The sequence below is a fragment of the Microcoleus vaginatus FACHB-2002 genome (assembly GCF_040004035.1).
Classification (GTDB): Bacteria; Cyanobacteriota; Cyanobacteriia; order Cyanobacteriales; family Microcoleaceae; genus Microcoleus; species Microcoleus vaginatus_C.
On sequence record NZ_JAMPLN010000005.1, the window covers coordinates 173,015 to 230,685 of the forward strand.

The window sequence follows — 57,671 nt, forward strand, 5'->3', positions numbered from 1 at the left end:
ATCTAGACACAGCTAGACAAATTTTACCACCGGAGGCTGAGTTAGTGACTGGGGATGTATTAAATGCGACTTCGCTGGGCGATGCCATCGGCGATAGTACGGTATTGCTGTGCGCGACAGGAGCCGCCCCTGGTTTTGACCCGACAGCGCCTTACAAGGTGGATTTTGAAGGTACTAAAAATTTGGTGGATGCAGCTAAGGCTAAGGGCATTGAGCATTTTGTGCTTGTGACTTCTCTGTGCGTCTCCCAGTTTTTTCACCCGCTGAATTTGTTCTGGCTGATTCTCGTTTGGAAGAAACAAGCCGAGGAATATTTGCAAAAAAGCGGCCTAACTTATACGATCGTCCGTCCGGGCGGTCTCAAAAATGAGGATAATTCAGATGCGATCGTCATGACTGGTGCCGACAAAATGTTTGAGAGCAGCATTCCCCGCACTAAGGTAGCCCAAGTGTGCGTGGAGGCGCTGTTTCAGCCGACTTCTCGCAACAAGGTTGTGGAAATTGTGGCGAAGTCGGAGGCTCCGCAAAAGAGTTTTGAGGAGTTGTTTGCCAGTGTGATTTGATTGAATTAGCCTCGCTTGGGTTCGGTGCGTCAGACCAAAAACACTTTGATTTGGATCTGATATCAAATCCGTTAGCATCGGAATAGTAAATTCGAGTTCACTGTTGACTGTTGACGGTTGACTGTTCACTCTCAACAGCCAACCGTCAACAGTCAACATCATTCCGGTGTAACCGGAAATCATATGAGATGTTGCACCATTGTCAACAACAGGCAAGATGCCTGTTCCACAAAAAGTGCATTTTCTTGTGGGGTGGGCATCCTGCCCGCCCAAAAAAGGCTTATCGAGAATGGTGCAAGATGTGATTTGGGTCAAAGATTTGGGCTGACGCACCCTACAACAATTTTCCGAGCGCCAAATCTGGCAAAATCTTAATAGTTTTACGATTCGACCTTAAAATTTCGTTTTCCCAGCATGAAAACTCTCAAGTGGCCAGCTTGGTTCCCCTATCCGATTTCGTGGTTAAGGGCATTTGCTCTCGCTCAGAGTTTTAGTTTTGTCCTTCGCAGGGGCATTCCTTTTGTCAGCGACGATATCGGCTTTCTGACTCTACTGCTGGCGGCTTGGCTGATTCAGTTGCCTGTGTTTTTTGTTTTTCATTTGTTCGCAGTCAAAATCTTAAATCCCTTACTAATTATGCTGCCAGGGCGCTTTCGCGTTGCGCGCAAGTTCAAGCGCCGGCATACGGGTATTCGATCGCACTTGCGAGAAGGCTTGAATGCTGTTGTAGTGATTTTTTTTGCATTTAATCTGTCGCTGTTGGTGCAACTTGCGATTTTTTATTGGCCAGCGCGATCGATCGATCCGGCTCAGTTACTAACAGGAATATCTACTCTTACAAATGTTGCGGTAGCCGGTGAATTAGATTTCTGGATGATTAAATTGGCGGGGGTTTTATCGAGTCTAACGCTGGTAGCCGCGCCGCTATATCAATACGATTTTCGGGTGCGCCGGATGCGGGCGGCTCGAAAATGGGTCGAAATTTCGGAAATGGAAATGACTTTGCTGGAAGCTGAGAAATTGAGCCGTCGAAAAAGAGGTTTGCTGAGGCGATCGGAGATTCAAATCCTCGGATTTATACTTTTAATCGGCGCTGTGATTAGCGGCGGTGTTTTTTTGGTTGCTAATTTGCGGGGAAATCAGCAGTTATCACAATCGGTAAGCGGGGTGGGAAAATTCCCGCCGCTGGCTATGAAAACGGGCGATCCTTACATTCGAGCCCTGATGCGAACTATTTCTGCTAGCGAGTCGAATGTTGCTAGACCTTATCACGTTGTTTACGGTGGCAAATATATATTAGATTTGAGCCGCCATCCTGACTGGTGCGTGAAGATTGTTAATGGCCCGAATCGGGGCAAGTGTACTACCGCTGCGGGCAGGTATCAATTTCTGACTACGACTTGGAAGGAGAAGGCTAAGCGCTATCAGGCGCGTCGTGCTAATTTTTTATTCTGGGAAGATTACAGTTTTGAACCAGAAGATCAGGATGCTGTGGTTTATGCTTGGTTGAGCGATCGCAAGTTTTGGAAAGCTGATATTTCTGAGATGTTGCGGCAGGAAAGATTAACTGACGTGTTGCGGATGCTTTCGGGAACTTGGACGAGTTTGGGATATGGAATTGAGACCAATTCTATGAGTTCTCGTTTGCCAAAAGTCTACCGGGAAATGCTGCGGGAAGAATTGGAAAATGCTGGTTCTTAGGGAGTTAAATGTTGGCTGTTGACGGTTGACGGTTGACGGTTAACTGTTGACTGTTGACTGTTGACTGTTGACTGTTAACTCTTAACTCTTAACGAATGTTATTAGTTATTAACAAGCCAAAGCGATTAAGAAATAACCACTAACAAGTAACGAATAACTAATCCTTCAAGTTTGGTAAAAATGCTGTCAAACATTTGTACAATTCTAATCCCGGCCCTGCTTGCAGGGGATAAAGCCTGTCGAAATTAATGGGGTTTCCCGGTGCTAATTTCCACTCGATTTTCTCTGCTGTTTTTGGGGAAATTTCGATCGCTACCGTGATGTTAATAATGTTGTTGTGCTGGGGGATGCCCCGGAAGCAGTAACTTTTGCCCGTGCGTTTGTCGGAATCGCTGCCGGTGATGTATCTGTCTTGTTTGCGAAATTGGATTTCTCTGAAAGGTCGATCGATCACAAAGGAGTCTCGATAGCGGTAGTCTCCGTCGCGCAAGCTTTCGACAGTCGGCCTGATTTGACTTATAACTGTTGCTGCACTAAGAGTTAGCATCATTGATCCGGGTTCCTCTTGTGAAATCGGTGATTTTGCTTGTGCTACCTGGTGTCTGAGTCGCTGTGGGCGGCTTAAACAAACGCGCCCCGTGTAACAAATTAATAAAAGCTGTTAAGCAGTTTCAGTTGATCCCTAGCTATCGTGAATAATTATTTCATGGTTTCATCTCTATTACCTATCTGAGTAATAATAGAAACATACAGCAAGCCGTGAGAAGTTTTACGGGCGCCTATTTAAGGATTAATTGACGATACTTAGAGGATACTGCTATGTTTGGCGTGACGCGAGAAACAAAAAATTTAGGGCGGGTTGAAACGGGAAATTCCCAACGGCGAGGATCTTTCACCTCTGCATCTAAAAGTACCCGTATTCTCCGATCGCGAGTTTACAAAGATGAGGCTCTGGTGTCGGCTGCGCTAGCGGGACTGCCAGCTCTTTTGGCATCCCTCGAAAGCTTTCGCGACGAGTAGAACCTGGCATTTTCTCTTGCTATATGTGGCGGTTGGATGTTGGTGATAGCGGCTGTCAACCAAGCAGGGGCTGTTTTGATTGCACCTAAAATTCTCCTCGATTTGAGTATAGTTTGGCTGTACTGAAGTATTCCGGGATGCAGAAACCTGGTTGTTTATACAAAAACATTTTTACAGCCATTTGTTATGGTAGGAAAAATGGTATAAAAACCAGGCTTCTTGGTTTTTGTCCGTAAGTTTTGTGTTAACAAAATTTATTTTTCAGTATCATCGGGTGCGATCGATGCCTCTACCTCTTGGGAGGAACGGCTTAACATAGAGTCGTGCAGGTGTTCGTTGTGCTGCCTTTCTTGAGCCATTAATTCTCTGGCTTTTTCTTCAGCAATTCCCTCGCCATGTGTTTCTAGCTCGTGGGAGGAACGGTTGAGCATAGATTCGTGCAAGTGTTCGCTATGCTGCCTTTCTCGTGCAATTAGTTGTCTAGCTTTTTCTTCGGCGTTCATGAGGAGTTTCTCCAATTGCTTGTTAGAATCGATTCTTACTTATATTAAGATGCCACAATTTGAGGGTAAATGTAGCAAGATTAACATAAAATTTTACAAATAATTGTAGAAAAAAAATGGAGAAAAAAATTTTAGTTTGCTGGCGGTGGGTATCGGGATCGCTGGTTGCCGAGCTAATTATTGCCAGACGCCGGAAAAGATATTCTTGACTGCGATCGCAATTCGATTTAAGTCTTCCTTCAGCAGCGGTGGCCAAGAAACTCCTCTGCGGAGTCCAGCTTCAAATTGCTGCAAACCTTCTACTGACAGTAAATGTAGTGCCGAGATTAATTGTCGATCGAGCATTGGAGATTCTTGCAGACTCTCAAACAATATTTTTAAAGCTAATAAAATCGATGTCACCTGTCCGGGTACGGGCGGTTGACCTTGTTTGAGACGCATCAGGAAGGCGTCGGGATTTTTCTTGGTTTCCAGGGCGGTTCCTTGGTCGATCAGAAAACTGCGGGCTGTTTTGTAATCCATTTGACTTGCGATCGATCTCCTGCAATTAATTAGCTGGCATTATATCACTTTTTGTCTCGCTCAATTTGGTACTATATTTCCATACAGCCTACACTACAGCTACTGGTGAGGTGCGCCCACAAGCACGCTACAGCTACTGATTAGAGGCGTAGCATTCATCCCACAGTCGCCTTGAGCGAAGTGCAACGGACAGGGAAAAAAAAAACAATGGCAAAACACCAAGGAAATAGCAGAAAATCCAAGATTTATCGCTACTTGTGGCTGCTTTTTTTGTGTCTGAGCTTTCTGTTAGTTCCGCTCATCAAAAAAATAGCGGCCGATACGCCATTCCCCCCACCCGCTCCTATGGAAAATAGTGCTACTTTTGGAGCGAGGATTCAAAGGACGATGGGGTTACTTGCGGCTAGCACTCCAACAGACCGCCGCCAAGTGCGTATCCTATTCTACGGTCAATCCATCACAGAACAAGATTGGTGGAAAGATGTAGTGAAGGATTTGAGACAGCGATTTCCCAATGCAGATTTAATTGTGGAAAATCGGGCAATCCCTGGATTTTCCGCCCCGGTTTTAATCCGGCCCAGCGAACACGATTTGTATCCTTTTTATCCAGACTTGCTCATTTTTCACGTCTACGGAGGCGGTGAAGATTACGAAGCCATAATTGCCAATGTCCGCCGCCGCACTGCTAGCGAAATACTCTTGCATTCAGACCATCTTGACTGGATGCCGACAGGCAACAGCGACGATCCAAATTCAGTCAAAAGATACGAATGGCACAACACTCATTCTACTAAATTGCTGCCAGAGTTGGCCGATAAGTACGGCTGCGAAATCGCGGAAATTCGCGAACCTTGGCGCCAGTATTTGAAAGACAATCGCTTGCAGCCACAACAGCTATTGAGCGACAGCATTCACCTCAACGATTGGGGAAATTTTCTCCTAGCTGCTCTCATAAAACAGCACCTGCGATACAAGCCAAATTCTTCTCAACAGCCGCAGGATTTAGTGAAAACCTATACAGTTGGCAGGGATGTTAAGTGGCAAGATGGCAAGTTAATTTTAGAATTTGAAGGAAATAGAATAGATGCGATCGCCGATAAAACCTTCAACGGCAAGGCAATTTCTGCTAAAATTGCGATCGACGGCAAAAAACCCTCAGAATTTCCTGAACTTTACAGCATCACCAGGCCTAGCGTTACTCTTGGCGTCGGTTGGCCGGCAATCATCCAAGTATCCAGCCAACAACCGCTAATCGTCGAAGATTGGAAAGCCGTAATTACTGAGATTAACAGCGACGCCAGCAAGTTTAAATTTGACGTTGTAGGTTCTAAAACAGGTTACGACGGCAGCGGTACAAACGACGAAATGTTTGTCTCCAACTCCGGCCGCGTCGTGATTGAACCGAGAAACTGGTGGCTAAAAAATTCTTATGAAGACTCTAAAAAACCGACGCCTAAAGGCTTTGAAATTTCCTGGCAGGTGCGACCAATGTTTGTTGATTCATACGTTCCTCCACAAATTACAGATTCAAGCCGCGAGTATTCTACAACATTGGCTCAGAATTTGAGCAACTCCAAACACACCCTTGAAATCGTCCCCGAAACAGATGGGAAAGTGCCTATTCAGGCAATTCGAGTGTATCGCCCTCCTTTCTCCAATCTACCATCTCAAGTTGAGAGTTTTAAACCGCAGATATCAAATGTCGATCGCACTTTTCTTGGTATTTCTTAACCACTGACTAAAACTCTAGGACTACTCAGCAAGTAATAAATCGATAAACTTATCCAACTCTTCATTATTCTTTTCGGCTTGATCCTTGCCAATTCTCAGCAGGTCTGATATTTTCTCTTCCGAGGCATCATCAATGGGCAGCGGTTGTTCGTGGCTCAAATCGGGAGTAATTCTCAAATATTGATTCGGTCTTTCAACCGCATCATAAATTTGAATTAGTTGATAATTTACAGTTTCAGCAACTCCCGTCATCATGATATTAATCAAAGGCTCTACCCACTCAATTTGACCCCAATTTTTTACTTTTTCGTAGGGGTATTTTTTCTGAGCTTCTCCGGTTCCCAAGGATAGAATTACCATATCTTTTGCTGTCGGGCCTCGGTCCGGGCCATTGTCAGGAATTCTGAAGTTATTTCTAACTTCTGCATAGGCACAAAGTGCGGGATTGTTTGCGAATACTCCCCCGTCAATTAAAGCGTAGGATTCATTGCTAAAAGAGTAGATTTTAGAAACCTCAAAATAAGAGGGAGCTGCCGATGTTGCTCTGGCGATATCTCTAATAAAGTAGTCTTTTGCTGGATATTGTTGAGCATCTATTTGATCGAAAAAGTGAGCTTTTCTCCTTTCGATGTCGTAACTGGAAATTAAACAAGGTTTTAGCAGTTCGCTGAGTTTGCAATCTCTAAAATTTTCCCAAAATAATTTTTCTAAGGGCTCGCTGGGATATTTCTCATCTCTCACACCATTTAGAGATCTGACTTTTTGCCACAATGAAGTCTGAAAAACGTCGCGGCCACTCTTAATCGAAAAATTAACAGCGTCTTGGGCCGCCCACCGAGGCCTGCTGGGATTTTCGGCATCGGGACACAAATAGATGCAAGTTAAAATTCCTCCCGCACTCGTGCCCGCGATTAAATCAAAATAGTCAGCTATTCTCGCCTCTGGGTTGCCACTTTTTTGTTGCAGCTTTGACTCAACGCTAACTAAAACTTGCGCGGGAATAATTCCTCTAATTCCGCCTCCATCTATCGATAAAATCCTGGTATATTTAGCCATAACCGTTGCCTCTTCTGAATGTTTGCTCGTTTCCTACAGCGCGAGATACAAAAATTGGTTTGAGAGGCTAATCATAGCGGTAATAGCCGTAAGCTGCTTAGGGCGCACCTACATAATTCCGAATTCATGCACTGATAAATCTCAAATTCCAAATCTTCAATCTAAATTTAATTGGCGGGCTGCGATCGTATAGCGAAAAATGTATTCTACAATTTCTACGTAATTGTAGGCGGCGGCTGGCGAGTCTGCCCAGACTGTAATGCCGTGATCGCGAATTAACAAAGCGGGTACAGAGGGCGCACAAATCGCAAAGAATTCGCAAATTTCCTTGGCTATCTTAGGGACTTCCAAATAATTTGTAAAGAGGGGTATCGACACTTGCGGGTTTTCCTCCCAGACCCCCAAACCTTTCAGAATTTCGATCGCAGGTAAAGGCACTGCATCTCCTGCTGTTAGCCGAGAAACTAAATTTGCCTCGATGGAGTGGACGTGATAGCAAGCTTTAGCGTTTGGAAAACAATTGTAAATGGCTAAATGAATGCTGGTTTCAGCCGAAGGGCGGCTGTCGGCAACAGGTTGCTCGACAATTGCGCCGTCTGAGTTCATTCTGATAAAATCTTGTTCAGTTAACTGCCCTTTCGCGCGGCCGCTAGCAGTAATCCAAAAACTGCCATCTGGTAAGCGGGCTGAAAGATTGCCAGCAGTCCCAACCATCCAACCACGATCGTAAAAATGTTTGGCTGCTGCAATTAAATCCGATCTCAAATCGCCACTCATTATTTATAAATCCTCAGTTTTTAATCTACTTTTTACTTTAATAGGAATTGCGCTGCCCTATCTAAACGTAGGGTAATCCGTGCAAAGCTTATATCAAATTCGGTCGCATCGGACTTATCTGCACGGGGGCGGGTTTATTATATTATTTATTATGGGCAATTATTGTTGGTGAACCCGCCCCTACAAAATTTAACATCATACAATACCGATGCAAACGGAATTTATATTACCTGAGAAAGGCGATAGTTTCAATTCCATTTTTGGGACAAATTTTCCAACACATCAAAAAAATTATCCCATTTAGTATAAGGCTTTTGTTGTTCGTCTAGATACTCGGCAAGCCGATCGCGCGCAAACACGGACGAAGCCTGCAAAGCCATATTAAAATCCGTCAGCGAATCTCCGATTGCCACCTGTTCCTCGGCCGGGTGCTGGCCCATTACCCGCACCTTAGACACCAATTCCTCATCTCCTTCAAACTCAGAATTGACTTGCAAGCGAGGGCCACTAGCGTCCACATCCACAGCGTAAATAACCCTCGCCCGGTGTACCAAATCGCCCATTACCGTCTCTACCATGACCCGAAGACCGCCGGAAACGATCGCAAAATCTACCTTTTTCTCGTCCAAAAAATCCAGCAATTCCAACAATCCCGGCCGCATCAGCCTTCCCCTAGAAAATTCCACAATTTCCCCGTAACATTCAGAGGGAATAGACTCTAGTAACTGCCGCACTCCCGATCGCAAACTCAGCCTTCTAGCGTATATTTCAGGCATTAGTTGAGACGACAATTCCGGTGCGAAATGCTTGAGCATTGCCACAAAAGTTTCTTCAACAGTTATCGTGCCGTCAAAGTCGCAGAATACCACCCGTTGCTGATTGTTCGGGATTGAAGATTTTTGCTTGTCATCGGTCATTGTCAGTCGCACCTTTCGAGAACGGGAAAAATTTACACAATTCATCGTACACTGTCGAGCGATCGAGCGCGACGCCCCGAAACTAATAGTGACGCGCTGTTTGGTGGCAATTTCCCGCAGAATTTTATGCAGATTCTTCGAGAGAATCTTCATCTTCCAGGGAATCTTCATCTTCCAGGGAATCTTCCAGAGAATCTTCCAGAGAATCTTCCAGGGAATCTTCTAAGTCCTGCTGTTGGTTTTTTGTCTTTTGGGGGTTAGACTTAGCCGGCAAACAGATTAAATTATCATCCTCAGTATTAATCAAACCTTTCGATCGCAACTTACCCATCAGGCGCGTCACAGTCACCCGCGTTGAGCCAATTGCGCTGCCTATTTGAGCGTGAGTCAAGGCCCAAGGCAGCCGGTAGCCCCGAACCACATCCGGTTCGCCGTCACCTACGTAAGGTTCGCCGAACTCCTCGATCAACAAAGTGAGAAATCCCAACAGTCTGTCGATCGTCCGGCGCTGTCCCAAAGTGCTCAGCCAGAGAAGTTTCCGCTGGTGCTGGTAGCGAAACGCATCCAAAATTTCTCTACGAAAGTGAGGCCAATTATCCAAGTCGTGCCAGTACATCCACACTACGTGAGTTTGATCGGCGTGGGCGTAAGCTTGGAGAGTAAACGGAGACTGAGCAACCAGTTCAAAGGGCTGACCTGCGCCGACGAAGCCCAAAAAAGCTTCTTCTGTAGTTTTGTCAACGGATTTTGACTTCGCCGCCGCAGCGCTAACTTGAGCGCTACCTACGAGCCGCACAGAACCTTTCTGGACTAAATAGAGCAGTCCGGGCCTTGCGGGAATCCGCTCGTCTTTGCTAAAAGTCCGGCAGCGGTAGTGTTCCTGGGCCCAGTCGATAATTCGCTGCCAGGTGATAAAAGGTCGATCGATAGTCTCTAGAGGTGTGGAAGTTGATTGCATAAGTGAGGCTCTGGGATATATTTAATAGTGAGAAAAACAGCTTCTGCCAGCAGTGCGATACAAAGTGAGACAACCAACCCCCGATCGAGCTTGCACGCTTCTTAACTATGCTGACTTTTCTGTGTTTTACCGAAAAATTTAATGTAGCAAAAAATACATCAAAATGGTATAGTTCAGCAAAAAATTTGTCGTAAATTATTGTATAGTTAGCCCCAAAATCGCTAGAAAGCCTATTAATTCGATGTAGCCCCGTCCGGGGGAGCCGATCGACTATCTCTGACATCAGCAGTTTAACGTACAACAACAGTGCAAGTGGTAACAGTCGATCGTCGCTGTTACCGTAGGATCAGCCGATATGGATACAGCAAATATCTCGCAGTGCCCGGAAGTTACAGTGAAGTGTTTCTTGCTTTCAAGGTTCCAAAGCGCGATCGGCCAGCAGGGGACACTAGGGGAAATTCCGTTAAATCGAAGTAAAGATACCGCGCGGGTGCTGTACGTGTCTGCGATCGCCCTGAAATTGGCTAAAACTTGGCAGCAGACACCGCAGACAATCGCGGCCGAGTTGGCCGAAACACTCGAACCACTGTGCTACCCAGATTTCGCCGTTAAAGTAGCGCCGGCGGGAATTATTGAGTTGGAGTTGACGGATGCAGGTTTAGCCGTCTGGTTGCAGCGTTTAGCTCAAACGAACCTGCCACTTCCAGAATCTCGAATATTATCTCCTGTTGTGTCAGCCGATCGACTGTTTCCCATTCAGTACAGCCACGCGCGCTGCTGTTCCCTGCTGCGAATGGCCCACCGCGATCGGATAATTGCGATCGCCCAGCCCGATGTCGCTACAGCGCCGGAAATTTGGTCGCTGGCGAGTCCAAATCCTATCCCTTGGATTGACGAGGGCGATCGACTGCGGTTAGTGCATCCAGCAGAACGCAGTTTAATATCGCAACTGTTAACAGTGCTAGACAATTTATATCCTACTTTTGAGGTAAAGAACCGCGAAAAACCTGTCAATTATTTCAAATTAGCCAATAGTTTGAGCCAAGCATTTCAGATTTTTTACAGCCAGTGCCGAATTTGGGGAGAAGTTAAAATAGAACAGCCAAAACTCGCCCAAGCTCGATTAGGTTTAATATTAGCAACTCAATCTTTGCTGCGATTTATCCTAGAAAATTTGTTTAACGCTATTGCTCCTTTAGAACTTTAAATTAGTCACTATAAAAAAGTAATAACGAACATAAAATAAAGTATTTTACTGTATTTTGGCGCTGGTTTCGGACAAGTTTAATTTTTGAAATCGTAGTGATAAACGAGTTATTTTTGCCAGCTTAAATGAATTTCCAACAAATCGCGAGAACCCGTTACTCTTAGACAGAGAAATAGCACCAGCGTGATGCAGTTGAAAACAGTGTGAATTTTCCGCCAGCGGTGCGATCGAGCCTGATAAATTTCCGCTGCAATTGCCCACGAAAAAGCCATCAAAAGCGTCCGATCGATGTTGTAATAAAAATCCGCAACCAGCGATTTATCATCCCTGCAAAAAATCCCGTCTTGAAATCCCAAGATAATGCCAGCATCTAGTTTAAGGCTTTGCAGGCGAGATTTGCTTTTTTCTAGTTTTTGCGATCGGCAGCGTTACTGTAAATGTACTGCCGACGCCTTCTTCACTGATCAAAGTAATTTCGCCACCGTGCAAGTCCACGCATTTTTTAACAATGCTCAGCCCCAGTCCAGTACCGGGAATTCTACCGACATTTTTAGCCCGGTAAAATGAATCAAACAACCGTTCTTGGTCGGCGACAGGTATGCCAATTCCTGCATCCTGTATCGAAAAAATAGCCTCATTTTCCGTAAGTTTTAATTCAAAAATTACTTCGGTATTTGGGGGAGAATACTTAATAGCATTGGACAGCAAATTACCCAGAATTCGCCGGAGCAAGCTTACCTCCAAACACGCCATAGCGGATTGATAGGGATTGACAAAAATCAGCGTTACCCGATCATTTTCAGGTTTCAAATTCAGGCTGCTCTGAAATTCCCCTACCAACTCATTACACAACTTTGCTACGTCTATCGGTAGCAAGGAAAAACCTGTTTTTCCAGACTCAACACGCCCCAGCAGCAGAACATCATCTAATAACAAATCTATACCTTTGGCGGCTGCTTGAGTTTTGTCGAGAAGTTCTTGTGTTTTCTCCTCTGTTAATGTCAACTTGTACTTGCTAAGAAGTTGTGTAGTGCCGATGATGAAATTTAAAGGATTGCGAACGTCGTGGGCAATCATGTACAGCAGAGATGTTTTCATCTCGTTGAGTTCTTGGGCTGTTTGCAGAGTGCGATCGAGTTGGTCGTGAGACAATTTGAGAGTTAAAGACAACTGGCGCGATCGCAGCAAAATCTCCACCCGCGCTTGCAATTCTATCTTCTCGATCGGAGCGATAATCAAATCGTCAATACTTTGCCAAATAAATTGCGTTGCCATCCCTACATCCGAGCGGGATGTAATCAAAAGAAAAGGCAAGCATACCGGGTGTTCTGCCTCTTTTTGGGCTGCCACCCATTGCCAGTGGCGTTTCAGGGCAAGAGCGTCAATTATCCCCAGATCAAAAGATTGATTAAATGGTAAAAACTCCTCACTATTTTCTGTTGAGTTTGGCAGCAATACCTCATAGTAAACAGCTAGCCATTCTAATAGCAGGCGGCGATTTTCTTTCTGTTCGACAAGCAATAAAATTTGACTCACGCAGGTTCTCCTAGCAAGCTGTGCACAATTCCCAGCAAATCTCTAACGATCAAAGGTTTTACCAACATATTCCGAGCACCGTGGCAGAGGCTTTCGTGCTGAATGGCAGCGCTTTGTTTGGGCGAGAGTATCAGAAAAGGGATTTGGTGATTTCGCAGTTGTTCGCAGCACTCCCAAATTCGACGGTCGAAACCAGAAATATCTACTAAAGCCATCCCTATCCTAGCAGGCTGACTGATAGCTTGTGCCACATCTTCAAAGTTATAAGCCGCGATCATCTGGTATCCTTCTTTATTGAGAAATTGTGCTAATAGTTCCAAGTTTCGCTGATTGCGGTCTACGGCTAAAATTATTGAATTGCCAGTCATTTATCAGCTTCCTGTGAATACGAGTTATAACCATTTTAGATTTTAGATTTTAGATTTTAGATTGGGGAGTGAGTGATTATATATGGGTTGGGAGCTGGCCTAAAGTTGGATTCTTTTTTTATCTGGTATTAGCTTACTTTTCGGCGAGCTATTACATAGGTTTTCAGTTGAGTGAAGTACAGATGCTGGGGTACAGGACACGGCCGCGTGCCCTGTGCCGCTACTGTATTTCATAGAAGTGAAAACTGCTATAAAAGTCGAAAAATACACAATTTTACCAATATATTTAAGTTTTCCAGGACTTAGGCTAGTGGTAAGGTGCGCGGTGCGCCCCCTACAGCTAGTGGTGAGGTGCGCGGTGCGCCCCCTACTCATTAGTAGATTCACGACTGCAAAATTAGCTGCAATTGCCCAGAAACAGCAGGACAAACCCCCATTCAATCTTTATCCGCTCCCCCCTCACTCCACACCGGCGCCGAACCCAAAATGCCGCGCAGCCCCCGTATCGGTTTGCTGACTTTGATGCCGTAGCGAGTAATCTCGAGTTCTCGCAGAGTTCTCTCGAAATTGCTGACTCGTTTTTTAATTACTCCGATCGCCTTGCGGATTTCTGTCCTATTATGCAGTTGGCGTTCCAGATAGCGTATAAACAGAAGATTATCCGCCAAATAGCTAATTCCGATCTCGGTCAGCCGAAAATCTCCGCTAATGGCTTCTACCTCATTAATCAAGATAACGGTGACTCCCATATTCTTCAGATACTTACACAAAGCGTGCAAATTGTTCACCAAATCTTGCCCCTGCATCGAAAGCTGATAGCCAGAAATACTGTCAAGCATAACAATCCGCGTCTTTTCCTGCTCCACCTCCTGGCGAACCATACAGGCAAACTGATCCGGCGAGTACAGCAAAGGTTCCACGGGTATCACCGAAAGACTTCCTTGCCCAATCATCGCCCCAACCGGGATGTTAACTGATTCGCAGCGCTGCAGCAGAGTAGAAGTTGACTCCTCAAAAATGTAAACTACCGATCGCTCCCCCCTTCCTGCAGCTTCCTTCATAAACTGAATCCCCACCGTCGTTTTACCCACGCCGCTAGGCCCGCTAATCACCGTCACAGTCCCCCGTTCCAGTCCCCCGTGCAGTAGTTCGTCCATTTCTGGAACCCCAGAAGAAATCGCTTCCGCAACAAAATCCTGTTGAAAGTTGTCCGGCAGCAGTCGCGGAAATACCTCCATACCAGTCTGAGTCAGGCGCAGCGAATGGCGGCCGCTGCGGAAGTTGGAGCCTCGCAGCTTGGTGACAGACATGGTGCGTCCTTCAGGGCGCAGTTCCAAGTAAATTACTCCGTCGCTGATGAATTGCAAATCGTCATCGGGAGAACTTGATGTGCCTTCGGAGGTGAACACTACCGTCGCCCCCCCTTCGACTAAAAAGCGCAGAAAAGATAGAACTTGTTTGCGGAATTGGAACTCATCCGCAGCTAAGTAGCGAAATTGAGTGATCGCGTCCAAAAACACCCGATCTGGTTTGACTGCCCGTACCTGTTCGATAATCTTTTGTGTAGTCGGTTCTCGCTCTACCTCGGAGGCGGAAAAAATGTCATAAGTCTGAACTTCGGTAAAAAATTCTGAGGAGGGGCTTAAATCGAGGAATGGCATCGCTTCGATGTCAAAACCGAGCCATTGAGCATTGGCACGCAGTTGCGCTTCCGGTTCTCCTAAAGTAATGAACAGGGGTTTTTCTCCCAAAGCCACACCTGCGGTCAAAAAGTGAAAGCCCAGTGTAGTCTTGCCAGTACCCGGGCCGCCACGCACCAAATAAGAGCGTTGAGGAATTAGGCCACCGCCAATCACTTCGTTGAGACCGGTAATTCCCAGAGAAATTCGGTTTTGAGACATTTGTTTTTTCATGTTTTGAATATCGGGCCCGTATTAATATTTAATGGTTTTAGGCAGTGTTTTGATAATTTTTTTTACCGGGCGTCTGATAACCTTCATGAAATCTTTTTCTACCGAAAATTACGTAAGCATACAAGAATTAGAAAGTATTGTCGGGGCTGCTGGCATCTGTCGCTGGCAAGATACAGAGCCATGTTGGCAAGAACGGGTAGAAAAAGCAGTTGTTCCCGGCACGAAAATAGATTGTACCGTTTACCCGAATACTCAGGAAGAACTGGCGGCTGTCATTGCTTGGGCTGGGCAAAATCGCTGTGCAGTCTTGCCTTGTGGCAGTGGCAGCAAACTTGATTGGGGCGGTTTAGTAAAATTAGACTCCGATCCCCCCCAGCCCCCCTTAACAAGGGGGGAGCAAGATGTTGTCAAAGTGGGTCTTTTGAAGGGGGATTTAAGGGTATCTCCTGATGCAGCGAGGCTTGTGGCTGTCAGCACTTCGCGCCTCAATCGACTTGTAGAACACGCTGTGGGCGATTTAACCGTGACTGCCGAAGCCGGGATGAAGTTTGCGGATTTGCAACAAATTTTAGCTGCAGCAGGTCAATTTTTGCCGATCGATCCGGCGTATCCGCAACAGGCAACTTTGGGCGGCATTGTCGCTACTGCTGATGCGGGTTCCTTGCGGCATCGCTATCGGGGGGTGAGAGATTTGCTGTTGGGAATTACCTTTGTGCGATCGGACGGTAAAATTGCTGTAGCCGGAGGTCGAGTAGTTAAAAATGTCGCCGGTTACGACTTGATGAAACTGTTTACTGGTGCTTACGGCACATTGGGCGTCATAAGTCAAGTAACTTTTCGAGTTTATCCGCTGCCTGAATCATCGGGAACCGTAGTGCTGACAGGGGAAATTAATGCTTTGTCCCAAACGGCTCAAATCTTATTATCCTCTGCTTTGACACCAACAGCCGTTGATTTGCTGTCACCTGAATTAGTCGCAAAATTAGGCTTAGGAAAGGGCACGGGATTAATCGTCAGATTTCAAAGTATCGCAGAAAGTGTTAAACAACAATCAGCCCGCTTACTGGAAGTTGCCGAAAAGTTGGGTTTGCAAGGCAGTAGCTGCTGCGAAAATGATGAGCATCAGTTATGGCAAAGATTGCCAGAAACAATGTGGGATTCTGGCACAAAGTCGGCAATTATTTGCAAAATAGGAATCAGACCGTCGGAAGCTGTAACGGCAATTAACGAATTGCCGGTACAGGACGCTTGGATTCATGCAGGTAGCGGTTTGGGGGTTTTGCGGTTTGAGAATGCGACTGCGGCAACGCTGTTGCAGGTACGCCGGGGGTGCGAAGCGAAAGGCGGTTTTCTGACTGTTTTAGCAGCGCCGACTGACATCAAGCAAGAGTTAGATGTTTGGGGTTATACTGGAAGTGCGATCGATTTAATGCGCCGGATTAAACAGCAGTTTGACCCGGAAAATATTTTGAGTCCACATCGTTTTATAAGCGGTATTTAGTTTAAAGTTTGTAGTCAGGACTTCAATTTTTTTTATTCCTAGTCTGAATTATTGGTGAACCAGATTTGTTTTTAACGAACCGCGAAGGCGCGAAGAGCGCGAAGGAAGAGAAAAGAAGAGAAGAGAAGTTTTTGTTTGCTTGAGGGATTGAGGCTGGCAATTTTAAAGGACTAAAGTCCTTACTACGAACCAAAACAATTAGGTAATATATTAGTATGCAAACTTCAGAAAAATCTCAAGTTCCCAGCGACGATTTAAGACCGGCCAAAGAAAGCAATTTCCTAGCACAAAATCCCCACTTTGAAACCCTGGAAATCCCAGGTTTCGATGCCAAGAACCCGCCAGACCCGAAATTAATCGATACTTGCGTACATTGCGGTTTTTGTTTGTCAACTTGTCCGAGTTATCGCGTACTCGGCAAAGAAATGGATTCGCCTAGAGGCCGCATTTATTTAATGGATGCAATTAACGAAGGCGACGCACCTTTAAACGAAGCAACCTCACAGCATTTCGATACTTGTTTGGGCTGTTTGGCCTGCGTTACAACTTGCCCTTCTGGAGTTCAATACGACAAATTAATTTCCGCAACTCGCCACCAAGTTACTAGAAATCAGGAACGCACTTTTTCCGACAATGTAATTCGCACTCTGATTTTTAATCTCTTCCCTTATCCTCACAGATTGCGGCCTTTGCTTGTACCGCTGTTTATTTATCAAAAATTAGGACTGCCAAAACTTGTCCGCAAAACAGGTTTGCTGAAAAAAGTATTTCCCCGCTTGGCTGCGATGGAATCAATTTTGCCCAAAGTGACTGTCGATTCTTTCCGAGATAATTTACCAGAGGTAATTCCGGCACAAGGGGAGAAACGCTATCGAGTCGGCGTGATTTTAGGCTGCGTGCAGCGGCTGTTATTTTCGCCAGTGAATGAAGCTACTGTGCGAGTTTTGACGGCTAATGGTTGCGAGGTTGTGGTTCCTAAAAGTCAGGGATGCTGTGCTGCTTTGCCGGAACACCAAGGCCAAGCGGAACAGGCGAAAGCTTTGGCGAGACAAATGATTGATAGCTTTGAAAATACTGGCGTTGATTTTGTGATTATCAACGCTGCTGGGTGCGGCCATACTTTGAAAGAATACGGTCACATTTTAGCAGATGACCCTGATTATCGGGAGAAAGCTGAAAAATTTGCTGCTAATGTTAAGGACGTGCAAGAGTTTTTGGCAAGTGCGGGAATTACGGCGAAACTCAATCCTTTGATTGACGGAGATTTGACAATTGTTTATCAGGATGCTTGTCATTTGTTGCACGGGCAAAAGATTAGTTTGCAGCCGCGTCAGTTGCTGCAACAAATCCCTGGGGTGAAGTTAAAAGAACCTGTGGATGCGGCTTTGTGCTGCGGGAGTGCGGGGGTTTACAATATGCTTCAGCCGGAGATTGCTGATGAATTGGGAGTGCAAAAGGTGGAGAATTTGCTGAATACTGGGGCGGAGTTGATTGCTTCTTCTAATCCGGGTTGTTCTTTGCAAATTAAGAAGCATTTGGAGTTGCAGGGAAAGGAAGTTACTTTAATGCACCCAATTGAGCTTTTGGATTATTCGATTCGCGGCGTGAAGTTGCAGAGGAAGTAGTTTTGTAGGGCGGGCGGTGTCTGCCCTATTTTCGATGTGCTTTTTTGTGAATGAGATTTTTTACCGCAGAGGGCGCAGAGGGCGCAGAGTTCGAGAAGAGAGAGACAAAAGAGAAAGAGGAATAAGCTATTGTATTGAGAAGTACGATCGCACTTCTCATTCTTCCCACAAGCTAAAATTAAATTCAACAGTCCCTAACCCCGGACAAGAGTTATAGTAACTCAACTCAAGTCTCCTCAAAAACCTGATGTAATTTACCCCGACAGCGACGGTCTACCCATGTCAGACAATACTAAACAATTTCGCTGGATACTCATCATCCAACAAAATTTAGCGTGGCTTTTTGCCGATGACCCGAATGTATTTGTCGCGGGCGATTTGCTGTGGTATCCCGTCGAAGGAGATAACAAGATTCGCGTCGGCCCGGATGTGATGGTAGTCTTCGGCAGACCGAAAGGAGATAGGGGCTCTTACAAGCAGTGGGAAGAATAAAATATCGCGCCGCAAGTAGTGTTTGAAATTCTTTCTCCCGGTAACAGGCTAACAGAAATGAATAAAAAACAGGTATTTTACGATTTTACGATCGCCACGGGGTAGAAAAATATTACCTGTACGACCCGGAACGCAACGATTTCAGCGGTTGGATGCGTTCACAGGGGCGTTTGGACGTAATTGATGCGATCGAAAATTGGGTCAGTCCCCGACTGGGAATTCGCTTTGATTTGTCGGGTGAAGAGTTGCAAATTTATCGCCCTGACGGCGAACCGTTTACAAGTTATGAGGAGGTTTCTCGCAGGTTGGAACAAGCCGAACAGCGGGCTGCTTTACTGGCAGAAAGACTGCGAGCGATGGGAATTGACCCCGAACAATTGTAAACTAGATGGGGGAAAAGAGCGATCGCACTTTTAAATTTTAGCAAAAGTGCGATCGGCATAATGACTAATGACTAATGACTATTTCCCCTCTTCTAACCTCAAAAAATGCACCTGTCCCGAAGCTTCCGCCACTACGATTGTCACCCCATCAGGTGCAACAGCGCAAGCTTTCAAAGCACTATCTCCGCTGAAACTAGCAATTACTTCTCGACTTAACAAATCCCAAACTTTGAGAGTATTATCGTCCGAAACAGAAATTGCCTTTGTTCCCATAGTCGCCACAGATGTTACCGCATCAGCATGACCTGTCAAAGTAAAAACTTCTTTTCTACTGGACAAATCCCAAACTTTCAAATTGTGTTCCCGCCCGCCAGAAATGGCCCATTTGCCATCCGCCGTAACTGCCACAGCATTCACAAAACTCTCATGACCTTTGAGAGTAAAAAGTAGATTTTTGACGGCTAAATTCCAGAAATTTGCCAAAATATTCTTTTCTTTCCCCAAACTCCAAACTTTCAGAGTTTGGTCGCCGGAAGCCGAAATAACCCGATTGCTGTCAGGAGTAACTGCCACAGCTTTTATGCCGTCCTCATGACCTGAAAAAGTAAAAAGTTCCTCTCCTGTTCCTAGATTCCAAACTTTAATAGTTTTGTCTGCCGAACCGGAAATCGCCATCGTTCCGTCTGGCGTCACTGCCACAGAATTTACCCAGTCTGTATGACCAGTGAAAGTAAAGATTTCTTTTCCGGTTTCTAGAGCCCAAACTTTCACAGTTTTGTCGCCGGAACCCGAAACTATTCGCTTGCTATCTGGTGTTATTGCGATCGCTTTTACCCAATCTTGATGTCCCGAAATAGTAAAAATTTCCTGTCCGTTTTTGAGATTCCAGACTTTAATGCTGTTGTCTCCTGAACCGGAAATCGCTTTCGTACCGTCCGCCGTCACTGCTACAGCATTTACCCAGTCATCGTGACGTGCAAATGATAAATTTTCTTTGCCTCTTTCTAAGTGCCAAACTTTGAGAGTTTTGTCAGAGGAACCAGAAACTATCCGCTTGCCGTCGGGGGTAACAGCCACAGCATTCACTGGGGCGATGTGATTGGTAAAAGTGAAAAGTTCTTCTTTTGTTTCCAGATTCCAAACTTTCACCGTTTTGTCGCCGGAAGCCGAAATTACCCGTTTGCCGTCGGGACTGACTGCCACAGCTTGAACGAAACTGCTGTGTTTTCCTAAAGTGAAAAGTTGCTTTCTTTCTGACAAACTCCAGACTTTAACAGTTCCGTCGTAACTGCCGGAAATTATTTGTTCGCCGTCGGGACTAACTGCTACACTTTTTACCCAGTCTTCATGACCCGTGAGAGTAAAAAGTTCTTTTCCAGTTTCTAGGTTCCAGACTTTCATGCTGTTGTCTCCCGACCCGGAAATCAACCGTTTGCTATCAGGAGTTACTGCTACGGACTGGACAAAACTGCTGTGACCTTTGAAGTTAAAAATTACTTCCCTGCTTGTCAACTCCCAAACTTTAATACTGCCATCCCAAGAACCTGAAATTACTCGCTTGCCGTCGGGAGTTACTGCTACTGCTTCTACGGCAAAAGTATCGCCTGCAAAGGTAAATATTTCTCTCCCAGTTTCTAAATCCCAAATTTTAATGGTATTGTCCCAAGAACCGGAAATTACTTTAGTGCCGTCGGGGGTGACAGCTACAGCATTGACGTAGGTAAGATGACCTTTGAGGGTGGAAAGTTCTTCTCCTGTTTCTAAGTGCCAAATTTTGAGATTGTGGTCGGAGGAGGCAGAAATTGCCCGCTTGCCGTCGGGGGTGATTGCTACAGCTTGTACCCAGTCTGTATGTCCGGTGAGGGTACGCAGCAATCTCCCGCCGGGAGGAGTAAAGCTGGGCGTTAGCGGTCGCAGCCAGGGGGTTTTTTGGTGTTTTGCCTGTGCTAGCAGTGCTGGAATATCTGGACTTTCAAAGCACATCAAGCGGGCTATTAGTTGGGTGGGTAGTTGGCTTTTATCTATGGCTAGAATGTGGGCAGACAGCCGAATTGCTTCTTGGATTAATTTGAGTTGGTCGGCTTTTTGGTCTGAGATAATAATATCGGGACTTGTTGCTAAATCGTAATCTTCTATTAGCGCCTGTACTCCCGATGCTGACAGCTTGGCTTTAATAAAATTGTAATCTGTTAGTAAGCTGTATAATTTTTCGGAGTCTGAAGTCGCTGCTAGCTGACTGGGCAATATTCCCAGGTAGTGCGTCTGTTCTGCGGGCTGCATTTTATCCAGCCCTTGTGTAAACTCGGTCATAAATTTACGGATGTGTTTTTTAAATGTATACGATCGCTAGCTGTACCCTACCGAAAAGCCGATCGAGAATCTTTTCTCTTGACTTAGCATGACATATTTGAATGCTATGTGCTACGGGCTTGCTTTCCTCGATTTGGTGATGGTTCGATGAATTGCTGGTTTTTTAGTCAGAGTCTGCTTTGAGAATTTTCAAGCAGTGCGATTACCATAAATCGCCGCCAATATCATTCGACTCAGCAACGCCCAATTTACCGATCAATCGACAAAAGCTCACATATATCGTTGTTTTTCTTAACATAGCTGGTATTTGGGCGATGATGGTCGATCCATCAACACTGTCAAAGCTAAAAAATTTCAGGTATCGCAATCCTATTTAATGTGCGAAAAAGACTTTTTATAACGAAATATGATGCCGGATGCTCTAATTTTCTGTCGAGTCAGCCGCAGCAGCGAGGCAGATGTCCCCCTGGTTGGGTTTAGTACCTCAACGGCATCTGCAATCTGTTTCGCCCAAAGCTCTCAGAAAGCTTTGCAGGTGCGCCCCCTTCCTCTAAAATATAAAAAAGGACTTGCACTCTTAAACCGGGTTTCTAGACAAAATCATTGGTTTGACCGCTAGGTACGTAGGAAGAAACCGGGTTTCTGACTTCATAGCGCGCAAGTCACGATCGCAAATAAAGCAGTATTGACTTTAGAGACAAATTTCATGGATGTTATCGAGTTTTTCGAGTTAAGTGCAGGTAAATGGTTTTCTCAGCGTACCGTACACAATCTCAATTCTGGAGAATTGCAGGCGGGTAAATCCGACCTCAAAATAGAAATACTGACAGCTAGCGATGCAGCAGTTGTCAAACTTTGCCAACAACACTCGATTAACCCGGCGTCAACTGGGCTAACCAGCGTTCGGATTAGTTGGGACGGTATTCCCGATCGCGATAAACCTAAACAAATTGGTTCTACAATACTAGCGATCGTACCAAATCCCGACAATCCCAGCGAAGGCAAAGTGTTGCAAGACAAGGGTAACGGCCGCTACGTGATGGGCGACGATGTGCTGACATTGATTACAGAATCAGACACCCTCCATGCCGAAGAAAGGCTGTGGTATCTCATGCCCAACCTGCGGCTGCGGACTAGCGTTGTTAAGCAAGCTAACGGTACGGAACAAGCATCTTTTTGTTCGGAAATTCGGATGGGAGTAAGTGCCCAAAATGAAAAGTGAAAAATAACTATCCATAGCGGTTCTCAAGCGTTGTGAGGTATGGGGGCGAGTCCTATGCCCTATGCCCTATGCCCTATGCCCTATGCCCTATGCCCTATGCCCTATGATCACCTCATGTTACTGAGAAAGGCTATAGTTTCCAAAGTTTACACTCTATTTCTGCTTTCTCCCTTCTTTCTTCTGCCTTCTCGGGCAATCGCTTTTAACTTGGTATGAAAATCAGTGTGTTTGACAACTGGGAATGATTTTGCCACAGGTTTGTCCTCTAATTTGTGATCGGCTTCGGCTCGATCGGCGAGGGCGGTAACAGCCACATCTTCATATACTACAAATTCTGTATTTTCTTTTGTGCGATCGTCGGCTGCAGGTAATTTTCCTGTTTCCTCTGCCTCTGTGTTTGGGACTTCTGCATGAAGTGCCACATCAAGTTGCGCCTCTGAGGACCCACGCCACTCTAACTCTGCGGCAGTTACTTCCGATTCCTGGTTTGATAAAAGTATATCTTCCGGTGACAGTTGATCAGCACTTTCCCCGGTTAAATTTTGAGGAAAATTATTGCATACCAAGCGTTCAAATTCGCGATTGAAATGATAGAGAGGTTGACCTATCCGATGCCACATACTCAATAGCTGTCCCACAGAAACAGCCTTGTAGCGGCCTTGATAAAGCGCTTCAACCACTGCTAAACGCAGCCAATAGCCGGGATACTTGGTCAGCCATTCACCCGCCAATTTCTCGGCTTTTTTGCCACCTAGGTCAAAACCGTAGTGAACCAGCAGAGCCGCTGCTTGTGCAGATATTGCCGTCACTTCTGTCATTTGTTGTCTGTTGACTGTTGACTGTTATCTGTTATCTGTTATCTGTTGACTGTTGACTGTTATCTGTTGACTGTTGACTGTTATCTGTTGACTGTTGTCTGTTGGTTCCAATTACCCAATTACCAATTACCAATTCCCCATGCCGAATGACCAATGCCCAATTAGCCCATTGAATTAATCGGATAAACGCACGCCTCCTTCTACAGTTCGCGCGTCCCCGGAAAAAGGTTGGGGAGTCCCATTCCAGTTGAAGTCGCTAACTCTAAAAGTCAGGCTGCCGACTTGACGCTCAGGATTAAAACGCAAAATGATTGCGTAGCTGCGGCGACTGTATTCTAAAGTGTAATTCGTACTGATACTTTCCCCGCTTTCTAAATTAATAGCACTTTGAAATCCAACTCGAAAGCCTCCGTAAACTTGCTGGACAAGTCCAAAAGACAGGACTCTCAAATCTACTAAGCGATCGAATAAAAAGGGCGATATACCGTCGCGCCCCACCTGGGTATAAGTCACGTTAAACCCAGTGTAATCGAGGAAAGGGCGGGAGAAATGACCGAACTGCCCTTGAATGCCTACGCTGCCAGCGAGGGAATTTTGTCTGTCGCCACTGCTGTAATAAGTACCAACTCCCCGGAGTCCCAGGGCTAGTTGCAAGAAAGGAACCACCGGCGTCCGCGTATACCTCAAACCCTGGGTGGGAGTGCGGGGCAGCGGTTCGCCCTCCCACAGGTTGAAGCCGCGGCTTAAGGCGAAGCTAACTTGGGAACGGCCCAAATCGATGCGGTTGTTTTCCCGCACTGGTTCGAGCAAGTCTGCTCGATCGGTGTCAGCATTGATAAATTGATACCCAGCTTGGTAACTGAGATTGATGCCAGTGCCTCCGAGTGGGATGACTGGGGAAGTGAGGACTGCCCCCAGACTGCTCTGCACGGTTTGATAGCCCAGAGAACCGTTAAACAGTCGATCGCGATAACTGTATTCTGCTGCCAGAGTGTGAGTGCCGATCAACTGCCGCAGGCGCAAATTGCCCCTAAAGCTGTCTTCCGGCAAGTTCGGGAAATTCTCAAAACTCAGAAATATTGCCGATCCGTCGAGCCTGGTGCGCGGTCCCAGACTAGCGCCCAACCTCGCTTTCAGCCCGTAGCTATCGGGAGAAAACGGATTGCCACCGTGCTCTGCCACAACCCGCTGCAGGTAAATTTGGGGAGTCAGGGTCAGCCTCACCGGCCCGTTTTGCAACACCTCAAAACCGCACTCGGCATACAAACCGCCTCTTTCGCCTCCGTCGTAACCAAAGGTCAAACACGGGCCGTTTTGCTGCCGGCTGTCAAACACTTGCCTGCGGGGATACACGGGTATTTTCACCCGGTTGTCGAACACCAAGCGGGGTTGAGTTGTGACCAATTCCTCTGCCGTGGGCGAAATCCTTCTAATCGTCGCCCTCCGGGCCCTGTATTCAAATTCCGGCGGGGAAAACGGGTCGTTAGTAAGCCGAATGTTGGTTGCTACTCTCGCGCCGTCTGGTAGCAGTTCGATGCGTTCTGCTTCAAAGCGGACGCGGTTGACCGCACCGACCACTTGGGGGGCTGCTAGCTGTCCGCCGCCGCCGATAGTCACTGTAGCAGCGCCGGGGGATTTGACTCCTCGCAGGGGCTGCTGGCTGGTAATTCGATCGCTCAGCGGCTGTTCAAGAATCGTTCCAGCACTAATATCTGTCGGCAGTGTGGGGGTCAATTCGCTACCTGCTGCGGGCAGGAATATTTCGCCCCTGGCTTGTTCGACTGCGCCGGCGTTGAGGCCGAGATTGAACTCCATCCGCTGGCCGCGCACTACTTGTTGGCCGCGCGTATAGGCGACATTGCCGGATGCTACCACTTGGCGGGTGACTAAGTTGACGATCGCTCGATCGGCATCAATCACAGTTTGCCGGAACCGCACAACGACATTACCAACCGCCGTGACAATTTGCTGCTTGTCGTCGAATTCTTGGCTGTCAGCCTTAACTTCAATAGTATCGGCCGGAGTCACCGGAAAAGGCACCGTCCGCTGAGAAGGGGCGGTGCGAACTCCCGGCGGCGCGGCTGGTTTCGGTTTCGGTGTCGGCGCAGCGGGTGTTCTGGGTGCGGGGGCAGTTCCGGGTGTGGGAATGTCGAACTGCTGTTGTCCGCTGGGTGCTGGTTCCGGGGCGGGTTCTGGAACGGGAATCTCCGCAGGTTCGGGAGAGTTATCTTCTAACTGCCGGCCTTGGGCCTGATACCAACTTTCCTGCTTTCCGACAAGATTTCTCTCCTGTTGTTTCTGCGCCTCTGCGGTTCGTTTTCGATTCCGAATCGCAACGGCATTTTCTACAGAACCCAATTGGTAAGCAGTAAATGAGGAATCTTTCGGAGTTTCCGCAGTTTCGGGTTCTCCCACAGGAGGCCGACGCTGAAATCCCACCACTGCCTCGCCGCTTTCCACTGCTGCTAGGGGGTCGGCGATTTCTGGAGGCTGGTCGGTGGCTGGGGTGGTGCCGAGGAGTGTGGCTGCGGGTTCTGTTGGGGCCGGTGTGGGTTCTGGCTGAACGATATCTGGGCTTGGTTCCGGTATTTCTGCGGGGTTGCTGCGGGTGTCTCCATCGCCTGCCGCGACAGTGAGGGCGACTTTTTTGGGCTTTGCGATGTAGATGATGCCAGGGGGTTCTGGCGGCGGTACCGGATAGGGCATAGTTACAACAGGTAAGTCATCCGATTTTAGATTTTAGATTTTAGATTTTAGATTTTATAGGGTGCAAATTATTGAAAATTTTGCATCTAATAAGGCAAGTGTTTAAACGTTCATCTGATATCTAAAATTTGCAGTGGCTTTGGCGCGCCGGAATATGGCTGCTTTCAGAACTTGCTTTCGCCACAACATAACCTCGCTGCTGGTGCGAGGTCAAGTTTTGTTCAACTAATTTTTGCGGGTTTGTCGGCTGTTGCAGGGGCTGCGGTGACGCGCCCCCAGCAAGCGGCCGGGATAGCTTGTTTATTCCATGTCTCTGCGGTTGGGGTTCCGGGCCGGGTCATTGGACAAAAATCCAAATATGAACAGGGAAACAAAAAATAAAACAACTACATTAACTACGATTTTGAGGGTTAGCACTGTGGGAGTCTCCAAAGATGGCATAATACTGAGCTGATTTGCTGCTGTTGCAGCAACTTTTTTATCATAAGCTAAAGATTAGTCAATTTTATCTTTGCTTTTGAGGATTTTTGGCAAGTTGATTTTTGCCCAATTCCAGAGTTGCTCGGCGATGTTTTCTAGCCGCAGCATAACTCGATCGAGCCATTCGAGCACTTGTTCTAGCGGGTGCTTAATGTATCCCATCGATTCTGCTTTTGTTTCTAAGTATTCGCCGTCGGGTTGGACGCCTGCGCTGGGATTTTTTGGTTCGGCTGCGGCGGGGGTTGCGGCGGTGTATCTGCTAGTTTGCGCGGTGATTGCTGCTGGGGATTGGTGGTTTTGTGCGGTGTTCGGGTTTGTGTTTTTTGGCACTTGGGTTTCCGGCGCGCGCCCTGGGGTTGATTCTGCTGCGAGTGCAGAGCTATTTTTGTGAGTAACTGCTAAATCAGATAAATCAGATGCTGTTTGGGGTTGACTTGTTGGGCTTTTTGTCAGCAAGCTCTGTTTTAGCTGCCCCAGCAGGCGGTGAAGTGCTTCGGGGTAAGGGGATATTGAGACTGCGGTCGATCGACCTTCGGGCAATTCTCCTACTTCTGCCATTTCCTCCTTGACTTTTGGGCTAGCTTGTGCTACTCGGCTTTGATCTGCTGCCTGGGGTTCGGAACTGTCGTCGATTAAATGCTGCGGTGCTGCTTCGCCGAATAAGTCTTGCCAGTTCAGCCACGGTCGATCGACCTCTGGGCTTTTTTCGGTGTTTTCTTGTTCTTGTCGCTGTTTTAAATAATACTGAATTGCAACTGATTTCTCCGTATTATCACTGGCTGCCGTTTCTTGGCCCAAAAGGTGGTCTACTGACGACCAAATCACTTGTTCGATGTTGCGAGCGTATTTTTCCAGGATGTCGCGGGCGGAAAAATCTAAATTGGTTTCGGTACTGGATGTGTCAATTTTTACTCCGAGGTTTTCTGTGGGTGCGGGGGTTGTTTTTACCGAGGGCGGGAGGGTGAATTCTTCCAGGTTGACGGCGGCGCGATCGAGTAATGTAACAAAGGAGAGAGGAGTAGGGGGTCGATCGAACTTGCTGTTAAAATTAGTTTCTAGTTTTGGGGTATTGTGGTCGATCGAATTCGATGCCGCCATTGACTGCTGTGCGGTTTTTGCTTCGATCTGGGCGCGGGCTTTTTGGACTAGGATGGCATTGCGGTCGATCGATTTTTTAACTGCGAGGATTGATTCTCCAAACTGGTTTCTCTTCAGAGCAACCGGGCTCGTCTGAAGCCATGCCATCAATTCCCAAAAACGACGCATCGGCGGCAACTGCGCTTTTTTGGCTGCCGACTCCAAACCTAGATTAAATTTTAATTCTTTTTGGGTAATTTCCCGCCGTTCGGGCCCGAAGTTTGCTACTTCCCAAGTTATGCGACCTTCAAGCAGTTCCTGCTGTTGGGGTGTCAAAATATCTAATATCTGATTTTCCCTTCCGACCAATACTAAAGTCCGGGCTGGGATAAAACTGGCAATTCCCTCAACTTTCGGTTGCGGTTTTAATTCTGTTTTAGCCAGCGGGTGTTCTAAGACGGAAGTTGTTTGATGCTTTGTGATTTGTCCGCTAAAATTGATTGCCGGATGTAAATCGCTAGCAGTATTTCCCTGATTAATTAACAGCGGGAAGCTGGCTACAGTTTTCGCAGTTTGGGACGAGTTTAGTAAATTTTCGGCTAGGTGTAAAATTTCTGCGATCGAACTTTCGTCGGAAGTTCCCCCCTGATACCAATTTTGTTGCCCATCGGGATTTTCGTTCCCGCCAAATTCTTGCAGTTCCGGTAAATCTACTTTTTGACTTGATTCCCGCAACTGTCGGCCTAGCAGTCGGGAACTTTGCACCAGCAAATAAGCTGGATAAAGCAGAATTTGGGTGGCGGTGAGAGTTGCTTCTTTAATTTGACGCCAAGTTCGATCGCAATTGTCAGCGACTTGGCGGGACTGTTTCGATATAAAATTTAATAGTCGGCTTTGGTAGGGGCCGTAGTAACCGTTGGACATAAGTTTTATTCTTGAATTCAGATTTTTGATTCGCGCCGGAATAGCTGAATATTGCTGTAAAATCAAAGCGAGATCTTAATCGCAGCTTCAAACCCTCTGAAACCTTTATTTCTTCGCGTCCTTTGCCTCTTCGCGGTTCAATCCAATTTTTGATTAATACACAATTCCTATTTTAGCGAAATATGAGCGCTTCTGTGTCACCTGCTAGCAACAATATTTCTGCCACTGTCGAGAAGTTGCGCCGCCTCAGCCAAGTGGAGGTTCAGTCTGGTTGGAGGTACTGCGATTCTGACTCGGCTGTCTCTTCGGTAAATATTTGTAACAGCCCTGTTGCTGAACTTAACGGCAAAGGACATATTGCTTGGCCGTCTGGGAAGCAAGTTTTGTATTTAGGCCAGCAATTTGTAATTCCTGACAATTTGCACGGCTATCCTGTGGTTGGTTTGCGGTTGCTGCTGGGCTTGACTTGGTGGGCAGAAGATGCTCAAATTTTTGTGAACGGCGAGTTAGTCGGACAGGGAGATTTATTTGATTTTGCCGATCGAGTTTTGTTGAGTTCGTCGGCCAATCCCGGAGATGAATTTTTAGTAATTTTGCGGTTGGTAAGTCCGGGTCACGATAGCGGCGCTTTAGTGCGATCGATTTGTTTGTACGAAGCTGCTGACTCTTCTTGTTTCGATCCGGGTTTTGTGGCTGCCGAATTAGAGATTTTGCAAAATTCGCTAAGTCGAAATTTAGAAAATGTAAATTGCCAATACCTCTTCACCGAAAAAATAGCAAATCACCCCATGTTTGTCAAGGGGGAAACGTTGAAATCTGAGATTGATTTGGCGCTTGGTTTGATTGATTGGTCGGCGGTGGGCGATCGCGAAAAGTTTGATCGTTCGCTGTCTGTTTTGCGGCACAATTTACTGGGATATCTGCGGGCTTTTTCTGGGGATTTAGATGAGGGAACCGCAGAGGGCGCAGAGGCCGCAGAGGGAGGAAGAAAAGATGAGGTTTTTGAGGTTAGAGAGAATAGCAACGCTACATCTATATATATAGGAGAAAGCGGCGAGCGGACATCTATATATACAGGTAAAATCTATTTAGTGGGTCACGCTCATTTAGACTTAGCTTGGCTGTGGCCTGTCCCGGAAACTTGGGAAGCGGCACAGCGAACTTTTGAGTCGGTATTGAAATTGCAATCCGAGTTTCCCGATTTGATTTTCTGTCATTCTACTCCGGCGCTTTATGCTTGGGTGGAAGAACATCGGCCGGACTTATTTGCTGCGATTAAAAAACAGGTGGCGGCGGGTTCCTGGGAAGTTGTCGGCGGGATGTGGGTAGAACCGGATTTAAACTTAATTTCTGCTGAATCAATGGTGCGGCAAGTTTTTTACGGACAGCGTTACGCAAAAGAAAAATTTGGGGAATTGATGCGGGTAGCTTGGCTACCGGATACTTTCGGTTTTGGGTGGCAATTACCTCAGATTTTGCGGCAAGGCGGAGTTGATTATTTTGTGACGCAAAAGTTGCGTTGGAATGATACAACGGAATTTCGCCACGGTGCGTTTTGGTGGGAAGGGTTGGATGGTACTAAAATATTTAGCATGATGTCTGCTCCAATTGGCGAAAGTATAGAATCTGTGAAAATGGCAAGTTATGCTTTTGACTGGCAAGTTAAGACTGGTTTGCAAGATGCTCTTTGGTTGCCTGGGGTTGGCGACCACGGCGGTGGCCCGACTCGTGATATGTTGGAGGTGGCGAAACGCTGGAAAATGTCGCCTTTTTTCCCGAAATTGGAGTTTGCGAAAGCGGTTGATTATTTGTCTTTGATTGAGAGTCAGTTTTTGCCGGAAGTTGCGGCAACTAAGTCCGAAAGCTATGTTCCAGAATTCGACAATCAGGAGAATTTACAGGCGCGAGAATGGTCAAAAGTGTCGGCAATTTCGGATGCAAATCCTTCCATCTCACAACTCAAAACTATTCCCCGCACTCTCCCGATTTGGAAAGACGAACTTTACTTAGAATTCCACCGGGGTTGTTACACGACTCGCGCCGACCAAAAACGCAAAAACCGCCGCTGCGAAGAATTGCTCTACCAGGCGGAGTTGCTGTCTTCGCTGGCAACGATTTGTACTGGTGCCGTTTATCCGAAATCAGAATTAGAATCAGCTTGGAAACAAATTTTATTTAACCAGTTTCACGATATTTTGCCCGGTTCTGCGATCGCCCAAGTTTATGCAGATTCTAATCTAGCCTTTGCCGAGGTCGATCGCACTTGTCGCGAAATCTTGGTAAAATCTTTGGATGCAATCTCGGCTCAAATTTCTCTCCCTTCCCCTCCTCGGCCCGACGCTCAACCGATTTTGATTTTCAATACTCTCAATTGGGATCGCTCTGAGGTTGTCGCCGTACCGCTTCCCGATTCCGCTGATTCAGCTTGGCAAATTTACGATTTTTCCCGACGGCGAGTGGCTTCGCAGATTGTCAGGGGCGATCGACCGCAATCGCACTCTACACTGTTATTCTGGGCAAATAATATCCCCGCCCTTGGCTACCAGGTGTTTTGGCTGTGTCGCGAAGACGCTCAAACTGTGGATAATGCGTCCGCCAGTCCAGAAACCGAAAAAAAGACAGAGTTATCAAAACTTACATACGGTATAGCACAAAAAAACACAGTCAGTCAAGAAACGCATTTTGCAGCCGCACAAATGGTTTTAGAAAATGAATTTATTCGGGCAACAGTAGACGGTCAAACTGGGGATTTATCCAGCATTTGGGATAAAGTAAATAACCGAGAAGTCCTGAATGCAGCAGGCGGAAATCAACTGCAAGCATTTCAAGACAGCGGTCAATATTGGGATGCTTGGAACATTGACCCAAATTATGAAAAACATCAACTACCAGCGCCGACACTCAAAGATATTTCCTGGATAGCGCAGGGAGAAATACGGCAGAGTTTGCGCGTAGTCCGACAAATTGGCAAATCGGAGTTTTGCCAAGATTATATAGTAGAAATAGGTTCGCCGCTGCTGAAAATCAAGACAGTGGCAGATTGGCAAGAAACTCACGTTTTAGTAAAAGCAGCCTTTGGGTTAAATGTAGAAGCAGATTTTGCAACTTGCGAAATTCCCGGCGGTGCGATTCAGCGCACAACCAAGCCGCAAACACCCGCCGAAAAAGCCAAATGGGAAGTGCCGATTTTGCGCTGGACTGATATCAGCAATGACGGTTTTGGAGCGAGTTTGCTCAATGATTGCAAATACGGTTGCGACCTTCAACCAAATCAAATTCGGCTGACATTGCTCCGGGGCTCGACTTGGCCGGATGAACAAGCAGATGTAGGAGTTTCCGAATTTACTTGTGCAGTCTATCCCCACAGCGGAAATTGGCAAGATGCAGGTACTGTTCGACAGGGGTACGAGTTGAATTTACCGCTGCTAGTAAAGGTGTTGCCCAAGTTAGAGGAAAATGGGAACAAGACTCTGCCGGTAGTTGCCAAGTTTTTGGATTTGTCCGCCGAAAATTTAGTGCTGATGGCTTTCAAACAATCGGAAGACGATTCTAATGTGTGGATTTTGCGGTGTTACGAGTGTCACGGTGAAGAGGCGAAGTTGGAATTAAAGAGCGATTTTGGTTTGACGATTAGTCAGCCTGTCGATTTATTAGAACAACCCATAAATTTGCCCCAGAAGTCAGACGATGGGAGAAGTTTCAGAATATCACCCTGGAAAATAGCGAGTTTTGCAGTAAATTTATCAATACCAATTGAGATATAGTACCTCATCGCCCATTTATCCAACCTTTTGAGACTTTGCGAACTTAGTGCGAACAAAATTTGTCAACCTACGCCAATTAGCTCTCACAACTTTCTTCTGATCTAAAATATGCAAAATCGCGAACGCTAAAAATGTGTACGCCAGCCAAAAATGCAAACTCCTTCCCAAATCAACCACTGCGGAATTCTGCGGAAACATATCCGGCAAAAGAATTCCGAAAAATTTCACATTGTTACTTTTGTAAGAGTTAGAAAGCAAGAAACCAGCCACCGGAACTAGCCACATAAAAACGTACAAAGTTGCGTGCAGAGCAAAATTTTTGTACCATTCCTTCGTAAACTTTGGCAGGCGTTTCGTATATTTTTTCCACCATACCCGCAGCAGTGTTAAAATCCGCCAAGTCAGTAAAGCCATTGTTAGCACTCCTACGGATTTGTGAAAATCGTAAAGGGGGCCTCGAATAAACAATTCTCCTGGCAATCGAGCCATAGAAGTACCGGTAATAAACAGCACTAAATAGCAAGCTGACATTACCCAGTGTAAGGACATCAGTTGTTTGAACGCAGAATTAAGTCTGGGTTTCGCAGCGGGTTTTAGGGTACTCACTCTTTCTTACCTCCTTAGCGTTTGCTGCACAAGATTAAGTATAAACTATGGGACTAAAGCCCGTGACAGATTGGGCATCATAAGATTTACTTAACTTAATTATTGCAAATATTTATTAAAGAGTCAAATTAACTATATTCACGATCGTCATTCCCAACACAAAACATCGTACTTGGGTCGATCGCCTCCCAAGCAGTTTTCAGGTCGAGTATCCCCAAAGCCACCGCAAAAGCTGACCCGATAATTGCAACCGCCGCCCGGTTCATCCGCCCCCCCAGCAAATATCCCAAACCGAATCCGAAGTAGGTCAGTCCCAATACTACGTATTAGAGTGTTATCATATATACTTAAAACCATTGATTGTGGTTTTTTTTTATTGTCTAGGATGCTAAAAGTACCAACTGGGTAATTGCAACTAAACCTGCTGGCACTGCAACTAGCGGGAAATATCGTCGGCAGACCGTCTACCAGCTACAAACAAACACAGTGGTTGGATGGGGAAGCGAAAACCAGCACGCTGGACAAGTGGTATCTTTGTTACAACTTGTAACTTTTTTCAAACAACAGGTTTAATTTAGTTTCACAAAAAAGTTAAATTCCAGAAAGTAAAATTAATTACAGTCGAGTTAAGCTAAAAGTGTTTGCTAAAAAAAGTCATTCAAGCAACCCCGAAACCAACTATTCTCACTTGATGGACACCGACGGCGAGTTCGCGACAGCCAAACTTTCGTGCAGCCACCAAGTCGAACAAGATTGGTATGGAACTCTCTATGAGAATTTTCCGGGCATTTACTTCGTTCTAGACGCTTTAGGAAGAGTTTTTTCGCTCAATCAATTCGGCGCGTCTCGCCTCGCCTACAAATCGCAGGAATTAATTTGTCATTCAATTTTTAACATATTTTACTGCCAAGAGCAGGGCAAAATGCAGGCAGAATTTGCCGGATTGGCCCAGCCGGAAAACGGTACGCCAACTCCAAAAATAGCCTGTTGGGAAGGCTGCTTGACTTGCAAAGACGGCAGGATTATTAGGGTAAAAGCAACCGCGCGCCCAATGCCGGCGGTTGATTGGAAAATAGAGGAAAATACCAATGGTCGCTCAATGGCGAATTTCCAACGGCCGGCTGTACTGTTAGTTTGCGAAGAAATTAAGGCTGCTTCGCAGTCACCCTCGTCGCTCAACCAGAGAGCAAATTGGCGCAGTCCAACTTTAGCGATCGCAAAATTAGCCAAAAGTCAACTTAAAGAACGCCACAATATAGAAGACTTCATCCGCGAAGTAACAGAAACCGCTGTCAGTATTGTCAACTGCGATCGAGCCAGTATTTGGCTGTATGGCGAAGACAAAACGCAGCTTCACTGTATCGACCTTTACGAACAAAATACTAAACTCCATTCCGTACAAATCATCATCACAGCATCCGACTGTCCGGCATATTTTCAAGCTTTAAAATCTGCAAGTGTGATCGCAACAGTTGCCGCAGAAAATGACCCCAGAACGCGAGAACTTGTCGGTCTTTATTTGCTCGATCAGGGCACGACTTCCCTGTTAAACGTACCGATTGTGCTAGCAGGTCAAATCGCGGGAATAGTCAGCGCAGAACGCCAGGGTTCCGACGGTGATTGGACGGAAGAAGAACACGAATTTACCCAAATATTAGCAGATTTTGTATCCTCAAGTTTGTCAGCTAGCGAAAAGTTAAAATTAGAAGCAATGCGGCACGAACAGCAGCAAAACTTGCTGGCCCAATACTACGATCAACTAGAAGAAAGAGTAGAAAGACGCACTGCTGAACTCAAAAAAGCTAACCAAAAACTGCAAAAAGAAATAATTAAAAGAAAACAAGCCGAAGCCGAACTACGCCTGCAGCAACAAGAACAGCAAATTATTTTTGATTCCGTGCCGGCTATGATTTGGCTCAAGGATACCGAAAGTCGCCTGCTGCGAATTAATCAAGCCGCCGCTGCATCGAGAGGTGTGCCCGCAGCTCAATTAGAAGGTAAATCTTTTTATGAAATCTATCCAGACGAAGCAGAGCAATATTATTTAGAAGATTTGGAAGTAATCCATTCTGGCGTTCCCAAGCAGGGCCAAGTCGAACTGCTACCAACAGTTTCGGGTCAAAAATGCTGGGTGCGGACAGATAAAATACCTTACCGCGATGAAACAGGTCAAGTCGCTGGTGTAATCGTGTTTGCAGTAGATATTACTGATTTAATTAGAGTTGAAAAAGAACTGCGAGAATATCGCGATCGCCTCGCACAAAAAGTCGAGAAACGTACTGCTATGTACAGGCAAGCCATGACCGCTTTGTACTCGGCAAATACGCAACTGCAACAGCTAATTAACAACAGCTACTCCTCTGGCGAAAATGGCAGCAGCCACTCAGCAGCGCGCTTGCTCGAATGCGAAGCTTATTTTGAAGCAGTTGCCGTGGCTGACCGCGACACAATTTTGAGCGTCAGCAGTAATTTTGCCGAACTTTTCGGTTACGAACCGGCGGAAATGGTGGGAATGAGCTTGCTGGAACTACTGTCGCCGAAATCATACAAACAGGCACCGCAAATGATTTCTGCTGCCAGCAATACAGTCTGTGAAACTATTTTTCTCAAGCGAGATGGAACTGCTTTTCCTGCTGACGTTCGCAGCAAATTCGTATTTTGGGAAGGTCGTTTAGTCCAGGTGAAAGCAGTCCGAGACCTCACGGAACGCAAATTGACCGCAGCAGAATTAGAGCGATCGCGCTCTTTGCTGCACGCTACCTTAGAAGCAACGGCAGACGGCATTCTCGCCGTTACTACCGCCGGAGAAATGATTAGTTATAACGAAAAATTAGTTCAAATGTGGGGAATTTATGAAGAAGTTAGAAACTCAATGGATAGAACCGTGCGGCTGGCATTTCTCACGAAGCAAGTGAAAGATCCGAGGGCTTTTTTGCAGAGAGTTAAAGAATTTTATAGCGATGCAGAGTCGGAAGGTTGCGATATTCTAGAATTTAAAGACGGCCGCACTTTTGAGCGCTACACGCAGCCGATTCGAGTCGGACAAAATATTATTGGCAGGGTGTGGCGCTTCCGCGATATTACCTCTCGCGAAAAGGTGACGGCAATGTTGGGAGATTCTCAAAGGCGCTTTCGGGCAATTTTTGATTCTTCTTTCCAATTTGTGAGCTTATTGAAACCGGACGGCACTCTGCTGGAAGCTAACCAAACTTCTCTGGACTTTGCGGGAATTAAGCTACGGGATGTGGCCAATAAACCGTTTTGGCTGTTGCCTTGGTGGGGAGATTCTGAGGAAGTTCAGGAACAGTTGCAAGAGGCGATTTCTCGATCGGCAAAAGGTGAATTTGTCCGCTATGAAGTGGAAGTTCAAGGTGTAAATCGGACGGCAACTGTTGATTTTTCTCTCAAACCTGTCGCGGATGAAACTGGCAAAATAGTATTGTTGCTGCCGGAAGGTCGGGACATTACTAAAAGTAAGCAAGCCCAAGTCGCGCTGCGGCAACAAATAGAACGGGAACGCCTGATCGGGCAGATTCAATCGCGCATCCGTTCTTCTCTGGATCTCCAAGATATTCTCAACACTACAGTAGCGGAAGTGCGGGAGTTTTTGGCAACCGATCGCGTGCTGGTTTTCCGCTTCCGACCCGACTGGAACGGAGATGTGGTGGTGGAGTCGGTTGGAGAAGGATGGATGCCACTCAAGGGGATGGGAATTGAGGATTGCTGTTTTGCCACTACTTACATCGGACAGTATTTAAAGGGCCGCATTCGCGCCATAGAGGATATTCACACTTCTAATTTGAGCGAGTGTCACGTTAATTTTTTGGAGACTTGTCAGGTGAAGGCAAATTTGGTGGTGCCGATTGTCCAGCAGGGAATAGAACCTAGGGAAGGTAACGGTTCTTGTCAAGTGCCGAAGTTGTGGGGTTTGCTGATTGCCCACCACTGTTCGGCACCCCGCCAGTGGCAGCAGTTTGACGTGGATTTGCTGAGTCAGTTGGGTACTCAAGTTGCGATCGCGATCGAACAATCTTTACTTTACCAGCAGCTAGCTGCTGCCAACCAGCGACTGGACGGGTTGGCGAATTTGGACAGTCTGACTCAACTAGCCAACCGCCGCCGTTTTGACGAGGTGATCAACCGAGAATGGGAGCAGTCGAGCTCTTCGGAACCGCTATCTTTGATTATGTGCGACATTGACTGTTTTAAACTTTACAACGACAATTACGGCCATCAAGCCGGGGATGCTTGTTTGCAGCAAGTGGCGCGGGCGATCGGGGATGCTTGCACGAACGCACCCCCAGAACGCCTCTATTTGGCTGCTAGGTACGGCGGCGAGGAATTTGGGGTAATTTTGCCAAATACGGATATCGTGGCTGCACAGGCTGTTGCTGAGGGAATCCGCAGCCGCGTCAAAGCCTTAGCAATTCCCCACATTAAGTCTGTTGTCAGTGATTCTGTGACTCTCAGCTTGGGAGTTGCGGCCGTTTCGCAAAGTCAAAATTCCCCGAAAATGTTGATTGAAGCTGCGGATAAGGCACTGTATCGAGCTAAGTCTGGCGGGCGCGATCGAGTGGCTATTAGTGATTAGTTCAGTAGTCAGGTTATTTGAGATTTTAGATTGTAGATTTTAGAATTGGGAATGACTGATGAAGCTGGTCGTTTGGAGCTTGTCTACAGTTGCATTCTTTTTTCAAACTGGCACCACAAAAAAACGATCGCCCTAACTGGCATAAAGTTAGTGCGATCGCCGTACTATGAATCAGCTATTTATCTATCAGACTGGGCGCGGAATTTTGACGCATTTTCATGGATATTGTTACAAAACTTTACTTGGCGTTGGGTAAAAATATCCAGAAATCGCTTTTCTCTACCTGATATCTCTTTTTTTTATTGAACCGCAGAGGGCGCAGAGGGCACAGAGGAAGAGAAGAGAGTAAGAAAGGAGTTCACAAATGATGAGGGATTGCTATGCCAATGCCCAATGCCCAATGCCCAATGCCCAATGCCCAATGCCCAATGCCCAATGCCCCACCTATTTAGCTAACAGTTTTTGAAACACCTCATACATATCCTCAGCCAACTTTTTAGGATTCCACAAAGGTGCGAGATGTTCTGGCTGCTTAGATTTTACTAAATGCTCTTTCACCGCATTTCTGAAACCAGCCTCGCGGCCAAACTTAACTCCCCATTGGGTGTATTCCTCCCAACTCCATGCGGCACCAACATCAAGATTTGCACTTTTCAGAAAAGCGTAACCCATGCGCGAAAGATATTGGTCGCCGGATCTAGTTACGACTGGCAAATTCGCCCACAAAGCCTCTAAATTGTGAGTCCCGCCGTTGTAAGGATAGGAATCTAAAAGCACGTCGGCTACATAATAAATAGCGCGGTGTTCTTCCTCACTTCTGGTTTGCCCTATAAACTTAATTCGACCAAAATCTACTCCTTGAAGGTCGCATTCTTCGCGGTAAGTGCTGTGAATAATATCGGGATCGCCTTGACCTTTGCGGATTAACACACTATCTGGTACTTCCTTAAGAATTGTAACTTGAGATCGTACCATTTCGGGATTGGTTTTTCTCCCTGGCGCAACGCATAGATAAGTCATCTGATCTAAGCCAATTCCGAGAGCATTTCTAATCGCCTCTCGATTTACAGGAATGCTTTGCAGCGCGCCAATTGCTACCGAACAAACAGGCAATCTTACTAACTGTTCTAAGTAATTTTTTTCCACACCAGGGGGATGAGTGTGTTCGTCGCACAGAAAGTAGTGATTCTCTGAAATATAGGGCGCGTCAAATCCCAGCCAAGAAACGCAAATTCCCGCAGGATATTGGTATAGCACTTCGACATTTGTTGGGACTGTCATCGAGTCTAAGTCTATCAAAACATCCAAGTTGTCTTGCGATACTTCGGCAAAGATTTCACCGCCATCAGCAAAGCCGTTTGGATATTTTTTAGGCCAGTAAAACTTGCCCGCCATGTCTTCAAACCGCTGCGTAACCTCATCTCGGTGGAGTTTCCCGGTGACGTAAAGGTGAACGTGGGGGGTGATGTGGCTTAATTCGCGAATTAAAGCTTCGCTGCACCAGCCTACTGAGTGGCGGCGGAAGTGTTTGGAAAGAAAGCCGATTTTTAAAGGACGCTGTTCTTTTGTTTGGTAATTGGCTAGGTTGCTTCTGTTAACTTGCTGGCGCTTGGGGACGGCTTTTTGGTAGTATTCTTTGGCAATGAGTCTGTAGAAACTGGCATTTTTTTCGCGGTTGTCTCGCAGGTGAGAAACTGCAAACAAGAAGATTTCGTAGAGCAGTTTTAGTTCGATTACGCTAAAGCTTTCGACCTTTTCGTAGCAGAGTTTTTCGATTTCTTCGAGTTTCTGAATTGCCTGTTTGCTTACACCTGATTGCAGGTAGGAAAAGACATAGGCTGTAGCTGACATGATTGGGGCATTTTCGCCGCAGTTTTCGCAGTATTTGTCGGCTATGCTACGGGCTCCGGCGAGGTTGGTGGAATGACTTAGCAAGTCGCACAATTGTTGGTAGGCTTCGCTAAATTTGGGGTTGCATTGGATCGCTTTTTCAAAATTGGCGATCGCCTCCAACGGCTTATCTTGTTTTTGAATGTGTCCCATCCGGCAGTAAACCTCTGCCCAATTCGGTTTTAATGCCAAAGCTTGCTGATAGCTGGCTACAGCTTCTTCGAGGCGGCCCTGCATGGAATAACAACTGCCGAGGTTAGCGTGAACTTCCGGCCAGTCGGGCTTGATTTGCAGAGTATTGCGGTAATTAGTAATTGCTTCGTCGTACTTGTTTTGCTGCAAAAAAGAGTTGGCTATATTGAAGTGCAAAACTTCTAAGTGCGGCTTTAAAGCTACAGCTTTCTGATAATAAGCGATGGCGGCGTCGAGATTGCCTTGTTGCGATCGCGCGCTGCCGATGTTACCGTAAGCTTCGGCCCAATCAGGTTTAATGGCGATCGCTTTTTCGTAGCATTCGATGGCTTCGTCGCGCTTTCCTTGGCTGAAAAGTCGATTACCTAAGTTAAAGTGGAAGTCTGCACCGACTAGCTGCGGGTTGAGTTCGGATGTTCTTTTAAAACAGGCGATCGCTGCTTCTATGTTGCCGTGTTTCTGATATACTTTCCCTAAGTTCCAGTGAGCTCCCGCTAAATCTGGACTGAGGGCAATGGCTTGCTGGTAATGAGCGATCGCTTCTTCCAAACGCCCCATTTTGAAATACATACTGCCGATATTGGCGCGCACTTCCGCAAAGTTTGGCTGCAATTCTAGGGCTTGAGAATACGATCGAATCGCAGCTTCATTTTTGCCTTCTGCTTGCAAAGCATTGCCTAAAGTGACGTAAGCGTGGATGAAATCTGGTCGGATTTTTATCGCTTGCTGGCACGCTGCGATCGCCTCTTTAATTTTACCTTGAACTAAAAACTGTTCTGCCAGTTTTTTGTAGGGTTCTACTTCTTCAAAATTGGCAACTTGTCCGCTATCTGGAACATTTAGCGAGGTAACTTGTTCGGAAAGTTCGGCGGGGTTTGTAAACGGAGTATTTAAAGTCTCAGTGGTTGGCGCTGGCGGCAAATTGATGCTTGAAGGCTGCAAGCCGTAGCCTTCATCTTTGTTGACAGATACTGGTTGCGCTTCGCCTGATTCTGTTTCTAATTCGATAAAGTTGCTGTCAGTAGTTTCCCGCTCTTTTTGTGCGATCAAAGTCGATAGTTTCTCAGCAGCGCTGACATCTCCCGGTTGCTGTTGGATCACTTTTTGATAGCAAGTAATTGCTGCATCTAAGTTTCCTTGCTGCTGCAAAACGCTGCCCAGCATCATATTAACCGAAGACAATTGAGGATTAATCGCCAGAGCTTTTTGGTAATAATTTGCCGCCTCTTCCAATTGCCCTAACTTGTAATACATACTGCCGAGATTCGCGCTAGCTTCGGCAAATTCTGGCTGAATTTCTAAAGCTTGCAAGTAAGCTTGAATTGCCATTTCCAGTTGGCCTTGACTCTGCAAAGCATTGCCTATTGTCAAGTAAGCAGCAGCAAAATTGGGTTGAAATTTAAGAGCGACATTGCAACAGGCGATCGCCTTTTCAAATTCTTCTTGCAAAACATAAACTTCCCCCAACTTTTTATGAACTTCTGCATCTTTTGGATTAAACTCTAAAGCTTTCTGATAGTTCTCGATTGCGCCACCGAGATCACCTCGATCTTTCAGCCAATTTCCCTTTTGAAAATAATCTCTCACTGCCTCTAAACCTACTAAAGAATTCCCGATCATTTGCTCTGCCACTCTTACAGTTTTTACACTAATAATATTCAACCATTCTAACCACTCTTGAGCTCGCACAGACCAAGTACACCCTCGATTTATATATTCTACCTGCTGTCTCAGATGATTTTCAGAAGTTGCGCCGCCCGCACCCGTGCCCTCATTTAAAACTCCGACTATCGCCTCTAAAAACCGCCTTGTATATCCCTCCCAATCTGGTCTACCGGCACGCTTCCAATTAGTTATCGATGCAAAATTTTCCGCCCCTGACATTGAAACTAGACGGGCAAATCCAGCAGTTGTTTCCGGCAAAGCTGCCAATTCACTCGTCACAATCCGGCAACCGGTGGCCATCGCCTCCATTACGGCAATAGATGAGGTTTCTAAATAGGTATTCGGGTAAGCTAAAACCGCGACTGAACGCAGTTGCCGGACGAGTTCGGGTTGCGGTACAGAACCGACGTACTCGACGCCTTCTGTTTCCTGACACTGGCGGTAAAGCTGACCGAAAAAAAGCTTGTTATCATTGTCGTCTATTTGGTGTACTTTCATGCTTGAAAATACTTTTAATTTGGTTCCGGGGACAGCTTGACGAATTTCGGGAAAGACTTTTAACAAAATATCGAGTCCGCGAAATGGAGTGCTGGTGTAAGCTAGAACGGGCGGTCGAGATTTATGAGAGAGGATAGGAATATTATCGGGGAAAATGTTAGCAAAACAAGGGGCAATCGCATTTCTTAAAACACAACTGCGATGGAATTCAATCCCAAAGCGCTGGCGAAATTGCTCGCGTTGCCAGTCGCTGACAAATACAAAAGCATCGCAAGCATTGATTTCTCGGTGATTATTGAAATCTTGGAGGAATACAAAGCCCGGTTCGTTATGAATCCACAAAATTAACTTAGTTCTGTACCCCAAAAGCTGTTTAACTTCCAGCGCTTTGCCGACTACATTGACTATAACTAAAAAATCGAGCGATCGCAGCAATTCTAAATTAGATTTGTCGCCCACCCTGCGCCTGCAATCAACGCCACGCCATATCCCCGACTCGGAAGTATTGTTGAGCAAAAATACCTCGTTTCCCTGTGCAGCCAAGGCCTCAGCTAAGTAACAAATAGCCGACTGAGTACCACCCAAAGGTTCGCCGTAAGGAGTTTCAATGTTGTAATCCCAAGTATAAGTATCGAGAAATCCGATTTTCATTAAATGGTATAATCTTAAAATTATTGAGGAGTACCGAACATGACCACAGAACAAGATCCCGTAAAATTGATGAAACAGCAAGTCGGCTTTGCTGCTGCCGATCGCGTAAAATCTGGTATGATTGTCGGACTCGGCACCGGGTCAACTACAGCTTATACTATTCAAGCATTGGGCGATCGCATAAAATCCGGTCAACTCAAAGATATCAAAGGAGTGCCCACATCTTTTCAATCAGAAGTGTTAGCCAAACAGTACGGAGTACCGCTGACAACACTAGATGAAATCGACAGAATTGATGTGGCTATTGATGGCGCTGATGAAGTAGATCCCCACCTCAACTTAATTAAAGGTGGCGGCGCAGCCCACACCCGCGAAAAAGTAGTCGATTACCTCGCCACTCAATTTATTGTAGTAGTTGACAGTTCCAAAATCGTAGATAAATTGGGTTCGACTTTTCGCGTGCCTATCGAAGTTATACCGATGGCATTAACACCAGTGATGCGCGCCATTGAAAAATTGGGCGGCCAACCAGAACTCCGCATGGGCGTGAAAAAAGCAGGCCCGGTAATTACCGATCAAGGTAATATGGTAATTGATGTCAAATTTGATGACCTTGCCAACCCCGGAGAAATGGAAAAAAGCTTAAATAACATTCCCGGTGTGTTAGAAAATGGTTTGTTTGTAGACTGTACAGATTTGGTTTTAGTCGGCGAAATCCAAGACGGAAAACCCGTAGTACGGGAGATTTCTAAATAGTCAAAACTGCCCCACTGGCGGTCAAAAACTCTTTGTGGAACAGGCATCTTGCCTGTTCAGGAGAATGCTGCAATATGGGAGTTAAGCTGTTGGGCATCTAAATTGTATTTTTAGGGCGGGCGAGACGCCCAACCCCTACTCCCCACAAGACTTTTCTTAAATTTGACTATACAATTTAAATGCACTTGGGCTTACCTTGACTTTGATTGTCAAAATTCAGGGGTTTAAACTCCTGTATGACGGAGGAATATTTTTAGGGTGGTTTATAAATCTCCATCCTAAAAACCAGGCGATTCATCTGTCAACTGTCAACTGTCATCTGTCAACTGTCAACTGTCAACTGTCAACTGTTTATGATGCAATATCGCAGATTCGGTCGCACAGAATTATCAATGCCCGTCTTTTCCTGCGGTGGCATGAGATATCAGTACAAATGGCAAGACGTGCCAGCCAATGAAATTCCCCCAGACAATCAACAAAATCTAGAAGCGACGATTCGTTACTCGATTGAATGCGGCATCAATCACATAGAAACTGCTCGCGGTTACGGCACTTCCGAGATGCAACTGGGGTGGATTTTCCCGAGTTTTCCCCGCGAAAAGTTGATAGTTCAAACGAAAGTTAGCCCCAAACCGAACTCCCAAGAGTTTCGCGAAGAATTTGAGAAATCCTTAGCTTATTTGCAACTAGAATACGTCGATTTGCTGTCACTACACGGCATTAATACGTGGGAATTGCTAGAGGAGTCTATGCGTCCGGGCGGCTGCATGGATGTGGCGAAAAAGTTGCAAGCAGAAGGCAAAGTTCGGTTTATTGGTTTTTCGACCCACGGCCCGACGGATGTGATTGTTAAAACAATTGAAACCAATCAATTTGATTATCTTAACTTGCACTGGTACTACATTAATCAAAGTAATTGGCCGGCTATTGAAGCTGCTAAACGTCACGATATGGGCGTTTTTATTATCAGTCCTTCCGACAAAGGCGGTCAGCTTTACAGCCCGCCACAAAAATTAATCGACTTGTGCTATCCGCTGAGTCCGATGGTGTTTAATGATTTATTTTGTTTGTCGCACCCGCAAGTACACACTTTGAGTCTGGGGGCAGCCAAACCTGAAGATTTTAACGAGCATCTTAAAGCTGTAGAATTGTTAGATAGAGCCGATGATATTTTGCCTCCGATATTAGAAAAATTAGAAAAAGCAGCAATTGATAAATTAGGAGAAGATTGGTTTAAGACTTGGCACGTCGGTTTACCAACTATCGAAAATACTCCCGGAGGTATTAATATTTATGTGATTCTGTGGCTGTGGAATTTGGCGCAGGCTTACGATACGATCGACTATTGCAAGATGCGCTACAACCTTTTAGGTAATGCCAGTCACTGGTTCCCCGGCCAAAAAGCCGATCGCCTCGATGAATTAGACTTGCGCCGCTGTCTAGCCCACAGTCCCCACGCTGCTAAAATTCCCGGTATTCTTCAAGCAGCCGATCGGCTTTTTGGAGGCGAAGCCATCCAGCGCTTGTCCCAAGAATAATCTAAAAAAAACCCGGTTTCGAGACAGAAACCGGATTAGTGAACCGGAGCACGTGAGTTAGTTACGCGCACACAATTAGCCTATACTTGAGAAACTCTCACAACCATCGCCCATCCGTCTCATCCATTCGGGCGATACAACTTTTTTTCTCAACTCACTCCCATTTTGCTTTAATCTGAGATAAAACAGTTAATAATTCACTTAGGTACTTTTTATGACTCTCAAACGCCGAGATTTCTTGTATTTGGTGACTGCCACCGTCGGAGCTATTACCGCAGGTGCTTGCCAAGCGTCAGGAAATAATGTATCGCAAGCAAGTCCAATAGCAGAAAGTCCAAAAATAGCCCAAACTCCGGGGCCTTTTACACTGCCACCTCTGCCCTACGAATACAATGCTTTAGAACCGCACATCGATGCGCGGACAATGCAATTTCACCACGACAAACACCACGCCGCTTACGTTAAAAACCTCAACGATGCTGTCAGCAAATACCCGCAGCTCAAAAATATGAGTGCTGAAAATATGCTGCGAGATTTGAGCAAAGTGCCGGAAGATATTCGCACAACCGTGCGTAACAATGGCGGCGGACACCTAAATCACAGTATGTTTTGGGAAATCATGAGTCCCAAAGGTGGTGGCGAACCCACAGGGGCAATAGCAACAGCAATTCAGCAAAATTTCGGCAGTGTTGACGATTTTAGAGCAAAATTTAACGATGCCGGCGCCAAGCGTTTTGGCAGCGGTTGGGTGTGGCTAATCCGCAATAAAGCTGGCAAACTTGAGATTACAACTACGGCAAATCAAGACACTCCTTTGATGGAGGGCAACTATCCAATTATGGGTAACGATGTTTGGGAACACGCTTATTATCTCAAATACCAAAATTTGCGCGCCGACTACTTAAAAGCTTGGTGGAATGTGGTTAATTGGGGGGAAATTAACAAGCGCTACGAACAGGCTATCGGGTAGTTTTCAATTAGATGAAATACAGGACACGGCCGATGAAATACAGGACACGGCAGTGCCGTGTCCCTACTAGCGAACGGGACGATCGAACTGCTGTACAACTTTCCGCAAGTAAACGCAGTGCCGCGCCCCCTGACTCGTGGGCGTTGTGAATGCTTCTACTGACTCAACTGTACCGCCCAAATGCTCGATCGCCCTTTGCAACTCAGTTTCTTCCTCCACCGTCCAATTCCCACGGTAAAGTACAGCCAAACCGCCATTTTTCAGCAGAGGCAGCGCGCATTTAGCGCAGAGAGAAGCTGCTCCCACTGCTCGAAGAACGGCTAAATCATAAGCTTGTTTGTGCTGTGGCTGTCGGGCAATTTCATCGGAGCGGCCCAACAAAGTCGCCGCATTCTCTATCCCTAAAGACGGTACAACTGTTTCCAAAAAAGTAATTTTTTTGCGCGTAGAATCGAGCAAGGTAACTGATAAATGCGGCAGGGCGATCGCGATCGGCAACCCCGGAAAACCCCCACCCGTCCCAATGTCGATCGCTTTCTGCACCGACTCGGCGGCCCATTCGGGATTTTCCGCCGAATGGTGATTAGCTGGCAGCAGTCTCGCAATTCCCCGCAGAGAATCCCACAAATGTTTTTCCCAAAACTCCATCGGCTCAGTAATTCGAGTTAAATTCAAGGAGCGATTGCCCTCGACAATTAACTCATAAAGTCGCTGAAATTGTTGCTGTTGCGACTCATTCGGCTGCCAATTCAGCGTTTTTTGCCACAACTCGTTCATCTGGGGCAACACAGGCATTGTAATCTGATTCATCTTCTATTCCCACTCTTTTGTAAGCTCTGCACTTAAAAATGCTTCATAATGCGGTAGACCCGCCCGCACTAACTAATAACTAATGACTAATGACTAATGACTAATGACTAATGACTAACAAAACTCGTTTCCTTAGCTTCTAATTTAGCCCGATCGACCTCCAGCAAATCCCCGTGGTCTAAAGTCCAAAATTTATCGGCAACGCTCAACAAATCGCTAGCATCGTGAGTAACAATCAACAAAGTCCAGTGACTTTTCAACTTACTCAACAAGCTTACCAACTGCCGCCGCATCGACCAATCCAAACCCGCCGTCGGTTCGTCCAATAGTAGCAAATGCGGCTGCCGAATTAGCTGCACCGCCAGGGCTACCCTGCGCTGTTGTCCGCCGCTCAAAGCGTGGGGGGAAGCGCGCAGTGGCAAATGTCCGAGCCCCACTTCTGCCATTGCTGAGTTAATTTGTTCTTGTCCCAATTCAGGATGCCCCAACCGCAATTCTTCTAAAATTGTGCCTCCGCAAAAATGCCTTTCTGGAAACTGGAACACTAACCCTCCTAGCTGTTGCAAGTGTTCTGGTGTTAATTCTTGTTCCCGCCAATGGATGTCGCCGCTAGTTTTTTCGGCTAAACCTGCTAATATTTCTAATAGCGTACTTTTGCCTGAGCCACTTCGACCCACAATCAGCCCCATTTGCTGCGAGGGCAGTTCTAAGTTAATATTTTTCAGAATAGGATTCGGACAGGCGGTAGGATGATATACTAAGTTTTTTAGATAAAGCATTAAGGGCAGTTGTTAGTTAGCAGTTGGCAGTTGGCAGTTGGCAGTTGGCAGTTGTTAACAGTCAACAGTCAACAGTCAACAATCAAAAAAATAGTTATTGTTGGAGCGGGGAACTTCTGGTTGTGCTATTGATAGTTAAGGCTGTTTTTGGCTGGGGTCGATCGCACACAATTATTTTACATAAATCTTAACAAAAATTTCCTTTTTCTTCAGGATTGGCGTTTGATTTTTCTGTTTTTTCATGGTATATTCTAATAATGGAAATCTGTTCTTTAATATAGAACCAGTCACACTTCCATTATTAAAATATACCGCAAGAACAACAAAAAATCAAGCAATTTTTACTCTTTTTTTGACCGCGGCCCGATAGTCTGACATTTTAACTCTCTTGTTTCTAGTTTACAGTATATCCCATTCAGAGAATTGACGATGACGAAAACCCCTTTAGGATCGCTAGGCAAGCAAATGTTAAGTTCTAAACAGACAGTGCGGGCGATCGCTGCTGCACTGGCGATCGCCCTCAGCATCTGCATTAACTCAGCAGTAGCGGGCGATCCTTTTCGCACCAGCAACCCGCAGGCGATCGGGCCCAACACAGAAACGGCTTTCAAAACAATGTTTCAGCAAGGAAACTACAAACAAGCAAAAACTCAAATTCAACAAGCACTATCAGCCGAACCAAACGAGCCGCTAGCCTATGCAATGGCAGCCTCCCTATCCTACATCGAAAAAGACTTCAACTCGATGAATTCCTACGCGCAAAAAACCCGCGAAGTAGGCGTAAACTTGACTAAAACTAATCCATTGCGAGGCAATATTTACACCGCAGCAGGCCACTTTCTAGAAGGGGCGAACATTATAGCCCAAGAAGGAACAGCCAAAGGCGCGCCCCAAGCACTCAACAAACTGCGAGTAGTATTTCAATACCTAGAAGCCGCCGAGAAAATAGCGCCCAACGACCCCGAACTAAACCTGATCAAAGGCTACATGGACTTAATGCTAGCCACAAACCTGCCCTTTTCCAACCCCAACGAAGCAATTCAAAGACTCGAACAAAAAGCCTCTCCCCGCTACTTAGCTTATCGCGGCATGGCAGTAGGCTATCGAGACTTGAAAAAGTACGATCGCGCTTTAGAGTTTGCCAACAAATCCCTAGCTGAAACGCCAAATAATCCCGAAGTTCTCTATCTAAAAGCACAAATTTTGTTCTCCCAATCCCAGGGAAAAGACAGCTACAAAGCCTTACTTGAGGAAGCCCGAAAAAACTTCGACGCCGCCTTAGCAAAACCCGACCAACTGCCACGCAGTTTAGTAGCCGAAATCTTCTTTCAGCAGTGCAGAACTCGCAACCGTCTCGACAGCAAATCTCGCGACTGCGACCCGATGCGCGATAAAATCAGAGATGCAGATGGAGTCTGGGGGCCGGCAGCCTTACCACCACTATAAAAAGAGTCAGAGGGGAAGTCAGAAGTCAGGAGTCAGGAGGAAAATTTTCCCTGTCTCCCTCTCTCCCAATTTTCCTCTCTCCTGCAATCTAATTCCTGCAATTCCATTCCCTTTCTTTGATAAAATTGATGCAAGTAGAGTTTCGCGAGTTTAACCCCTTTGACCTCTGGATTTGGCTGAAGTTCAGCAACGTGCCTTCAAACGGTGAAAAACAGTATGTTGAAGAAGTGTTTGACTCTTGGTTTTTCTTGGGAAAACTCGGAGGATTTAATGCGGAAAATTTGCAAGTTCAAGATGAAGGCTTAGACATCAGTGATATGAATTACGATGTTAATCTAGCCGACCAAAGCATGATGGCTTTGATGCACAATATGGGAGAAATGGAGTATCAAGGTTCTTGGGCTCGCTGCTGGTTTGATTTGGGCACTAGCGATGCAATTGGCATCGATGTTTTGATTAATGTTTTCCAGCAACTCAGCAAAGAATTCGTAACGATTGAAAAACTAATTATCGGCGGTGAAAATATAGACTGGCCAATTGAAAATAGGAGGAGCAGAGAGGGTTTTGCCGCCGATAATTAAACGTGGGCATCACACGGATGACACGGATACACAGATAATGACTGATGATTGCTGGCTAATATAGGGCTTACGCACAGGTAGTAATGAACCGGGTTTTTGGCATCATACTTCGTTACAACCCCCATCAAGGGCAAAAAACCTGCTGATGGGGCGAAGTCGAAACCCGGTTTCTTTTGTTTTGGTGTTGATGTTTCATGACTGATGACTAATGACTGATGACTAATGACTGATGACTAATGACTGATGACTAATTATGCAAAAAGGTAAAGTTCGCGTAATTGTTTTAGGATTAATTCGATCGGGCGATCGCATCTTCGTTTCCGAATGCTGCGATCCGGTAAAACAAGAAACATTCTACCGCGCTTTTGGCGGCGGCGTAGAATTCGGAGAGCACAGCATCGACGCTTTGCAAAGAGAGTTTCAAGAAGAAATTCAAGCCGAGTTAACAAATATCAAATATTTGGCTTGTTTGGAAAATTTTTTTATTTTTAATGGCCAAGCCGGACACGAACTAATACAACTCTATCAGTGCGAATTTGTAGATCCCAAATTTTATGAATTGGAGAGTCTGGATTTTGCAGACGGAGATGGGGAACATACTGCATTTTGGATGCCAATCGAGCGCTTTCGATCGGGCGAATTGCGCCTAGTTCCAGACAAATTTATCGACTACTGCGAAGGCTAATAATAACTACAGGACTAAGGCACACTAGCACAGTCTTCAAGCAATTTTTAGGTTTGTAGTTGCGCTTCAGCGCCGGTCAGCGCTGAAGCGCAACTACAAACCTTTTTCACCTGAAATATTGGCGATAACTAACAGGATGAATAAACCCACCCCTTCCTTCCGTCCCCCGCATTACCCGGATCTACCTTACACTAGGCAGAGTCCGCAACAGCTCATAGAGCAAAGAGTTAATAAAACCGAGGGCTATAGCACCCAGCAAAGCACTCCAAATTCCCCAGCGCAACCGAAATCCTTCGACTAGCCAAGCCGCTAATCCAAAGATAATCGCGTTGATAACAATTATCCACAAACCAAAAGTTACCAACAGCAATGGAAAACCCAAAACCACAAAAAGCGGCCGCACCAAAGCATTCAGCAATCCAAAAACCGCCGCCGAAATCATCGCTTTTCCAAAAGTGTCAATATCTACCCCGATGGGCAACTTGGAAATGATAAAAAAGCTCACAGAAGTAACTAGCCAAGCAATTACCAGCGAAATGATATCCATGTGCCAATCTCCTTAAAAAAGCTAAACATTAAATCGGAACAACAGCACATCCCCCTCTTGTACAACATACTCTTTTCCTTCACTGCGAACTAAGCCTTTTTCCTTAGCCGCATTCATCGCGCCCGTAGCAACCAAATCTTCATATGCTACAGTTTCGGCCCGGATGAAACCCCGTTCAAAATCCGAGTGAATAACCCCAGCAGCTTGCGGTGCTAACATTCCCGCGATAATGGTCCAAGCGCGAGTTTCCTTCGGGCCGCTAGTAAAATAAGTCCGCAAACCCAATAATTCGTAAGTAGCTCGAATCAGAGATTTCAAGCCCCCTTCTTTTACCCCCAGAGATTCTAGGAAATCCGTTCGTTCTTCCTCAGATAACTCCACCAATTCTGACTCAACTTGCGCCGAAACTATGACAACCTTAGCATTTTCTTTAGCTGCTACTTCCCGCACTTGTTCGACATAGCTATTTCCCGTTGCTAAATCGTCATCAGATACGTTAGCAGCATAGATAATTGGTTTGTTGGTCAGTAATTCCAAACCTTTAACTAATTCAGCTTCTTCATCTGTGAAATTGTACTGCCGCGCCGGTTTCCCCGCATTCAAAACAGCGACCAATTTTTCGAGCACATCCACTTCGGCCTGAGCTTCCTTATTGTTGCGGGCTAGCTTGCGAGTGCGATCGAGCCGGCGTTCAATTTGAGCTAAGTCTGCTAAAATCAATTCGAGATTGATAATGTCAATATCTCGGATCGGATCGACAGAACCCGCAACGTGAATGATATCGTCATTTTCAAAGCAGCGGACAACGTGGACGATCGCATCTACAGCCCGAATGTGAGACAAAAACTGATTTCCCAGTCCTTCTCCCTGACTCGCCCCCTTCACCAAACCCGCAATATCCACAAACTCAATCCGCGTCGGCACAGTTTGCGCGGAATTGGAAATATTGCTCAGCACCTTCAACCGTTCGTCTGGCACTGCCACGATACCCGTATTTGGCTCGATCGTACAGAAAGGAAAATTAGCAGCAGTCGCCTTGGCATTAGCAACCAGAGCATTAAACAAAGTAGATTTGCCAACATTAGGCAGTCCGACAATTCCGGCAGTAAGCATAGCTATTTAGAAACATATCACTGTTTCAAAATATCATAAGCAATAGCAATATATCTGACTTGTCCCTTCTAACTTCTAAAGCTAAGCTTGAATAAATATCTAACTTGAGGTAGACGGCTAAATGATTAACAAGTTGTTAAGCAAAGTAACGCTCGCTGTGGGGCTGTCGCTGCCCCTGTTAGGGCTGACAGCAGCTAGCGTTTTCGCTCAGATGGTCAAAATTTCGGTGGTTAACAACAGCGGTAAGACGATGACAGCAGTCTATATGTCTCCTCCCGATAAGGATACTTGGGGAGAAAACGAGCTAGACGCCCCCATTGCCGATCGGGAAAAGGCAGATTTTGAGTGGGATCAAGCTGACTACGGCGGCTCGGATGCGGGCTGTGTTTTTGATGTCAGGGCCGAATACTCTGACGGCAAATCCACTGATTTGCCTTCTGTTGACCTTTGTAAAGAGACTGCGCTCAACTTCAATTAATTGATAATTTAGGCAAAAACCGAGTTTTTTCAAGTCTGATATTCAACAAAATGATTGGGGACTTGGGAGAAACCGGTTTTTGCGATCGACCTCACAAACAATCTTAAATTTCGCGATCGACTAAAACATAATTTAAACAGGTTCAGGGATTGTCTGAGGAATAGGCTCCGGCACTGTCTGAGGAATTGGAGAGGGTACGGTTTCCGGCACCGGTTCGGGAATTGGCTGCGGGATTGGCGCAGGTACCGGTTCCGGTACAAGGCCGGGAATCGGTTCGGGTACTGGGCCCGGCACCGGTGGCGATGCGGGTATAGTCGGCAGCCCCGGTTCGGTACTGGGAATCTGCGGGCCTGGAAACGGACTAGGGTTGGGAAAAATCATGTTAGTGTTTTGCTCGCTAATAGAGATGTTCCAAAAACATTTTGTCGCCACTTCTAGCTATATTTTTCTTCAAAAATAACAGAGTTGTGGTATTGTCTTATATCATAATTTTAAACACAAGAGGGCAGCGAACGCATCTATCTAAATAGCTATAATTAACTGTTACTTCCGCATAAATTTATGCCTTTGGCATTAAACTAAATAGGTGGTTACAAATAAACATTAGATGGGGAGGGCGCGTGAGTACAGCAAGAAACTGCCTGAGAGTAAAGGTACTCGCTCAACCCGTCCCTACAAGATATTATGGTTTTTTCATATCGCTCTACTTAGATATCAAATACAGCAATCAAGATTAATCGTGTCACCAGCAAACTCTCAAACAAAAACTCCCCTATTAGATGCTTTGCGCGATCGCACAAATCAACCGCACGCCCCATTTTATGCCCCCGGACACAAAGGAGGACAAGGAATCTCTCAGCCCCTAATTGACTTACTCGGTGCGGCAGTATTTCGCTCGGATTTGCCCGAATTGCCGGAGTTAGACAATCTCTTTAACCCAGAAGGTGCAATTGCTGAAGCTCAAGACTTAGCCGCCGCAGCTTTTGGGGCAGAATCAACTCGGTTTTTGGCCAACGGTTCTACTTGCGGAATTATCGCCGCCATCTTAGCGACTTGCGGCCCCGGCGATAAAATTATCCTACCTCGAAATATCCACTCCTCGGCTATTTCAGGTTTAATTTTATCCGGCGCAATTCCGATTTTTGTCAATCCAGAGTACAACCCGGATTGGGATATTGCCAACAGTATCACTCCAGAAGCCACAGCCTCCGCATTAGAACAACATCCCGACGCCAAAGCAGTAATGATGGTTTACCCAACCTATCACGGCGTCTGCGGGAATTTGCGGGCGATCGCCCAAATTACCCATCAATACAACATACCGTTATTAGTAGACGAAGCCCACGGCGCGCACTTTAACTTTCATCCAAACTTGCCAGAACCGGCACTATCAGCAGGTGCCGATTTAACAGTACAATCAATCCACAAAACCCTGGGTGCAATGACACAAGGATCGATGCTGCACCTCAAGGGCGATCGCATAGATATGAAAAAATTAAATAGAGCATTGCAGCTAGTACAATCCACCAGTCCGAGTTACATACTATTAGCATCCCTAGACGCAGCCCGCCAACAAATCGCACTCCACGGCGAACAGTTAATGACCAAAACTTTACTGCTAGCCGAAAAAGCGCGATCGCGCATCAGTCTAATTCCTGGCTTATCTGTTTTAGAACCGTTAAATACACCGGGTTTTGCAGCATTAGACCGAACCAGGCTAACAGTAAAAGTATCCGATTTAGGAATCACAGGATTTGCCGCCGATGAAATTCTGCACTCGGAACTCGGCGTTACCGCAGAACTTCCCATGCCCCAACATTTAACATTTATTATCAGCTTGGGAAATACAGAATTAGATATTGACAATTTAGTTAAAGCTTGTACTTTTTTAGAAGCAAGAAGGAAGAAGGAAGAAGAAAGTTCGGCAACGAGCACTGTACAAGATGTAACGGATGTCAGGAAGAAGGAAGAAGTCCGAAAGAAGAAATCCGAGAGAAGAAGTCCGATGTCCGATGGAAGATTTGCCCAATCTCCCACTCTCCCACTCTCCCCCTCTCCCCCTCTCCTTTCCCCCCGCGAGGCCTTCTTTTTCCCAGCCGAAACAGTACCCGCAGACAAAGCAGTCGATCGCCTGTGCGCCGAACTCATCTGTCCCTATCCCCCAGGAATACCAGTCCTGATGCCCGGTGAAATCATTACCCCAGCAGCCGTTGACTACCTGCAACAAATCCTTGCCGCCGGCGGAAAAATCACAGGTTGCAGCGATCCCGGCCTCCAAACTCTCAAGGTTGTGCGACAGTAAATATTAAGGCTTGGGGGAAATTGGGAGAATTTCTACTTCTTCCGCCAGTTCCAACTTCGGTCTTGCTTCAATCAAAAATCAAAAATCAAAAATATAACTATGCTTTGGCCCTACGTCACTCCAGGCATCCCGGATGACTTATTTGAACGTTTACCGGGAATTCCCATGAGTAAGCGAGAAGTCCGACTGCTGTTAATCTCCCACCTGCGGCTGCAAGCAGATTCAGTCGTGTGGGACATCGGTGCAGGTACTGGTACGATCGCCGTAGAAACAGGTTTGCTGTGTCCCAAAGGTCGGATTATTGCCGTCGAAAGGGACGAAGAAGTAGCAAGCTTGATTCGCAGAAATTGCGATCGATTCGAGCTCAACAACGTAGAAGTCATAGAAGGCAGTGCCCCGGAATGCCTGGAAAACCTGCCCCAACCCCCCCACCGAGTCTGCATCGAAGGAGGTCGCCCCATTAAAGCCATTCTCCAAGAAGTCTGGCGGTACTTGCCACCCCACGGTAGAGTGGTCGCCACAGCCTCGAATTTAGAAAATCTTTACGCCCTTTCCGAAGGGTTCGCCGAGTTGCAAGTCCGCAACATCGAGGTAGTCCAGTCCGCCGTCAACCGTTTGGAGACTCGCGGCCTGAGTCAAACCTTTGCCGCCGTCAATCCCATATTTATTCTCAGCGGCGAAAAGCTGGATTAGAAGTTAGTTGACTGTTGACTGTTGACTGTTGACTGTTCACTGTTGTTATTGGTTATTTGTTACTAATCACCTTCCAGGCTGTGCCTGCAATGCCCCATGCCTCATGCTTTTAGACCCCATGCCCATTCCTAAATGTAATTCTTAATCTTTTTTAAGTTCACTTAACCTTCATACTTAGAATAAGGGCGACCATAGCTGGATTGACCCCCTGAGTTGAGATTTTGGCTCATCGCCAGTTGGGTATTCGGCTTGGCTGTGCAAGGGAGGAAACCGTACCCTAACAATCCTTACATCCTTGCGTCGAATGACACCGCCCAAAAACGGGTACAAGCCGCCGACAATCGTCGTGAACCACCCAAAATTTTAGACCCTACTTCAATCTCCCAGATTCATCTGTGGAGTAAATCTAGAATCTAAAATCTAAAATCTAAAATCGAGTGATCCACCGCCGTCTGCAAGAGAAATTCATTTTATGCCTTGGTCTCGTATCCTGAGTGGAATAGTTGCGATCGCCCTTGCTTTGGGAATGATTATTATGGGCGGATGGTACTTCACCGTCGGCTTTGGAGTCATCGTCTACCTAGGTCAATTGGAATATTTTCAATTAGCCAGGGCTAAAGGTATTGCACCCGCTGCCAAAACTACCTTAGCCGTCAGTCAAGGGCTATTAATTACTGCAGCCCTAGCACCGGAACTCGTAGATGCCATGTTCCCCTTAGCGGGAACCTTAATTTGTTTCTACCTGTTATTCCAACCTAAATTATCGACGATCGCCGATATTGCCTCCTCAGTTTTAGGATTGTTCTACGGCGGTTATTTGCCCAGCTATTGGGTACGGCTGCGAGTCGGCCTCGACCCAGGCAATCTTGCTACAACCCAACTTTCGCAAGCAGTAGCAAGCAATTTGCCGGTTAACATTTACCCGTCCCCGTCTTGGACAAATTCCAGCCACATATCTTTAGGATTGACTTCGCTGCTGCTGGCTTTCTTCTGCATCTGGGCCGCTGACATTGGGGCTTATTTTGTCGGCAAATTCTTCGGCCGCACTAGCCTCTCCCACATCAGCCCCAAAAAGACCGTTGAAGGTGCCGTATTTGGAGTTTGCGGCAGCATCGCCGTCGCCGTCGCTGGGTCTTGGTATTTACACTGGCCGGGGTGGCCGTATACTGGGGCTGCTTTTGGTCTGTTGATTGGGGTTGCTAGCCTGTTGGGAGATTTAACTGAGTCGATGATGAAGCGAGACGCCGGCGTTAAGGATTCGGGACAGTTGATCCCCGGTCACGGTGGCATTCTCGATCGCACTGACAGTTATGTTTTTACCGCACCCTTAGTCTATTATTTTGTGACTTTACTGTTGCCCGCGATCGACTCTTTTTTAATTAATCGGTAATTGGGAATTGGGAATTGGGAATTGGGAATTGAGAATTGGGAATTGAGAATGGGGCATGGGCGTGGGGTATGTATTCCCAGGATCTGCCGAGGAATCAGGTTAAAGTCAACTGTCAACTGTCAACTGTCAACTGTTAACGAACTAAGGCAAAACTGTAATTCCTCCCCGGCAAGCAATCTCCCCCGGACTCAAAATCAACTCTTCTATCTCAACTTCCGGCCCAAAATCAATTTTAAAACCATTGAAATCACTGGTCTTTAATTCTCCATCCATTTCGATTTCTGGTGCTTCAAACATCAATTCGCGACCGCTGGCTATCCGCAAACCAGTCCGCAATACAAAAGGAATTTGCCTACCGCCAGGGCGCAAAATTGCAGCCGAAAGCGTCAACAAACCCGCCTCAATTGCAATCTGCGAATTTTGCAACTTCAGCGAATTTTCCCTATCTGTTAGTGGCAGCATAGGCAGCAAAAATTCGCTTAAAGCATCAGCAAGTAAAGGCGCTTTCAGCGACGCATTCAAATCCGCTTGGCTAAGCCTCAAAACGCCTGCCACGGGAACGGATTCCAGGAGGCGCAGGGGTTGGCCTTTGAGAGCTTGACCGAGGTTGATGCGAATGCCGCAGCCCTCTATGGCAACTTCAGTTAGGTGTAGTCCTTTATACACAGCACCGCGAGCGGCAGCCGTGACTTTGGGGATCGCACCGCTGAAGATTTGTCGATCGCTCCCCTCAATTTTCACCTTCAACTCGTCCACCTGCTGAACTTGCGATCGCAGCCACAACTGCACCGCCGGAGACAGCACCGCGCTCGCGATCCGGCTGCCTGGACTCGGCGAAGGTCTCCCCGGCTCCTCGCCGAGATTAACAGTCCCACCAGAGCCACCAGCCCCATCTCTATTGTCAAATTGAAGAGAGTTTCGATCGACAGTCATAAACAATTTCAGAATATAAACCTTAATATTCAAGCACAGAAATTTAACTAGAACTTGCACATCCGGCCTCAAAAACCCGGTTTCTGGACAGATATACGGCTGTCAACCTGTGATTTTCCTTAGAAACCGGGTTGATGAACACAAGTCCGATTAACTCGAAAATCAAGCAGAAATCTGGCATCAGCAACGCCAGAAGCAGAAAAATTCTCACCTTTCCCCCCTTGGGATATTGGGGTAGTTCACGAGTTGTGCGATCCCGATGAAAAATTCGCGATTAAGCGTATAAATTTAACCAGGAGTACGGGATTTATGGTAGTGTTGGTTTATGGTCGGGTCAGACCCACACCTTTCAAACCAGCCGCAAACCAACGGTGCAAACCTGTGCCTGCCACGAGTCTTTTCCTCGTAGTTTTTGCACAGCATTCAGGGTAATGCCATCAGGACAATCTGCACCGGGCACAAGGACAATCTGCACTCTTGCCG

47 protein-coding genes and 1 pseudogene (1 of these 48 cut by a window edge) are annotated in these 57,671 nt (G+C 46.3%); 22 read left to right on the forward strand and 26 right to left on the reverse strand.

Annotation, left to right across the window (positions count from 1 at the left end):
• Together NDI35_RS06640 and NDI35_RS06645 are read left to right on the forward strand one after the other, a co-directional pair.
• Positions 1–563: the 3' portion of an NAD(P)H-binding protein gene (locus tag NDI35_RS06640; protein ID WP_333053110.1), read on the forward strand. It extends 97 nt beyond the left edge of the window; only the last 563 of its 660 coding nucleotides appear in the window; its start codon lies off the left edge, out of view; the stop codon is at positions 561–563.
• Positions 564–977: 414 nt separating this feature from the next.
• Positions 978–2,264: a glycoside hydrolase family 24 protein gene (locus NDI35_RS06645; protein WP_445312025.1), complete on the forward strand. Its 1,287-nt coding sequence runs from the start codon at positions 978–980 to the stop codon at positions 2,262–2,264.
• Between the two features lie 157 nt (positions 2,265–2,421).
• Here the strand turns inward: NDI35_RS06645 and NDI35_RS06650 are convergent, their stop codons facing one another.
• Positions 2,422–2,814, reverse strand: coding sequence for a hypothetical protein (locus NDI35_RS06650; RefSeq protein WP_445312026.1), 393 nt, complete (start codon positions 2,812–2,814; stop codon positions 2,422–2,424).
• A gap of 269 nt (positions 2,815–3,083) precedes the next feature.
• Between NDI35_RS06650 and NDI35_RS06655 the strand changes: the two genes are divergently transcribed.
• Entirely contained in the window at positions 3,084–3,284 is a 201-nt protein-coding gene (locus NDI35_RS06655) for a hypothetical protein (protein ID WP_445312027.1), read from the forward strand.
• A 254-nt stretch (positions 3,285–3,538) separates the two neighbouring features.
• On the opposite strand, the gene NDI35_RS06660 is transcribed toward NDI35_RS06655, so the two are convergent.
• Complete coding sequence (locus NDI35_RS06660; RefSeq protein ID WP_333159746.1) at positions 3,539–3,787, reverse strand: hypothetical protein; 249 nt, start codon at positions 3,785–3,787, stop codon at positions 3,539–3,541.
• A gap of 177 nt (positions 3,788–3,964) precedes the next feature.
• Positions 3,965–4,309 (reverse strand): Dethiobiotin synthetase, encoded by a 345-nt coding sequence (locus NDI35_RS06665; protein WP_333170930.1) that lies wholly within the window; start codon positions 4,307–4,309, stop codon positions 3,965–3,967.
• Between the two features lie 207 nt (positions 4,310–4,516).
• Here NDI35_RS06665 and NDI35_RS06670 point away from each other — a divergent pair, with 207 nt between their 5' ends.
• Entirely contained in the window at positions 4,517–6,040 is a 1,524-nt protein-coding gene (locus NDI35_RS06670) for an SGNH/GDSL hydrolase family protein (protein WP_445312028.1), read from the forward strand.
• Between the two features lie 21 nt (positions 6,041–6,061).
• Here the strand turns inward: NDI35_RS06670 and NDI35_RS06675 are convergent, their stop codons facing one another.
• From NDI35_RS06675 to NDI35_RS06690, 4 genes are all read right to left on the reverse strand, one after another.
• A complete protein-coding gene (locus NDI35_RS06675; protein WP_445312029.1) occupies positions 6,062–7,096 on the reverse strand; it encodes a patatin-like phospholipase family protein in 1,035 nt (344 codons plus the stop codon).
• Between the two features lie 156 nt (positions 7,097–7,252).
• Positions 7,253–7,873, reverse strand: a complete 621-nt coding sequence (mtnB, locus tag NDI35_RS06680) for a methylthioribulose 1-phosphate dehydratase (RefSeq protein WP_445312030.1) — start codon at positions 7,871–7,873, stop codon at positions 7,253–7,255.
• Positions 7,874–8,121: 248 nt separating this feature from the next.
• Positions 8,122–8,961, reverse strand: coding sequence for an HAD-IB family phosphatase (locus NDI35_RS06685; RefSeq protein WP_445312031.1), 840 nt, complete (start codon positions 8,959–8,961; stop codon positions 8,122–8,124).
• On the reverse strand, positions 8,915–9,748 hold the full coding sequence (locus NDI35_RS06690; RefSeq protein WP_445242201.1) for a Crp/Fnr family transcriptional regulator: 834 nt from the start codon (positions 9,746–9,748) through the stop codon (positions 8,915–8,917). The genes NDI35_RS06685 and NDI35_RS06690 overlap by 47 nt, the downstream gene beginning before the upstream one ends.
• 355 nt (positions 9,749–10,103) lie before the next feature.
• Here NDI35_RS06690 and NDI35_RS06695 point away from each other — a divergent pair, with 355 nt between their 5' ends.
• Positions 10,104–10,955: a DALR anticodon-binding domain-containing protein gene (locus NDI35_RS06695; protein ID WP_445312032.1), complete on the forward strand. Its 852-nt coding sequence runs from the start codon at positions 10,104–10,106 to the stop codon at positions 10,953–10,955.
• Between the two features lie 107 nt (positions 10,956–11,062).
• Here the strand turns inward: NDI35_RS06695 and NDI35_RS06700 are convergent, their stop codons facing one another.
• The 4 genes from NDI35_RS06700 to NDI35_RS06715 form a co-directional block, all read right to left on the reverse strand.
• Positions 11,063–11,311, reverse strand: a complete 249-nt coding sequence (locus tag NDI35_RS06700) for a DUF4079 family protein (RefSeq protein ID WP_445312033.1) — start codon at positions 11,309–11,311, stop codon at positions 11,063–11,065.
• Between the two features lie 19 nt (positions 11,312–11,330).
• On the reverse strand, positions 11,331–12,491 hold the full coding sequence (locus tag NDI35_RS06705) for an ATP-binding response regulator (protein WP_445312034.1): 1,161 nt from the start codon (positions 12,489–12,491) through the stop codon (positions 11,331–11,333).
• Positions 12,488–12,859, reverse strand: a complete 372-nt coding sequence (locus NDI35_RS06710) for a response regulator (RefSeq protein ID WP_333215812.1) — start codon at positions 12,857–12,859, stop codon at positions 12,488–12,490. Before NDI35_RS06710 ends, NDI35_RS06705 begins: the two co-directional genes overlap by 4 nt.
• A 437-nt stretch (positions 12,860–13,296) precedes the next feature.
• Entirely contained in the window at positions 13,297–14,760 is a 1,464-nt protein-coding gene (locus NDI35_RS06715; RefSeq protein ID WP_445312035.1) for an ATPase domain-containing protein, read from the reverse strand.
• 97 nt (positions 14,761–14,857) lie between these two features.
• Between NDI35_RS06715 and NDI35_RS06720 the strand changes: the two genes are divergently transcribed.
• From NDI35_RS06720 to NDI35_RS06730, 3 genes and pseudogenes are all read left to right on the forward strand, one after another.
• On the forward strand, positions 14,858–16,273 hold the full coding sequence (locus NDI35_RS06720) for an FAD-binding oxidoreductase (RefSeq protein ID WP_445312036.1): 1,416 nt from the start codon (positions 14,858–14,860) through the stop codon (positions 16,271–16,273).
• Positions 16,274–16,488: 215 nt separating this feature from the next.
• Entirely contained in the window at positions 16,489–17,898 is a 1,410-nt protein-coding gene (locus NDI35_RS06725) for a (Fe-S)-binding protein (protein ID WP_445312037.1), read from the forward strand.
• A 213-nt stretch (positions 17,899–18,111) separates the two neighbouring features.
• A pseudogene (locus tag NDI35_RS06730) lies at positions 18,112–18,773 on the forward strand (Uma2 family endonuclease).
• A gap of 78 nt (positions 18,774–18,851) precedes the next feature.
• Here the strand turns inward: NDI35_RS06730 and NDI35_RS06735 are convergent.
• A complete protein-coding gene (locus tag NDI35_RS06735; RefSeq protein WP_445312105.1) occupies positions 18,852–21,095 on the reverse strand; it encodes a hypothetical protein in 2,244 nt (747 codons plus the stop codon).
• 694 nt (positions 21,096–21,789) lie between these two features.
• On the opposite strand from NDI35_RS06735, the gene NDI35_RS06740 reads away from it, so the two are divergent.
• A complete protein-coding gene (locus NDI35_RS06740; RefSeq protein WP_445312038.1) occupies positions 21,790–22,305 on the forward strand; it encodes a phycobiliprotein lyase in 516 nt (171 codons plus the stop codon).
• A gap of 146 nt (positions 22,306–22,451) precedes the next feature.
• Here the strand turns inward: NDI35_RS06740 and NDI35_RS06745 are convergent, their stop codons facing one another.
• The 4 genes from NDI35_RS06745 to NDI35_RS06760 all read right to left on the reverse strand — a co-directional run bounded on the left by NDI35_RS06745 (position 22,452) and on the right by NDI35_RS06760 (position 28,310).
• Entirely contained in the window at positions 22,452–23,123 is a 672-nt protein-coding gene (locus NDI35_RS06745) for a hypothetical protein (RefSeq protein ID WP_445312039.1), read from the reverse strand.
• 174 nt (positions 23,124–23,297) lie between these two features.
• Positions 23,298–25,829: a DUF3769 domain-containing protein gene (locus NDI35_RS06750; protein WP_445312040.1), complete on the reverse strand. Its 2,532-nt coding sequence runs from the start codon at positions 25,827–25,829 to the stop codon at positions 23,298–23,300.
• A 300-nt stretch (positions 25,830–26,129) separates the two neighbouring features.
• On the reverse strand, positions 26,130–26,246 hold the full coding sequence (locus NDI35_RS06755) for a photosystem II reaction center protein I (protein ID WP_039887172.1): 117 nt from the start codon (positions 26,244–26,246) through the stop codon (positions 26,130–26,132).
• A 78-nt stretch (positions 26,247–26,324) separates the two neighbouring features.
• A complete protein-coding gene (locus tag NDI35_RS06760) occupies positions 26,325–28,310 on the reverse strand; it encodes a hypothetical protein (protein ID WP_445312041.1) in 1,986 nt (661 codons plus the stop codon).
• Between the two features lie 182 nt (positions 28,311–28,492).
• Here NDI35_RS06760 and NDI35_RS06765 point away from each other — a divergent pair, with 182 nt between their 5' ends.
• Positions 28,493–32,074 carry an alpha-mannosidase gene (locus NDI35_RS06765; RefSeq protein ID WP_445312042.1) on the forward strand — a complete coding sequence of 1,194 codons (3,582 nt, stop codon included), beginning with the start codon at positions 28,493–28,495 and terminating at the stop codon, positions 32,072–32,074.
• Positions 32,075–32,089: 15 nt separating this feature from the next.
• Here NDI35_RS06765 and NDI35_RS06770 read toward each other — a convergent pair whose 3' ends face one another.
• Both NDI35_RS06770 and NDI35_RS06775 read right to left on the reverse strand, forming a co-directional pair.
• Positions 32,090–32,680, reverse strand: coding sequence for a cytochrome b (locus NDI35_RS06770; RefSeq protein ID WP_445312043.1), 591 nt, complete (start codon positions 32,678–32,680; stop codon positions 32,090–32,092).
• A gap of 128 nt (positions 32,681–32,808) precedes the next feature.
• Positions 32,809–32,997: a hypothetical protein gene (locus NDI35_RS06775; protein WP_445312044.1), complete on the reverse strand. Its 189-nt coding sequence runs from the start codon at positions 32,995–32,997 to the stop codon at positions 32,809–32,811.
• A gap of 92 nt (positions 32,998–33,089) precedes the next feature.
• Between NDI35_RS06775 and NDI35_RS06780 the strand changes: the two genes are divergently transcribed.
• Positions 33,090–33,230 (forward strand): hypothetical protein, encoded by a 141-nt coding sequence (locus tag NDI35_RS06780; protein ID WP_445312045.1) that lies wholly within the window; start codon positions 33,090–33,092, stop codon positions 33,228–33,230.
• Between the two features lie 87 nt (positions 33,231–33,317).
• Positions 33,318–37,271: a PAS domain S-box protein gene (locus NDI35_RS06785; RefSeq protein ID WP_445312046.1), complete on the forward strand. Its 3,954-nt coding sequence runs from the start codon at positions 33,318–33,320 to the stop codon at positions 37,269–37,271.
• A 444-nt stretch (positions 37,272–37,715) separates the two neighbouring features.
• On the opposite strand, the gene NDI35_RS06790 is transcribed toward NDI35_RS06785, so the two are convergent.
• Positions 37,716–42,167 (reverse strand): tetratricopeptide repeat protein, encoded by a 4,452-nt coding sequence (locus tag NDI35_RS06790; RefSeq protein ID WP_445312047.1) that lies wholly within the window; start codon positions 42,165–42,167, stop codon positions 37,716–37,718.
• Between the two features lie 39 nt (positions 42,168–42,206).
• Between NDI35_RS06790 and rpiA the strand changes: the two genes are divergently transcribed.
• The 3 genes from rpiA to NDI35_RS06805 all read left to right on the forward strand — a co-directional run bounded on the left by rpiA (position 42,207) and on the right by NDI35_RS06805 (position 45,431).
• Positions 42,207–42,923, forward strand: a complete 717-nt coding sequence (gene rpiA / locus NDI35_RS06795; protein WP_445312048.1) for a ribose-5-phosphate isomerase RpiA — start codon at positions 42,207–42,209, stop codon at positions 42,921–42,923.
• Positions 42,924–43,276: 353 nt separating this feature from the next.
• Complete coding sequence (locus tag NDI35_RS06800; protein WP_445312049.1) at positions 43,277–44,461, forward strand: aldo/keto reductase; 1,185 nt, start codon at positions 43,277–43,279, stop codon at positions 44,459–44,461.
• A gap of 214 nt (positions 44,462–44,675) precedes the next feature.
• Complete coding sequence (locus tag NDI35_RS06805) at positions 44,676–45,431, forward strand: Fe-Mn family superoxide dismutase (protein ID WP_445312050.1); 756 nt, start codon at positions 44,676–44,678, stop codon at positions 45,429–45,431.
• A gap of 66 nt (positions 45,432–45,497) precedes the next feature.
• On the opposite strand, the gene rsmG is transcribed toward NDI35_RS06805, so the two are convergent.
• Positions 45,498–46,241, reverse strand: a complete 744-nt coding sequence (rsmG, locus tag NDI35_RS06810; RefSeq protein ID WP_445312051.1) for a 16S rRNA (guanine(527)-N(7))-methyltransferase RsmG — start codon at positions 46,239–46,241, stop codon at positions 45,498–45,500.
• A 107-nt stretch (positions 46,242–46,348) separates the two neighbouring features.
• A complete protein-coding gene (locus tag NDI35_RS06815) occupies positions 46,349–47,020 on the reverse strand; it encodes an ABC transporter ATP-binding protein (RefSeq protein ID WP_445312052.1) in 672 nt (223 codons plus the stop codon).
• Between the two features lie 429 nt (positions 47,021–47,449).
• Here NDI35_RS06815 and NDI35_RS06820 point away from each other — a divergent pair, with 429 nt between their 5' ends.
• The 3 genes from NDI35_RS06820 to NDI35_RS06830 all read left to right on the forward strand — a co-directional run bounded on the left by NDI35_RS06820 (position 47,450) and on the right by NDI35_RS06830 (position 49,732).
• Positions 47,450–48,466 carry a Sll0314/Alr1548 family TPR repeat-containing protein gene (locus NDI35_RS06820; RefSeq protein ID WP_445312053.1) on the forward strand — a complete coding sequence of 339 codons (1,017 nt, stop codon included), beginning with the start codon at positions 47,450–47,452 and terminating at the stop codon, positions 48,464–48,466.
• Positions 48,467–48,594: 128 nt separating this feature from the next.
• Entirely contained in the window at positions 48,595–49,047 is a 453-nt protein-coding gene (locus NDI35_RS06825) for a DUF3531 family protein (RefSeq protein WP_445312054.1), read from the forward strand.
• 253 nt (positions 49,048–49,300) lie between these two features.
• Entirely contained in the window at positions 49,301–49,732 is a 432-nt protein-coding gene (locus NDI35_RS06830) for an NUDIX hydrolase (protein WP_445312055.1), read from the forward strand.
• Between the two features lie 181 nt (positions 49,733–49,913).
• Here the strand turns inward: NDI35_RS06830 and NDI35_RS06835 are convergent, their stop codons facing one another.
• Both NDI35_RS06835 and ychF read right to left on the reverse strand, forming a co-directional pair.
• Positions 49,914–50,279, reverse strand: a complete 366-nt coding sequence (locus tag NDI35_RS06835) for a phage holin family protein (RefSeq protein ID WP_445312056.1) — start codon at positions 50,277–50,279, stop codon at positions 49,914–49,916.
• Positions 50,280–50,300: 21 nt separating this feature from the next.
• The gene (ychF, locus tag NDI35_RS06840; protein WP_445312057.1) at positions 50,301–51,392 is read right to left on the reverse strand and encodes a redox-regulated ATPase YchF; all 1,092 of its coding nucleotides are present in this window, start codon (positions 51,390–51,392) and stop codon (positions 50,301–50,303) included.
• A gap of 121 nt (positions 51,393–51,513) precedes the next feature.
• Here ychF and NDI35_RS06845 point away from each other — a divergent pair, with 121 nt between their 5' ends.
• Complete coding sequence (locus NDI35_RS06845) at positions 51,514–51,870, forward strand: hypothetical protein (RefSeq protein ID WP_445312058.1); 357 nt, start codon at positions 51,514–51,516, stop codon at positions 51,868–51,870.
• Positions 51,871–52,002: 132 nt separating this feature from the next.
• Here NDI35_RS06845 and NDI35_RS06850 read toward each other — a convergent pair whose 3' ends face one another.
• Positions 52,003–52,251, reverse strand: a complete 249-nt coding sequence (locus NDI35_RS06850) for a gamma-aminobutyric acid A receptor, epsilon-like protein (protein ID WP_332979482.1) — start codon at positions 52,249–52,251, stop codon at positions 52,003–52,005.
• Positions 52,252–52,609: 358 nt separating this feature from the next.
• Here NDI35_RS06850 and NDI35_RS06855 point away from each other — a divergent pair, with 358 nt between their 5' ends.
• From NDI35_RS06855 to NDI35_RS06865, 3 genes are all read left to right on the forward strand, one after another.
• Complete coding sequence (locus NDI35_RS06855) at positions 52,610–54,172, forward strand: aminotransferase class I/II-fold pyridoxal phosphate-dependent enzyme (protein WP_445312059.1); 1,563 nt, start codon at positions 52,610–52,612, stop codon at positions 54,170–54,172.
• A gap of 99 nt (positions 54,173–54,271) precedes the next feature.
• A complete protein-coding gene (gene cbiT, locus NDI35_RS06860) occupies positions 54,272–54,865 on the forward strand; it encodes a precorrin-6Y C5,15-methyltransferase subunit CbiT (protein WP_333046964.1) in 594 nt (197 codons plus the stop codon).
• A 472-nt stretch (positions 54,866–55,337) separates the two neighbouring features.
• Positions 55,338–56,255 (forward strand): phosphatidate cytidylyltransferase, encoded by a 918-nt coding sequence (locus tag NDI35_RS06865; protein WP_445312060.1) that lies wholly within the window; start codon positions 55,338–55,340, stop codon positions 56,253–56,255.
• A 141-nt stretch (positions 56,256–56,396) separates the two neighbouring features.
• Here the strand turns inward: NDI35_RS06865 and NDI35_RS06870 are convergent, their stop codons facing one another.
• Both NDI35_RS06870 and NDI35_RS06875 read right to left on the reverse strand, forming a co-directional pair.
• Positions 56,397–57,188 (reverse strand): LmeA family phospholipid-binding protein, encoded by a 792-nt coding sequence (locus NDI35_RS06870; RefSeq protein ID WP_445312061.1) that lies wholly within the window; start codon positions 57,186–57,188, stop codon positions 56,397–56,399.
• A 349-nt stretch (positions 57,189–57,537) separates the two neighbouring features.
• A complete protein-coding gene (locus tag NDI35_RS06875) occupies positions 57,538–57,663 on the reverse strand; it encodes a hypothetical protein (RefSeq protein ID WP_445312062.1) in 126 nt (41 codons plus the stop codon).
• Positions 57,664–57,671 lie beyond the last annotated feature (8 nt).

What these genes read in the sequence shown, in the direction of transcription:
- NDI35_RS06645 (WP_445312025.1), top strand. Translation starts at nt 978, where the DNA reads ATGAAAACTCTCAAGTGGCCAGCTTGGTTCCCCTATCCGATTTCGTGG.
- NDI35_RS06650 (WP_445312026.1), bottom strand. Translation starts at nt 2,814, where the DNA reads ATGATGCTAACTCTTAGTGCAGCAACAGTTATAAGTCAAATCAGGCCG.
- NDI35_RS06655 (WP_445312027.1), top strand. Translation starts at nt 3,084, where the DNA reads ATGTTTGGCGTGACGCGAGAAACAAAAAATTTAGGGCGGGTTGAAACG.
- NDI35_RS06660 (WP_333159746.1), bottom strand. Translation starts at nt 3,787, where the DNA reads ATGAACGCCGAAGAAAAAGCTAGACAACTAATTGCACGAGAAAGGCAG.
- NDI35_RS06665 (WP_333170930.1), bottom strand. Translation starts at nt 4,309, where the DNA reads ATGGATTACAAAACAGCCCGCAGTTTTCTGATCGACCAAGGAACCGCC.
- NDI35_RS06670 (WP_445312028.1), top strand. Translation starts at nt 4,517, where the DNA reads ATGGCAAAACACCAAGGAAATAGCAGAAAATCCAAGATTTATCGCTAC.
- NDI35_RS06675 (WP_445312029.1), bottom strand. Translation starts at nt 7,096, where the DNA reads ATGGCTAAATATACCAGGATTTTATCGATAGATGGAGGCGGAATTAGA.
- mtnB (WP_445312030.1), bottom strand. Translation starts at nt 7,873, where the DNA reads ATGAGTGGCGATTTGAGATCGGATTTAATTGCAGCAGCCAAACATTTT.
- NDI35_RS06685 (WP_445312031.1), bottom strand. Translation starts at nt 8,961, where the DNA reads ATGAAGATTCCCTGGAAGATGAAGATTCTCTCGAAGAATCTGCATAAA.
- NDI35_RS06690 (WP_445242201.1), bottom strand. Translation starts at nt 9,748, where the DNA reads ATGCAATCAACTTCCACACCTCTAGAGACTATCGATCGACCTTTTATC.
- NDI35_RS06695 (WP_445312032.1), top strand. Translation starts at nt 10,104, where the DNA reads ATGGATACAGCAAATATCTCGCAGTGCCCGGAAGTTACAGTGAAGTGT.
- NDI35_RS06710 (WP_333215812.1), bottom strand. Translation starts at nt 12,859, where the DNA reads ATGACTGGCAATTCAATAATTTTAGCCGTAGACCGCAATCAGCGAAAC.
- NDI35_RS06715 (WP_445312035.1), bottom strand. Translation starts at nt 14,760, where the DNA reads ATGTCTCAAAACCGAATTTCTCTGGGAATTACCGGTCTCAACGAAGTG.
- NDI35_RS06720 (WP_445312036.1), top strand. Translation starts at nt 14,858, where the DNA reads ATGAAATCTTTTTCTACCGAAAATTACGTAAGCATACAAGAATTAGAA.
- NDI35_RS06725 (WP_445312037.1), top strand. Translation starts at nt 16,489, where the DNA reads ATGCAAACTTCAGAAAAATCTCAAGTTCCCAGCGACGATTTAAGACCG.
- NDI35_RS06740 (WP_445312038.1), top strand. Translation starts at nt 21,790, where the DNA reads ATGGATGTTATCGAGTTTTTCGAGTTAAGTGCAGGTAAATGGTTTTCT.
- NDI35_RS06745 (WP_445312039.1), bottom strand. Translation starts at nt 23,123, where the DNA reads ATGACAGAAGTGACGGCAATATCTGCACAAGCAGCGGCTCTGCTGGTT.
- NDI35_RS06750 (WP_445312040.1), bottom strand. Translation starts at nt 25,829, where the DNA reads ATGCCCTATCCGGTACCGCCGCCAGAACCCCCTGGCATCATCTACATC.
- NDI35_RS06760 (WP_445312041.1), bottom strand. Translation starts at nt 28,310, where the DNA reads ATGTCCAACGGTTACTACGGCCCCTACCAAAGCCGACTATTAAATTTT.
- NDI35_RS06765 (WP_445312042.1), top strand. Translation starts at nt 28,493, where the DNA reads ATGAGCGCTTCTGTGTCACCTGCTAGCAACAATATTTCTGCCACTGTC.
- NDI35_RS06790 (WP_445312047.1), bottom strand. Translation starts at nt 42,167, where the DNA reads ATGAAAATCGGATTTCTCGATACTTATACTTGGGATTACAACATTGAA.
- rpiA (WP_445312048.1), top strand. Translation starts at nt 42,207, where the DNA reads ATGACCACAGAACAAGATCCCGTAAAATTGATGAAACAGCAAGTCGGC.
- NDI35_RS06800 (WP_445312049.1), top strand. Translation starts at nt 43,277, where the DNA reads ATGATGCAATATCGCAGATTCGGTCGCACAGAATTATCAATGCCCGTC.
- NDI35_RS06805 (WP_445312050.1), top strand. Translation starts at nt 44,676, where the DNA reads ATGACTCTCAAACGCCGAGATTTCTTGTATTTGGTGACTGCCACCGTC.
- rsmG (WP_445312051.1), bottom strand. Translation starts at nt 46,241, where the DNA reads ATGAATCAGATTACAATGCCTGTGTTGCCCCAGATGAACGAGTTGTGG.
- NDI35_RS06815 (WP_445312052.1), bottom strand. Translation starts at nt 47,020, where the DNA reads ATGCTTTATCTAAAAAACTTAGTATATCATCCTACCGCCTGTCCGAAT.
- NDI35_RS06820 (WP_445312053.1), top strand. Translation starts at nt 47,450, where the DNA reads ATGACGAAAACCCCTTTAGGATCGCTAGGCAAGCAAATGTTAAGTTCT.
- NDI35_RS06825 (WP_445312054.1), top strand. Translation starts at nt 48,595, where the DNA reads ATGCAAGTAGAGTTTCGCGAGTTTAACCCCTTTGACCTCTGGATTTGG.
- NDI35_RS06830 (WP_445312055.1), top strand. Translation starts at nt 49,301, where the DNA reads ATGCAAAAAGGTAAAGTTCGCGTAATTGTTTTAGGATTAATTCGATCG.
- NDI35_RS06835 (WP_445312056.1), bottom strand. Translation starts at nt 50,279, where the DNA reads ATGGATATCATTTCGCTGGTAATTGCTTGGCTAGTTACTTCTGTGAGC.
- ychF (WP_445312057.1), bottom strand. Translation starts at nt 51,392, where the DNA reads ATGCTTACTGCCGGAATTGTCGGACTGCCTAATGTTGGCAAATCTACT.
- NDI35_RS06845 (WP_445312058.1), top strand. Translation starts at nt 51,514, where the DNA reads ATGATTAACAAGTTGTTAAGCAAAGTAACGCTCGCTGTGGGGCTGTCG.
- NDI35_RS06850 (WP_332979482.1), bottom strand. Translation starts at nt 52,251, where the DNA reads ATGATTTTTCCCAACCCTAGTCCGTTTCCAGGCCCGCAGATTCCCAGT.
- cbiT (WP_333046964.1), top strand. Translation starts at nt 54,272, where the DNA reads ATGCTTTGGCCCTACGTCACTCCAGGCATCCCGGATGACTTATTTGAA.
- NDI35_RS06865 (WP_445312060.1), top strand. Translation starts at nt 55,338, where the DNA reads ATGCCTTGGTCTCGTATCCTGAGTGGAATAGTTGCGATCGCCCTTGCT.
- NDI35_RS06870 (WP_445312061.1), bottom strand. Translation starts at nt 57,188, where the DNA reads ATGACTGTCGATCGAAACTCTCTTCAATTTGACAATAGAGATGGGGCT.